We start from the raw sequence: 57,671 nt of genomic DNA on the forward strand, positions 1-57,671 counted from the left end.
GCCGATGCCTCACGGCATCGGCCGCTTCTCTATGCCCTGACACCAAACCAGCAAGTCACCCGGCTCCCGGAGGAACTCAGCCATGACAACCCACTCAATCGCTACGGCGCCAACCAGCCACGCATCAAGGGACCACGCCTCGCAATGGCTTCACGACCGCACCGGCGCTGCCATCGCCTACCCAACGGTCGAGTCTCGGATGCGAGTAACCAGAGTCGAGACGCGGGCAACGCAAGAAGGCCGGCTTGCAGGTCGACCGCCGGACGGAGGCGCATGACGCGGCCATCCAGCGACCCATACGAGCGGCCATCACGCCCGAGGCCATCATCCGCGCCAGGCAGGCAACTTGACCGACCTAACGAAGACAGCCGTTCATGGACGGTCGACAACGTCGACGGCGGCACATCCACAGGGGTTAGCAGTGTGGTGGTCCCAGACCATCCACCCGAGCTAAACCCTCAGGCGGCTGCCGCCTTACTAAAGCTGCTCACCCGCTTCAACGACCGCCACACCGAGCACTCAAAGCAGGAGAACGAATGACCTCCCCCGAACCAAAGCCCTTCGCCTTCTATGGCCGTGTCTCCACCGAGGACAACCAGGATCCGGAATCGTCGCGAGGGTGGCAACTCACCCGGGCGACAGCACTCATCCAGCCTCACGGCGGCCGCATCGTCACTGAATACTTCGACGTGGGCCAGAGCCGCTCGCTGCCCTGGCAACGCCGAATCCAGGCCAACACTCTTCTCTCTGCGCTACGTAACCCACGTCGGGGCTTCTCCGCCGTCGTTGTGGGGGAGCCCCACCGGGCCTTCTACGGCAACCAGTTCGGTCTCACGGTGCCACTCTTCGCGCACTACGGCGTCGAACTCTGGGTACCCGAGATCGGCGGCCCCATCGACCCCGACAACGAGGCACATGAGCTTGTCATGTCCGTCTTCGGCGGCATGAGCAAAGGCGAACGCAACCGCATCAAGCTGCGCGTCCGCACCGCCATGGCCGCCCAGACACTCCTGGAAGGCCGATACCTCGGCGGACGCCCGCCATACGGCTACACCCTGCGCGATCTCGGCCCTCACCCCAACCCCGCGAAGGCCGCCGACGGCAAACACCTCCGCGGGCTCACCCCGGATGCCCAGACCTCCCCCATCGTCCGGCGGATCTTCGACGAATTCCTCGCCGGCTACGGACTATTCGCCATCGCCGAAGGACTCACCGCCAACCATGTGCCCTGCCCCTCGGCACACGACCGGGCCCGCAACAGACACCGCAGCGGCATCGCCTGGTCCAAAAGCGCCATCCGCGTCATCCTCACCAACCCCCGCTACACCGGCAGGCAGGTGTGGAACAAGCAACGCACCGACGAAGTCCTCCTCGACGTCGACGACGTCGCGCTGGGTCACACCGGCGTCATGCGCTGGAACACGCGTGACAAGTGGGTGATCTCGAAGGAGATCACCCACTCACCCCTGATCGACGACGAGACCTTCGAGCAAGCGCAAGCCCTACTCACCCGTCGCGCGCGAGCCGTCGACCGTCAGGAGCGCCAACGCCGCGCCCGCAACCCCTACGTCTTCCGGGGGATGATCTACTGCGCCGTCTGTCAGCGACGCATGCAAGGCCAGTACAACCACGGCGCCGCCTACTACCGCTGCCGCTTCCCCCAGGAATACGCCCTGGCCAACCAGGTCGAACACCCCCGCAACGTCTACCTGCGCGAGGACGCCCTCACCGACCCGCTCGACGAGTGGCTGGCATCCGCGTTCACCCCGGACCACCTCGACCAAACGATCACCGCCATGTGCGACGCCCAACCAACGGACACAACGCCACAGACGGCCGCCGCGCAGGCCACGATCGCGGCCTGTGACGCAAAGCTCGCCCAGTACCGGGCCGCCCTCGACGCCGGGGCAGATCCCGCACTGGTCACCGGTTGGATCACTCAAACCCAGGACGAACGGACACGAGCCGAGGCTGATCTTCAAACGACCCCGCAGACAGAGCCACACCGGATGAGCCGCTCCCAGATCGCTGACCTAGTCCGAGCGCTCGGCGACATCGTCGCCGTGCTGCGCGACGCCGACCCCGACGACAAAGCCGAGGTCTACCGGCAGCTCGGACTCCGACTCACCTACCAGACCGAAACGCAAACGGTGCGCGCTGCAGTGGATCTCAGCGCGCACCGTGGGGTTATGGTTCGTGTCCGAGGGGGGACTTGAACCCCCACACCCTATACGGGTACTAGCACCTCAAGCTAGCGCGTCTGCCATTCCGCCACCCGGACCTGCGCGTTCAGCCTACCTCGCCGACCAGATGATCTTTCCACCCGTTGGCCGGCGCGGCGAGCCGCACGGGGAGTTACTGTACACGCCACTCGTGGATCATGCACATCGCCTTCCGGCACCTCTCCGCCAGCCCTTCCGGCGCTGCTCACGCCGCCTCGAACGGCCGCACCGACACGCCGTCGGGGCGTGTCCGGGTAGCGTCCGGCAGCCCTCTGACGGCAGCATTGCCACGTGTCCCATCCCTCCCCCTTGGCAGCCGCCCAGCACCGAGCCCTCGCCCTGCGCGCCGCGGGTGACCTCAGCGCCGCCCGGCACCTGCTCGCGGAGGCCGTCGAATCCGCTCCCCCGCCGTACGGCGGGGACCATCCCGAGGTGCTGCACACCGCGCACCTGCTGGCCCGGCTGCACCGGGAGGGGGACGACCCGCTCGCCGCCCGCCGGGTGTTGGAGGAGGCGTTCGCGGCGGGCGAGCGGCGTTCGGAGCACTCCGACCCGCTGATGCTCGCGCTCGCCTTCGAGCTCGCCGAGGTAGCGGAGGAGCTTGGCAACCGGCACGAGGCCCGCCGCAACTACACCCGCGTCGCCACCGCCGGGCCCGCCGCGCTCGGGGAGAACCACCCTGCGGTACGCGCCGCCCGCGACTACCTGCGCCCGCCCGCGCCGATGCCGGGCGAGCAGCACCCCGCGCCGATGCCCGGTCCGGCCCCGGCCGCCCCGGTGACCGAGCCGGGTGCCCGGTCGGCACTCACCGGCCCGACCCTGTCGCTGGCGACCCTCGCCGCGATGCGGCCCTCCGCCGGTGGCCCGCCGCCCCCCGCCTCACCGTGGGCGCCGCCGCAACCGCCGGCCACGCCCCCACCGACCCCTCCAGCGGTACGCGCACCAGCCACACCTACACCGCCCGGCAACGCCCCTGCGGCAGCGGTTCCAGCCCTTCGGGCGACGCCCGTTCAGCCGCCGGCTTCCTCGATCGCGCCGGTGCAGCCCGGCCCGCCGACGGCCGCACCCGGACCTGCGACGCCGCCGCGCTCACGAGCCGCCGCGCCCCCGACGGCGAATGCGATGTCGCTCGGCTCAGGCGTCAGCGGTCGACCCTCCACGAATGCGCTACCGCCGCTTCAGCGCGCCGACCCGCAACCAACCGAGCGTGCGACGCCACCCCGTCAGCCCGCCAACGAGCAACCACCCGGATCAACGCGCCCGGGCGTCGACCAGCAACCTCCCGAGCCCGTGACGCCGCCCCGTCAACGCCTCGACGAGCAGTCGGCGGGACCGTCCAGCCCGGCGGTCGGCCCGATGCCGCGGCCGACGGCTGAAGGCCCGCCGACAACGCCGGCAGGGCAACGCTCACCACATCTGCCGCCTCCCGCGCCAGCCGTGGCACCTCGTCAGCGGGCCGGTGGCCAGGCGACCCCGGCAGTGGTCGACGGGCCACCCTCGCCGCCGACCTCACCCGCCCCGGCGTCGACCGCCCCGCCGGCAACACCGGCAGTGCTGGCACCTCGGTGGGACACCCCCACGATCCGGGTACGACAGATCGAGCCGCTGCTCGCCGAGGAGGCCGCCCGAGCTGCCGCGCGGCCAACCGCGCCGAGCGAATCGCACAACGTGTTCGGCACCGAGGTGACATCGTCGGGCAGGCCCTCCCCGACGGGTGATCACCCAGGGCCCTCCCCGACCGGTCACCACCCAGGGCCGGCGTACCCGGTCAGCGGGCCACCGGCTCAGCCCCTCAGCGCACCGACCGTGACCCCGCATCCGGTCTCCGCGCCACCCAGCCAGCCGTACCCGGTCTCGGGACCACCGGCCCAGCCGTACCCGGTCTCCGCACCACCCGGCTACGGCCCACCCGTGTCCGGACCGCCCAGCTACGCCCAACCCGTCTCCGCGCCACCCGGGCACACCTACCCCGTGTCCGCACCGCCCGGCCACGCCCAACCCATCTCCGCGCCACCCGGGCACACCTATCCGGTGTCCGCACCGCCAGGTTTCGGGCCGCCTGTGTCCGGGCTGCCCTACGGACCTCCCGTCTCCGCGCCTCCGGTGAGCGCACCACCCGTGCCGCCCTGGGGAATGACTGCACCGCCGTGGAGCAGCAGCGCCCCACCGCAACCCCTGCCAATTGCCGGTGCCGATCCTTCCGCCCAGACCACGACGCCTACTCAGACCACGAGTGCTGCGCAGGCCGTGACCGCCGGGCGGACCACTACGGCTCCGCAGGCCGGCACCGCTGGGCAGGCCATGACCGCTGAGCAGGCCACGATGGACGCGGGCGGCACCGGTGCGGAGGGCGACTCGGGGCTGGGCATCATCGACGCCCCGGTGGTGCCAACTCAGCGGGCCCGCAGCCCGCTCTCCGACGAGACTGTGGTGTTGCCGTCCGTTCCATCGGATGGCAGCCCGACCGGGGTTGGGGCCAGTCCTGGCTGGCCCGCCGCCGCCCAGCCAGCCCCGACGGCAGCGCGGGCGAACCCCGCCGCCGCGCAGGCGAACCTCACCACCGCCGGGGTAGACCCGGGCATCGCTCAGGCAGGACCCGTCGCGGGGCAGCCGAGCCCCGTCGCGCAGCCGGCCTGGTCACCGGGCGTCAGCGCCGACCCGGCACTGGCACCGCCAGCCGCACCACCGGTTCAGCAGTACCACCACCAGCCACCCCAGACGCCGTACACCCAGGATCAGCATCAGGCGCCGTACCCGGGTCAGCAGTACCACCCGGCGCCCGACGCGTACCGGCTGGCGTACGCCGATGATGGTGGGTCGACGGGCCGCAACCGGGGGGCGTTGATCGGCGCGGTAGTGGCGGCCGGGGTGGCCGTCGTGGCGGTGGCGGGTCTCGGTGCGGTGGTGCTGACCCGCGATGACCCGCCGCCGACCGGGACGGTGCCGACGGCCGCTGCCCCAACGTCGACCGGGCCGGCGCCGGGTGACCTGCAGCTGCGGGACGATTCGACAACGATCACGTTGACCTGGACGGACCCGACCGGCGGTGCGGTGCCGTTCATGGTCGCCGCCGGTCGGGCCGGGCAGGCGTTGGGCGTGATCGCCACCGTGGACCCGGGCCGGACCAGCTACACGGTCAACGGGTTGAACTCCCGAGTGGACCACTGCTTCACCGTGTTGGCGGTCTACTCCACTGACAGCTTTGCGACTTCCGGGCAGGTTTGCACCGCGCGGGAGCGCACAGCCACGTCGACTGGGGAGCCTTCGGGTCGACCGTCGCCGCGCTGAGTCGAGCGGAGACCGAGCCGATTCGAGCGGAAAACGGGCTGAGCTGGACGTCCACAACGCACACGCTCGGTATCCACAGGGGTGACGGTGCGGGTTCCCCCGCCACCACCAGCGCCATATGATGGCACCCGGCTCAGGGGAGGGGTCGCCGCGAGGCGCGCCACCTGCCACGACTCAGGGGAGGCAGCCGGCTGTGGCCAGCATCGACGACGCCGTACAGACCGAGGCCCCCCGCTCCCGGTCCCGGCTGCGCGGCGGGCTGGTGACCGTCGGCACGGTGTCCGCGCTGCTGGCCGCCATGGGGCTGACCGTCCTCGGGTTGGGCGCGGCGGACAACGCGGTGGCCAACTACGACGCGAGTTCCTGGCTGTGGAGCGCGGCGCGCAGCGAGCTGGCCCGGGTCAACGGGGTCACCGCCCGGGTGGACACTCGCACCGAGATCCCCGGCGCCCGTCAGCACCCGATGCAGATCACCCAGACCGACCGGCTGCTGCTCCTCCGCGACCTGCAGACCGGGCAGGTCAGCTCCCTGGATCTGGCCACCCTCCAGCTCAGCGCGACCACCCGGACCACCCCCGGCCTGGGCGTCAGTGTGGCCCTGCACGAGGACGCGGCGTTCGTCGTCGACGCCGTGCAGGGCATCGTCCGGCAGCTCGACCCACGATCGTTGACGCCGGTCGGCGAGCCGGTGCGTTACCCGCCGGGCATCACCGGCGGCACCTTCGACGGTAAGGGTCGACTCTGGATCGCGGTGCCCAGCCAGGGCACCGTCTCGGCGATCACCGCCGCCAAGCTGCCGTCCGCGCCGGCGTCGGCCGCGCCTGCGGGCGCCGGACTCAGCCCTCAGAAGGTCGAGTCGTACGACGTCGCCGACGCCAGCCACGAGCTGGTGGTCTCCACCCTGGACGACGGGGTGGCGGTGCTCGACCGGACGGCCGGGAAGCTGGTGCGGGTGCAGCACGGTGAGGTGCACCCGACGCCGCTGACGCTGTCCGGTCCGGCGGCGCTGCCCGCGCGCACCAGCGGCGCCCGGGTGCCGGTCACTGTGACCGCCGACCGGCGGGTGCTGCTGGTCGGTGACGGTGGGCAGGAGAGCGCGTTCACAGTGCCGGGCGAGGGGGACCGGCTCAGCCCGGCGGTGGCCTGGGCCAACCGGTTCTACTGCGCCGACGAGGCCACCGGCACCATCTACTCCTTCGACGCTGCGGGTCAGCTGGTCGAGACCATCCGCGGGCGGGCCAACGGGCCGCTGGAGCTGGAGGTCCGGGAGAATCACCTGTTCATCAACTCCCCCGACTCGGCGACCGCCCGGGTGGTGGACGACAAGCACCAGGTGCGCGAGGTCAACAAGTACGCCAACGACGTGCTCGGCGGCGACCCGCCGCCGGTCCCCCCGCCGCCGCCCCCGCCGAAGAAGCCGCGGGTGGGCAAGCCGAGCGCGCCGCGCAGCGTCACCGCGTCCGCCGGCAACGCCCAGGCGCGGGTGAGTTGGCGGCCGGCCGCCGCCAACGGCGCCGAGATCATCAAGTACGTGGTGGAGGGCGCCGGCCAGCGTGTGCAGGTGGGCGCCAACCAGCGTGCGGTGGAGGTCAAGGGCCTGACCAACGGCGAGACGTACCGGTTCGCGGTGCACGCCGTCAACGCCAAGGGCGACGGCCCGGCGCGCTCCAGCAACCCGGTGACGCCGACCGCGGCGGTGCCCGACCCGCCGGCGAGCGTCACCGCGCAGGAGCGGCCGGACGGCACGGTGCTGGTGAAGTGGCCGGCGGCGAACGGGCAGGGCAACACCATCGCGAGGTACGCGGTGACGGCCAGTTCGGCCGGGACGAACGCGCCGGCCGGCGAGTCGACGAGGACGGAGCTGGTGGTGCCCGCCGGTGAGCTGGAGTTCGGCACCCAGTACGCGTTCACTGTGGTGGCGGTCAACAGCAAGGGCGCCGGATCGGCGGCGTCCCCGGTCAGCAACACGGTGGTGCCCTTCGCGGCGCCCGATCGACCGCTCGACCTGCGCGCCGGCACTGTCGCCAACCAGCCGGGCGCGGTGACGGTGCAGTGGGCGGCGGCCGTAGCCAACGGTCGGCCGGTGACGAAGTACCTGGTGGACGTCGGCGGGCGGGTCAGCGAGGTGACCGACACCCGCACGACCGTCACCGGGCTGGGCAACGGCCAGAACGTCACGGTGAAGGTGAAGGCGGTCAACGAGGCCGGGCCGGGCCCGGAGGCCACCGCCACCGCCCGCACGGTGGCCGAGCCACGGGTAACGGTGACCGGCTCCTCGTCGACCGCCACCGGGGCGACGGTGACGTTCACAGTGGACGCCGGTGGCGGCAAGGCCACCTGCACGCTGAGCACGGCGGGTGAGCCGGCGAAGGCCGGGGCGTGTTCCAGCATCACGATGGCGGGCCTGACGCCGGGCACCACCTACACGTTCACGGTGACGGCCACCAACGCCGCCGGTAAGGGCACGGCAAAGACGACCGAGGAAACCCAGCCGCTGTACGGGATAGCGACCTGCAACAACGGGCCCGACGGCGACCAGCGGACCTACTGCAACAAGGAGATTCCCGGCGCCCGTAACGGCAACGAGGTCTTCAAGGTCACCCGGCAGGACAACGACCAGCAGGCCGGCTGGGCGAAGCCCGGCAGCCGGCTCAAGGCGTACTGCAAGAAGTCCGGTGAGGACGTCGACGCCTGGATCTACAACAACGACAAGCGCAGCACCTGGTGGGTGCAGGTCGACTTCAAGGGGAAGAACTACATCCCGTGGGCCTGGCTCAACCTGGAGGGCGGCGACAACATCAACACCCTGCCCACCTGCTGAACCACCAGGCGAGGAGCACCACCGACCGTGAACACCCACGAGCCGCTCACCCAGCCGGAGGTGCAGGGTTTCGCCGCCCTGGCCGCCCGGCTGGCCGAGAACGTCAACGCGGTGGTGCTCGGCAAGCCGCAGGTGGTGCGGTTGGCGCTGACCGCGCTGTTCGCCCAGGGTCATGTGCTGCTGGAGGACGTGCCCGGGGTCGGTAAGACGACCCTGGCGCGTGCCATCGCCGCCACCGTGAAGGGTGAGTGGCGGCGCATCCAGTTCACACCCGACCTGCTCCCCTCGGACGTGTCCGGCGTGACGATCTTCAACCAGGCGACCCGGGACTTCGAGTTCCACCCGGGGCCGGTCTTCGCCAACATCGTCATCGCCGACGAGATCAACCGGGCGTCGCCGAAGACCCAGTCGGCGCTGCTGGAGGTGATGGAGGAACGGACTGTCACTGTGGACGGGGTCCGGCACCCGGTGCCGTCGCCGTTCCTGGTGGTGGCCACGCAGAACCCGGTGGAGATGGACGGCACCTACCGGCTGCCCGAGGCGCAGTTGGACCGGTTCCTGGTGAAGCTCTCCGTCGGGTACCCGGACGAGGCGGTCGAGGTCGAGGTGCTACGCGGCGCGACAGTGCGCTCCCCCGAGGCGCTGGCCCCGGTCACCGACACCGCCACCGTCGGTGAGATGGTCCGGATGGCCCGCCGGGTGCACATCGCCGAGCCGCTCTACGCGTACGCGGTCCGGCTGGCCGCGGCCACCCGCACCCACCCGCAGGTGCGCGTGGGGGTCAGCCCCCGGGGCGTGATCGCGTTGACCCGGGCGGCGTGCGCGTACGCGTTGATCGACGGGCGGGGCTGGATCATGCCGGAGGATCTGAAGGCGCTCGCCGAGGCGGTGTTCGCGCACCGGCTGCTGCTCACCCCGGACGCCCAGGTGCGCGGGATGACCCCCGCGGAGGTGCTGCGCCAGGCCGTCGCCTCGGTGCCGGTGCCGCTGCCGTCGGGGCAACCCGCTCCGGTGCAGGGCTGACCGGCAGCAGCGCGATGGGGATCACCGCCCGTGGGGTCGGGCTGCTCGTCGCCGCCGTTCTGCTGCTGGGGGCGGGTTTCCGGTTCGCGTACCCCGAGTTGACGCTGCTCGGCGCGGCGGCCGGCGCGGCCGTCGGCTACGCCGCGCTGGTCGCGGCCTGGCGGCCGCGGCTGACGGTGACCCGGCGCGCAGACCCGGACCGGGTGGCGCGTGGCGAACCGGCGAGCATGACGTTGACGGTGCGCAACACCGGGCGGCTGCGGTCGGCGAACCTGCTGGCCGAGGACAGGTGCGGGGAGCGGACGGTGCCGGTGCCGGTGCTGCGCCTGCGCCCCGGCCGGGACACCGAGGTCCGCTACGACGTGCCGACCGACCGTCGCGGGGTGGTGCCGGTCGGTCCGCTGCGGGTGACCCGACGCGACCCGCTGGGGTTGGTGGCGCTGGCCCGCCCGTACGGTGCGGCGGTGCCGGTCTGGGTGCACCCCCGGATCCACCCGCTGACGGCGGTCCCGCGCGGTGCGGGGCGCAGCCTCGACGGGCGGGTGGACGGTGTCCCGCACGGGTCGATCACGTTCGACTCGCTGCGGGAGTACGTGGTCGGTGACGAGCTGCGCCGGGTGCACTGGCGCACCAGCGCCCGGGTGGGTGAGCTGATGGTGCGGGACAACGTGGACACCAGCCTGCCGCGCCTGGTCGTCCTGCTGGACAACCGGATCGCCGCGCACCCGCAGCGGGTCGGCGGTGTCGCGGAGTCGTTCGAGGCGGCCTGCGAGGCGGCGGCGTCGATCGTCACCGCCGCGCACCGCGCCGACCTGCCGGTGCTGTTGCTGTTGGCCGCCGCGGAGCCGGCGGGGCCGACGGGGCCGGCGGCGGTCCCGACGCCCGACACCGACGGCGCGCTCGGGCCGCTGGACCGGCTCGCCGCCGCCGAACTGTCCGGCGATGGTGACGCGGTCCGCGCGGCCACCACGCGGCTGCGGCAGGACCGGCTCGGCGACACGTTGATCTTCCTGACCGGGCCGGGTGGCCGCGACGAGCTGGGGCACGTCGGGGCGCTGCGCGGGGCGTACCCGTCGGTGGTGGTCGGGGTGTTCGGCGCGGCCGAGCCGACGCCGCCGGGCACCGCCGGGCTGGTGGTCGTCGACGCGGCGGACGGCGCGCAGTTCGCCGCCGAGTGGGACGGGGTACGCCGGTGGTGACGGGCGCCGTGCGAGTGCTGCGGGCGGCGGTTCTGCCGCTGGCGCTGATCGGGCTGACGGCGCTCGCCGGGGTGGTGCTCGGCCGGGTGTACGCCGGTGGCCTCCTGACCTGGCTGGTCATCGGCGCGGCGGCAGGTTCTGTGCTGGTCAGCGTGGCCGCCCGACGGTTGCCGTCGTGGCTGGTGGCGCCGGTGTCGGTGGCCGCGATGGCCGGCTGGACACTGTGGTCGCTGCGGTTGGCGGCCACCCGCGCGGAGCTGCCGGGCGGCCTGCTGGAGGTCACCGCGGACGCCGCCCGCAACGGCATCCCCCGGCTGCTCACCGCGATGATCCCGGTGGAGCCCACCCCGGACACGGTGCTGGTGCCTGTCGTCGCCGCCTGGCTGGCCGGGCTGGCCGGCGCGGAGGTGGCGCTGCGCACGGGCAGGGTGTTGCTGGGTTACCTGCCGGCGGCGGGGCTCTACGCCGCCGCCCTCTACGTGGTCGGCCCGAACGCCGAACCGACGGTGGGGTCGACGCTGGCGTTCGTCGCGGTCGCGGCGATCGGCCTGGCCACCCCCACCCGGGCGGCGTCGGGCGGCGGCGATCCGACCGCCGACCTGACCCCCCGGGTACGCGCGGCGGTGCGGCTGCGGTTGGCCACCAGCGCGGCCCTCGGGGTGGCGGTGGTGGTCGGGCTGGTCGCGCTGCTCGGCCCGGTCGTCGCCGAGCAGGTCGACGGCCGGCCGGTGGACCCACGCCGGTACGTGGAGCCGCCGCAGGTGCAGACGCTGGACGAGAACCCACTGATCCGGATCTCCGGCTGGGCGCTGCACCCGGAGCAGAAGCTCCTCGACGTGAACACCGAACGCCCCGACGTGCCGCTCGGGACCGACCCGGCGGCGGACGACGCGCGCAGTGTGCGGATCCGGTTGGCGGTGCTCAGCGACTACGACGGGGTGACGTGGCGGGTCGGCGCGACGTACCGCAACGCCGGGCGAATACTGCCGGCCGCGACCCCGGCCCGCGACAGCACCGTGCAGACGGTTCGGCAGCAGATCAGCGTGGCCGAGTTGAGCGGTCGGCTGCTGCCCGCGGTGGCGACGCCCCGAGAGGTCAGTGGGGCGCGGGTGGCGTACGACCCGGCGAGCGGAACGCTGATCCGGCCGGAGGGGCTGACGCCGGGTCTGCGGTACGCGGTGACCTCCGCCGAGGAACGACCGGACTCGAACCTGTTGGCCACCGCGAACGTGCCCGCCGGCGACGAGGTGGCCCGGGTGCTGCGGGTTGCCGACGGGGTGCCCGACCCGATGCGCCGGCTGGCCACCCAACTCGCCGAGGAGAACGGCGCGCCGTACGCGCGGGCGTCGGCGATCGAGCAGTTCCTGGCCGAGCACTACCGGGTGGTGGCGGACGCGCCGAGCGGGCACGCGTACCCGAATCTGGGTTTCTTTCTGTTCGGGCCCCGCAACGGCGGCGGGCAGGAGGGCACGTCGGAGCAGTTCGCTGCGGCCTTCGCGGTCCTCGGTCGGCTCTCCGGGCTGCCGACCCGGGTGGTGGTGGGCTTCCGGACCAGTGGGCAGGGGCCGGTGCTGGCCGGCGACGCGTACGCCTGGCCGGAGGTGCTCTTCGACGGGCTGGGTTGGGTGCCGTTCAACCCGCTGCCCCGCCCGAACGACGAACCCCGACCCGTGGAGGAGGATTTTCGCCCCACGCCGGAGGAACCGCCGCCGTCGGACGCGCCGGCACCGACAGCGGAGCCCAGCGCCGCACCGGATCCGGCGACCGCCGACGGCGGACCGCCCGCCTCGGACGGGGTCTCCACGCCGGTGCTGGTGGCAGGCGGCAGCGGCGGTCTGCTGCTGGTGGTGGGGGCACTGCTGCTCACCCTGCTGGCGATGCGCCGCTCCCTCACCCGCAGCCGGCTCGTGCGGGGTGACCCCGGCCAGCGCATCGCTGGCGCCTGGCGGGAGGTCACCGACGCGCTCCGACTGGCCGGGAGACCGGTCGGGGACGACCTGGCCGCCACCGAGGTGGCCGGGCACGCCCGCCGGGCCCTCGCCGACGCCCGGGCGGGCACCAACGGCGACGGCCCGACAGCCGACGGGCCGGCCGTCGACGAGCTGGCGGCCCTGCTCAATCAGGTGGGCTTCGCTCCTGGCGCCGCCACACCCGACCAGGCGGCTCACGCCGCCGAGGTGGCCACCACCTATGTGGCCACCCTCCGCTCCGCCCGCCCCTGGTGGCGCCGCCTGCTCTGGTCCGTGCACCCCACCCCGCTGCGCCGCGCCCGCCGCTTCTTCCGATGAGCAGGCGCGTGACCTGTGGCGCTGGGCAGGCTTCCTCCCCCGTGGAGGGGAGGGTGCTCCCGTCGCCGGGGGATGAGCCCGTTCCCCACCTTGTGAACTACTCAAGTCCTTCTGGCGAGCAGAGTGGAGCGTTGATGAACCCGCACTACGACGGCTTTCTCGCCGACCATTACACCTGGATGTTCGGTGCGCCCTACCCGGACCTCGTCGAGGAGCAGCTCGGCGCGCTCCGTCAAGCAGGTGTCGGGGAGCCGAACGGCACCGGCCTCGCCGTCGACCTCGGCTGCGGCTCGGGTTTCCAGTCGGTCGCGTTGGCCAGGATGGGTTATCAGACCGTCCTGGCGGTCGACAGCAGCGCCAAGCTCCTCGCCGAGCTGGAGCTGCACGCCAGTGACCATCGGGCGATCCGCGTCATCCACGACGACCTGAGCCAGGTCGCGGCGAACCTTCCTGCCGGCACCGTCGAACTGGCGGTCTGCATGGGCGACACGCTCACCCATTTGCCGGACCGCCGGGCCGTCACTCAGCTCTTCGGCGATCTGTCCGCCGCCCTGGCGCCGGGCGGTCGCGTCGTCCTCAGCTTCCGTGACCTCACCACGAGCCTCACCGGGACGAGCCGGTTCATCCCGGTGCGCGCCGACGCCGACTCGATCCTGACCTGCTTCCTGGAGTACGAGCCCGACGTCGTCACCGTCCACGACCTGCTCCACCAACGCAGCGGTCAACAGGAATGGACACTGTCCGCCAGCTCCTACCGCAAGCTGCGCATCGCGCCGGAATGGGTCACCGACCACCTCACCGAAGCCGGCTTCCGCGACGTCCGCCAGGCACCCGCACCCCGGCGGATGACCCTGGTGACCGCCACCCGCCAGCAACCATGACCGGCCAGCCCGGCGGGTGAAATCCGATGGCCCCCGCACCGCGCACCGCGCACCGCGCACCGGTGACCATCAGGGCGTGGACCAGCATTCGAGCGACATCATCGACTACTACACGCAACGCTACCGCGTTCCGGTTGCGGTAGCGGTAGCGGTAGCGGATCAGGCGGTCAGCCGGCGGATGAGTTTGCGCATGCCCGCCTGCCAGCCGTCCGGGTCCTCGGCGCGGCGGCGCGCGTAGTCGGCGACCTCGGGGTGCGGCAGGATCAGGAAACGTTCCTCGGCCAGCCCGGCGACGGCCGCGGCGGCGACCTGGTCCGGGGTGAGCACCGCGCCGGACGCGGCGACCACCCGGGCGCCGAGGTGACCCTCGGCGAGCCCGTCGGCGAGCATCGGGGTGTCCACCCCCTGCGGGCAGAGCGCGCTGACCCGGACGCCGCGGTCCCGGTAGGTGATGGCCAGCCACTCCGCGAACCCCACGGAGGCGTGCTTCGTCGCGGTGTACGCGGCGTCGCCCACCGCGGTCAGCACACCCGCCGCCGAGCAGGTGTGCAGCAGGTGCCCGCCGCCCCGGGCGAGCATGCCGGGCAGTACCGCGCGGGCCGAGTAGACGTGGGCCAGCACGTTGACCCGCCAGGCCCGGTCCCAGCCGGCGTCGTCGACCTCCACTCCCCCGCCGGTGGTCACCCCCGCGTTGGCGCAGAACAGGTCGATCCGGCCGTACCGCTGCTCGGTGTCGGCGACCAGCGCGCGGACCTGCTCCTCGTCGGTGACGTCGAGGGCCCGGGCGTGTGCCACCGGGCCGATGCCTCCGGCGACCGTGCGGGCCGCGTCGGCGTCCAGGTCGGCGACCACCACGGCGGCGGCGCCCTCGGCGGCGAACCGGCGCGACAGCGCCGCGCCGATGCCACCGGCCCCGCCGGTGACCACCACGATCCGGTCGGTGAGGTTCACGCGGACGCCTCCACGAGGTTCGTGCCCAACCGGGCGATGAGGCTGAGCAGCGCGCTCGCGCCGCCGGCGGTGACCTCGGGGATCGGCAGCAGCGCGATGATCGGCACGTCCACCCCGTTGTCGGCGTAGCGGCGCACCTCGGCGCGGCACCGCTCCGGTGAGCCGTGCAGAACCAGCGCGTCGACCACCTCGTCGGGCACCGCCGCGTTGGCGCCGCGCCGGTCACCGGCGGCCCACGCCGCCCACATGGGCGCGAGCATCTCGTCGCGGCCGAGCCAGCGGTGGAACTCGGCGTACGCGCCGACGGTGAGGTAGCTGGTGATGAGCCGGCGGCCCAGCGCCCGGGCGTACGCGGCGTCCTCGGTGGGGCAGACGAAGATCCGGGCGGCGACCTCGAAGCCGGCGCGCCGCTGTCCCAGCTCGGCGAGGGCACGCGGCACGTCGTCGGCGCCGAGCCAGTTGAGGATGACCCCGTCGGCTTCCGCGCCGGCGAGCCGGAGCATCCCCGGGCGCAGCGCGGCGAGCAGGATCGACGGCGGCACCGCCGGCGGCCTTTCCAAGGTGAAGCGGCGGACGGCGAACGTGTCGTAGGCCTCGTCGACGGTCTCGCCGCGCAGCGCGGCGCGCAGGAACCGCAGGACGTCGCGGGTACGGCGGAACGGCTCGTCGAACGGCACCGCGTTCCAGTCGCGTACCAGCACGGGTGAGGACGCGCCGATGCCGAGCGAGAACCGGCGCGGCGCGGCCTCGGCCAGCGCCGCGGCGCTCATCGCCAGCAGCGCGGGCCCCCGGGTGAAGACCGGCGTGATCGCGGTGCCCAGCCGCAGCCCGGGCTGCCAGGCCGCGGCGAGCGCCAGCGGGGTGAACGCGTCGGTCCCGGCGACCTCGGACGACCAGACGTCGGTGAACCCGGCCCGGTCGAGGGCCGCGTAGGCCGCGTCGTGCTGCGCCAGCGCGATCCCGCCCAACGGCACGGTCATGCCCCATCGATTCGTCACCGGTCGATCGTGCCCGTTGACGCGGGCCCGAGCAAGATCCCCGGGTTGGGCAGAATCGCCGGTTTCCGGTGGTACGGGCCGGTGGGAAGTGCTACCACTTCGAGGTGGACCGGACCGAAGGCGCAGGCCGCTGACCATGGGTTCCATGGCGGCGGGACACCAGGAGCCGGTCCCGGCGGCGTCCACGCCCGGCCGGGCGACGTTCCTGGAACTCTTCTTCGACCTGGTGTACGTCTTCGCGCTCACCCGCATCGCCGCTCGCGCGTTCGAGGATCTGACCAGTGGGCCGGCCCGGGAGAACAGCTGGGCGGCGGTCACCGGCGGCGGCAAGACGCTGCTGTTGCTGCTCGCGCTCTGGTCGCTCTGGCAGGGCACCACCTGGACGACCAGCCGGTACGACCCGTACCGGCTTGCGTTGCAGATCGTGGTGTTGACCGCGCTGGTGTCCGGGATGGTGATGGGGGTGGCGATCCCCCGGGCGTTCAGCGAGACCGGGTTGATGTTCGCGGTGGCGTACGTGGTCGCGCAGTTGTCTCGGCCGGTGGTCCTTTCGGTGGCGCTCGGGCTGCGCCCGCACCGCTGGCTGAAGGTGCGCATGGCGGTGGTGTTCGCCCTCACCGGGGTGCTGTGGATCGCCGGGGCGCTGCTGGCCACGAACGCGCAGGTGCTGCTCTGGACGGCGGCGATGGTCATCGAGTATGTGGCTGCCCAATTCGGTTGGCCGGTGCCCGGGCTGGGCCGGTCGACGGTGTCGAAGTGGGAGGTTGCCGGGGAGCACCTGGCCGAGCGGTACCAACAGTTTTTCCTGGTCGCGCTGGGCGAGACACTCCTGGTGGCCGGTCTCAGCTACAGCAAGGGACCGTACGAGTCGGGGCACGCCTGGGCGTTCGCGCTGGCCCTGGCGACGTCGATCATGCTGTGGCGGATCTATGTGCAGCGGGCCGGGCAGCTCCTGGCCGAGGCGGTGATGAAGGCCCGGCATCCCGCCGCCATCGGTCGCTCCGCGGCAGACACCCACCTGGTCATGGTGGTGGGCCTGGCCGCGACCGCGATCGGCTACGAGCTGGTCATCGAACACCCACTGGACCGGATCCCGGGAACGTGGCTGACCATGGTGCTGGGTGGGCCGGCGCTGTTCCTGGCCGGCCGGGCCCGCTTCGAGTACGAGGTGTTCGCACGCGTCTCCCCGTCGCGGTGGATCGCCCTGCTGGTGCTGGTGGCGTCGGCGGTGCCGCTGCTGTTCCTGCCCGGAGTGGTGGCGACCGGAGTCGGGGTGGTGGTGTTGACCGCGGTCGCGGTGGCCGACGCCCGTCGGGCGCACGGCACTCCACCGGAGCCCGCCACGCCACGGCTCTGAACCGGTGGCGCACGACGATGACCGGTCGGCCGGGGAAGGTTAGTCTCGGCCGGTGACCTTCTCGCTCGTCGCCCGTTCCGCCGACGGCCGCCTGCACGGCGTGGCCGTAGCCAGCAAGTTCCTCGCCGCCGGGGCGCTGGTGCCGGCCGCCGCCGCCGAGGTGGGTGCGCTGGCCACCCAGGCGCACGTCAACCTCGCCTACCGTCCGCAGGGCCTCACCCTGCTGCGGACCGGGGTGGCCGCCGCCGATGTGGTGGCCGGGCTGATCGCCGCCGACCCCGAGCGGGAGCACCGCCAGCTCGGCGTCGTCGGGGCCAGCGGTTCGGGTGCCAGCTGGACCGGGCCGGCCTGCCATCCGTGGGCCGGCGGGCGGACCGGCGACGGCTGGGCCGCGCAGGGCAACGTGCTCACCGGGCCGGAGGTCGTCGACGCCCTCGGTGCGACCTGGCAGGCGGGCACGGCGCTGCCGTTCGCCGAGCGGCTGGTCGCCGCGCTGCGGGCCGGCGACGAGGCCGGCGGCGACCGGCGTGGCCGGCAGAGCGCCGGCCTGCTGGTGGTCGAGCGCGGCGGCGGGTACGGCGGCACCAGCGACGTGGTGGTGGACCTTCGCGTGGACGACCACCCGGATCCGGTGGCCGAGCTGGGTCGCCTGCTCACTGTGCACACCATGCTGTTCGGCCGACCCGACCCGGCCACCCTGCTCGACCTGAGCGGCGCGGTCGCCGCCGAGGTGGCGGCGTTGCTCGGCGCCCTCGGCCATCCGGTCCACGAGGACGGCACCGAAGCGGCGTTGGTCTCCTGGGCCGGGTTGGAGAACCTGGAGGAGCGGCTGGTACCGGGGCGGATCGACCCGGTGGTGCTGACGCACCTGCGCGGTGTCGCCCCGCACGTCCCCGCGCCCCGCGCCGCGAGCTGACCCGACAGCGCCCCGCGACCCGAAGCAGCGGCGACCGATGGTGGCAACCCCTGGGCGTGCCGTCGGCAGTCGCCCCGGGAAGGGCAGCCCGGGTCAGCGGCCGAAGGAGAGCCAGCGGAAGCCGGCGGCGTCGATCGTGGCCCGTTCCGGGGCGGTCAACGCCGCCCGGCCGGTGGCCTTGCGGATCAGGGTCAGCCGGTCCCAGCCCAATCCGGCCGGTGTCGGTCGTCCACCGGTGAGCAGCTCGGCGATGACCACGGCCGCCGGTGGGGTGAGCCACGGGGGCCGGCCCAGCGCGGCGGCCAGGTCCAACCCGTGCACACCCACCTCGACGACCCGGGTCCGCAGGAACTCACCGAGGCGCATCGCGTCGCCGTGCCGGGTCCGCACCACCCGGTCGGGCGGCGCGGCGGCGACGGCCGCGTCGGTGGCCCGCCAGGCCCTGTCGAACTCGGCCGCCAGCGCCGCCCGGCCCACCTGTGAGGCGTCGCGCTGGCCGCCGGCGATCCGGTCGGCGTCGACCTCGGCGGTGAACTTCGCCGCGCCGAAGTAGCCGGCGGCGTCCACCTCGGCGCGTGGCGGGGCGGGCGCGGCGAGCATGTCGGCCAGCCGGCCGGCCCCGGTGCGGGTGTGCGCGATCAGGTCGCGGACGTTCCACGGAGGGCAGTCGGTGGGCCGGCCGAGATCAGCGTCGGTCAACTCGGCCAGGATGTCGGTGAGTCGCGCGCACTCGGCGCGGAACGCCGCCCGGACCGGCTCCACCGGGCGGCTCAGCCCTTGACCCGGGGCACCAGCCGGTGCACGACGGTGAGCACCAACGCCATCACCACCGCCATCGTGCCGGCGATGCCGGCGGCGCTGCCCGCGTACCCGACGAACAGGGGACGGCGGGCCAGCTCCTCCGGCCCGGTGCCACGCAGGTCGAGCAGCCAGGACAGGGAGAGCCCGCAGGCGACCAGGGCGAGCACACCGCCGAGCCCGAGCACCAGCGCCGCGACCCGGTGCGCGTCGCCGGGGGCGATCTCGGCCTGCTCCCGCTGGGTGACCAACAGCAGCAGCCCGGCCAGCGCCGCCCACACCCCCACCACGAGGTACGCGGCGACGGCGTCGCTGGGCCGGTGCCAGCCGGCGGAGAGGGTGGCGACTCCGGCAGCGGCGGCGTAGCCGGCACCGATGAAGGCGCCGGCGGCCCGCACCTTGCGCGGCAGCACGAGCATCAGCGCGACCGCCACCGAGGCGGCCACCGTGGCGTGCCCACTGGGCAGGCTGTTGCCCACCGCGGCGCGTTCCGGGTCGAGTCCGTAGTCGGGCCGGTTCAGCCCGTACTTGAGCAGTTGGGTGGTGACGTTCGCTCCGGCGATCAGCAGGGTCGCGGTGATCGCCAGGGCGATCCGCCCCCGGATCAGCGCGATGAACCCGATCATCGCGGTGGCGGCCAACAGCGAGACCACGGACATCGCGTTGAGGAGCCGGTCGACCGGACCGTCGATGGTGTCCTGCCCGATCCGGTTGCCAGTGAGGGCGACCGTGTCCACCCACTGGCCGGCCTCGGAGTGCACGGCCACCCGCCACACGGCGAGGAAGGCAGCCGCCTGGACGAGGGCCAGTACGACCAACCAGACCGCGGTCCAACCCCGTGCCGTCGCGCGCATCCGCACACCGTAGCGGCAGGTGTCAGCGGTCCAAGCGGTGGCCCGCCGTCAATCGCCGGTTAGGTTGTGCCGGAGGCGAGGAGGCGGTGGTGAGCGGAACACCGGCGCGCGACAGCGGCCCGGCCGAACCCGGTCCGGAGCAGCGTGCGGGCGACGACCCGGGCCTGGGGGCGCCGGTGCCGGCCGGCGCCGGTCCGGGCGGGCCGGCGCGGGCCGAGTCGCTGACGGATCTGCTGGGCGGGCGACGCGGCGCCATCGACGCCACGGTGCCGCCGCTGGCGTTCGCGGCGGGCTGGCTGCTGGGCGGCGAGTCGCTCTGGGGCGGGGTCGGTGCGGCGGTGGCCGTGGGCGCGGTGGTGGCCGGCGTACGGCTGCGTGGGGGTGAGCGGCCGCGCTCGGTGCTGATCGGACTGTTGGCCGTCTGCGTCGCGGCGTTGATCGCGGTGCGCACCGGCCGGGCCGAGAATTTCTTCCTGATCCAGGTGCTGTCCAACGCGGCGAGCGCTCTGGCGTGGACGGTCAGCATCGTGGTGCGCTGGCCACTGCTCGGCGTGCTGGTCGGCGCGGTGCTGGGCCAACGCGCCCGGTGGCGGCGTGACCCGGCGCTGCTGCGCGGGTACGGCCGGGCCAGTTGGGTGTGGGCGGCGACCTACCTGCTGCGGCTCGCCGTGTTCGTGCCGCTCTACCTGGGCGGGCAGGTGCTCGCGCTGGTGGTGGCCCGGGTGGCGCTGACCTGGCCGCTGGTCGCTGCGGCGCTGGCGCTGAGCTGGGTGGTGCTGCGGCGCTCGCTGCCCGCCGGGCACCCGGGGCTGCGTCACCCGGTCGCGCCGCCCCACTGACCCGCCGGGGCAGAGAAGCGGGCGGAGCCGGGGCAAAAAAGTGGAGAGGCCGCCACGGGGGGAGCGGCCTCTCCGGTGACGTACGTTACTCCGTCACGGACCTCGGTGTGATCCCGCGACGGCCCGAATTTCTGGGCTTTTTCGCGGCTGGCTTCAGTCCGGGCGGTGGGGCGGGCCGGCCGATCCGCTGCGTCGGCCAGATGGCCGGCCCACCCCGGCCTGACCGTGGGTGTCAGGCCGTCCGCCAGCCCCGGTCCGTCGTTCCCCGGACCCGGGCCGGTCCCCGGGGTGGGTGGTGCACCCCACCCACCCCGGGTCGTCTCAGCCGTTCGGGAACAGGCTGCCGTAGTCGGCGTACGCCATGGCGACGTCAGCCTGCGCCCAGAACCGGTGGTAGTTGAAGCTGGGCTCCGGACCACCGTCCAGGTAGGCCTGCACCTTGGGCCAGTCCGGGTCGTTCTTGTAGAAGGACCGGATGTCGAGGAAGCTCTTGCCGGCGGCGATGGCGTCGCCGTTGGGCATCTTCCCGGTCCAACCCGACGGGACGTAGAGGCCCTGCCCGGTGGACGCGTTGTAGACGTCGTCGAAGCGCCGGTAGTCACCACGCTTCTCGGTGGTGGAGACACCCTTGGCGTCGCTGGCGGCCGACAGCCCGTCGAGCAGCCCCTTGGCGGTGTCCTTCGCCGCCACGTTGCCCGACTTGGCCGCGTACGCGATCAGGGTCCGGGCGTAGGCGGCGGCGACGCCGACGTCCTGGCCCTTCACCGTGACCTCGACGTGCAGGTTGGTGTTGGGCTGCGGGTTGGACGGGTTCCAGGTGGTCGGCTGACCGGTCCACGCCATGTCCGACGGGATCGACCAGTTGGTGCCGACGGTGGTGTTGGCGATCGCCCACGGCACCCACTTGTCCAGCAGCGCCTTGGCCTTCGCGTTGCCGGTCTGCAGGTACAGCTCGGCGATGCGCTGCATCGACCAGGCCTGCATGCCGAACCACTGGTTCGACGGCGGGTCGTTGTAGACCGGGTCGACGTCGTAGAACATGCCGTAGAAGGTGCTGGTGCCGGCCGGCGGCTGGGCGTAGCTACCGTCCCAGCTGTTGGTGGCGCCACCGGCGATGCCGCCCTCGGCGGACTGCAGCCAGGTGTAGAACTCCAGCTGCCGCTCGAAGCTCTTGGTCCAGTCGGCGACCGCGGTCGACGACTGCGGCTTGAGCTCCGGGGTGTTGGTCAGCGCCCAGGCCGCGAACGGGTTCTGGTAGCCGAAGTGGTTGTGGCTGGAGCCGATCCGCCAGGACCAGTTCTGGCTGGCGTCGTACGCGCCGCCCCAGGCGTAGTACCAGGACAGCAGGTAGTGCGCCGAATCCTTGCCGCTGCCGGCGGGGCAGGTGCTCGCCCCGACGCAGTTGCCGATCTTCTTGAAGTACTTGTCGAACATCGCGTACCGCAGGTAGTCGCCCATCTTGGCGGCCTTGCTGATGGTGGCGGCGACGTCGGCCTGCTTGTTCTGCGCCTTGGCCCAGGTCAGCGCCCAGTACGCGGCCTGCACGGCGCGGGCGTCGGCGTCCGGGGCGTTGGTGTACTTCCACTGCTTGGCGGGGGCGCCGGTGTCCTTGACGAACAGGTCGAGGTAGCCGTACTGACCGCCGTGCTTGAAGGTGTCGCAGGACGGCTGCGGAACGGTCTCCCACACCGATTCCTGGGTGCCGCGCTGGAAGGTGTTGATGTAGGCCGGCTTGGTGGTGCCGTCACCGCAGCGGCCGAAGCCGTAGGTGTTGTCGACGTCCATCAGCCAGTGCATGCCGTAGATGTCGCCGGTGCCGTAGGTGGACTGCAGCTCCGAGCGCAGCGGGTCCTGGCCGACCGGGATGTTCGGGTTCAGCGCCGACGGGTACTGGCTGGGCAGGTTGTACTCCGCGGCGTACTGCGGGGTGCCGGCGGAGCCGGCGGTGGGCTGGTCGGCGTGGGTGGGGATGATGTACTTCTCCATGACCGTCCAGGCGTTGTTGAACGGGGCCCAGTTCTGGGTGACCCGCCCGTAGTTCGCCTCCAGCCAGAGCCAGAAGCTGAACGCCTCCGAGGTGGTCTCGTGACCGTGGTCGGGCGCCTCGACGATCAGCGTCTCGACCGAGTGGTACGGCACACCCTCGGGGCTGAAGTAGCCCGAGTTCTTGATCTTGCCGTACTGCTCGAGGAACTTCGCGATGTAGGTGTTGTCGCCGCCGGGGGTGTCGTTGTCGATCTCGGTGGCGGTGACCGCCAGGGAGGCGAGACCGGTGGCGGCGGCGGTGATGGTGGCGGCACCGCCGGCGGTGTCGGCGTCCTCCGCCGCGGCGACCGTGACGGTGACACCGGTGTTCCAGTTGCTCGGGGTCAGCGTGGCGGTGGTCGGCGAGACCGTGACATCGGTGTCACCGCTGCGGGTGAGGGTGACCGGCACGTTGGCCGTCGGCGCGGCGCTGAGCTTCAGGTTGAAGGTGGCGGTGCCACCCTCGGCGACGCTCACCGCGGACGGCGTGGCGACCAGTGTCGGGCCGCTGGCGGCGCCGACGGTGAACGCCTTCTCGTCGACCCCGATGCCGTTGGCGTTGTCGTACGCCTTGGCCTGGACGGTGTAGCTGCCGGCCGGCAGGTCCTCCTGGGTGTAGGAGTACGGAGCGCTGGTGTCAGTGTTGATCAGCAGGCCGTTGCGGTAGAACTCGACCTTGCTGATCGTCCCGTCCGGGTCGCTGGCGGTGGCGGTCAGCGGCACGTCGGCAGGCGCGGTGAACGGCCCGGTCGGCAGGCCGAGCGAGACCGTCGGCGGCTGGTTGGCCGGCGTGCCGTTGCAGGGCGTGCCGTTCAGCGTGAACGAGGTGGGCTTCGGGTTGCTCCCCGTGTGGGCGCCGTTGAAGCCGATGGTGGTGGAGGCCCCGGTGCCGAGGTTGCCGTTGTACGACTCGTTGGTCGCGGTGACCTCGCTGCCGGACTGGCTGAACCGGGCCGACCAGCCCTGGGTGACCCGTTGACCGCTGGTCGGGAAGGTCCACTTGAGCGTCCAGTTGCTCACCGGGTCGCCCAGGTTCTTGATGCTGACGTTCGCGGTGAAGCCGGTGTTCCAGTCGTTGGTCGCGTAGACCACGTCGCAGGCGGGCGCGGCCTGTGCGGCGCCGGCAGGCAGGGTCACCCCGCCGATGGCGAGCAACGCGGCGGCGGCGAGCGCCACGCGGCGGCGTATTGCCAGTTGTCTCATGTGCGCGGTGTCTCCTCGGACCAGGCCGGGATGGTCCCCGGCGAGGCGCCTGCCCGCGAGGGTGGTGGTCCGCGGGGATGTCGAGGCGCCGGGAAGGTGGTCTTCCCCGGGCCCGGCCGGGGTTGGGGCGGTGCGGCCCGCACGGGAGGGGTCCCGCCGGCTGATCGGGTGACCGTTACCGGAGCTGGTGCTGCCGGCTGCCCTCGGTGGACCCGCACTCACGCGATGTGGCTCGTGTCGCGTCGAATCGACAGTGTGCCATGGAAGCGCTCCCACAACAAGCGCACGGAGCGCCGGATCAGCTCCTTGTTTCGATCTCGTTTTGGGGCTTTCACAAAGGCGTGACGGGCGTTACAGTCGCAACATCGGTCGATGGGAGCGCTTCCATCGACAAGGTTCCAACAAGAAGATCGCTGGGGTCGTCTCTGACGAGCCCAGGGAACCAGACCGAGGGCCGACGACGGGCCAGCCCGGACGCCGTCGTCAGCCATCGTCCCGCCACATGGAGGGAGGTGGAACCAGAGCCACTCGCGTGGCCCGGCTCCCGCGCGACACGCACGGCAGGACCCAAATTCCGCCCGTGTGTGTGCAGTTACGGTGGGGACGGGGGTTGCCCTCCCCCGTCCCCACACTAAACCCCCGTACACGATAGGAAAAGAGGCCGACGGGACAGGCGCGCGGCGCCGCCCGGACGGCCTCGTTCGCTGCTCGGGGCCACACCCGCCTCTCACCCGCCAGCGCCGGCCGTTCTGACGGCCGGCTGACCGGCCGGCTGCGCCTGCCCTATCATGGGAGCGCTCCCGAACCTTTCGGCGGTGGCCCCGTATCCATGAGGAGAATCCATGTCGATACCGATTGGGCCCGCCGGCCCGCTGCGCTTTCCGGACGACTTCGGCTGGGGCGCGGCCACCTCCGCGTACCAGATTGAGGGCGCCGCCAAGGAGGACGGGCGCGGCGAGTCGGTCTGGGACACCTTCAGCCGCGTCCCGGGGCGCACCCGCAACGGCGACACCGGCGACGTGGCCATCGACCACTACCACCGCTACGCCGAGGACCTCGACCTCATGCGCGACCTCGGGTTGCGCAGCTACCGCTTCTCCATCTCCTGGCCCCGCATCCAGCCCGACGGCACCGGCACGCCCAACCAGCGCGGTCTCGACTTCTACCGCAGGCTCCTCGACGGCCTGCACGAGCGCGGAATCACCCCGATGGCCACCCTGTTCCACTGGGACCTCCCGCAGGCGCTCCAGGACGCCGGCGGCTGGGAGTCACGCGACACGGCCCACCGCTTCGCCGACTACGCCGACGTGGTCTTCCGTGCCCTCGGCGACCGGGTGCCGTCCTGGCTCACCATCAACGAGCCCAAGACCGTGGTGCAGAACGGCTATCTCACCGGTCACCACGCCCCCGGCCGGCAGGACCCGGACGCCGCCTACCTCGTCGCCCACCACCTGCAACTCGCCCACGGGTTCGCCGTCGGCGCGCTGCGGGCCAGCGGCAGCGACAGCCGGATCGGCCCCGCACTCAACCTGCACCCCTGCTACCCCGCCGACGATTCCCCGCAGGCTGCCGCGGCCGCCCACCTCTACGACGCCTACGAGAACCGCCTGTACCTCGACTCCCTGTTCAAGGGCAGCTACCCCGAGGACCTGCTGGCCGACCTGGGCCCGCAGAGCCGGATGGTCCAGGGCATCCGCGACGGCGACCTGAAGACCATCTCCGCGCCTGTCGACCTGCTGGCCGTGCAGTACTACACCCCGATCTACGTCACCGCCGACGGCGGCACCGCGCACCGCTGGGCGACCTCCGAGGCCGAGTGGCAGCAGATCTACCCCGAGGGGATGTACGACCTGCTGACCCGGATCACCCGCGACTACGGCCCGATCCCGCTCACCATCACCGAGAACGGGCTGCCCACACCGGACACTCTGGACGCGGACGACACCGTCCAGGACACCGGCCGGATCAGCTTCCTGCGCGACCACCTCACCGCCGCGCACCGGGCCATCGCCGACGGGGTGCCGCTGGAGAGCTTCCACGTCTGGTCACTGCTGGACAACTTCGAGTGGGACCAGGGCTACGACCAGCGCTGGGGGCTGGTCTACGTGGACTACCCCACCCAGCGGCGGGTGCTCAAGAGCAGCGCCACCTGGTACCGCTCCGTCATCGCCGACGGCGGCTTCTGACCGCGCCGCCACCCGGACGGCCGGGCCCGGACGGCTCGGCTCGGGTGAGCCGGTGACCGTCCGGGCCTCGGCCGGCCCACTCAGCGGGGCAGCGCCTGCTGCAACTCCGCGCGCAGGGCCGGGGTGAGCATCTCCCCCGCCTGCTTGGCCAACCGGGCCATCTCGTAGCCCACCACACCGATGTCCGCGTCACCGGCGGCCAGCGTGGCCAAAATCGAACCGTCGCGGATCTGCATCACCAGAAAGTAGCCACGGCCCATCTCGACCACCGTCTGCTTGACGACATCGCCGTCGAACATCGAGGCCGCGCCCGCGGTGATACTCATCAGCCCGGAGGTCACCGCGGCGAGCTTGTCCGCGTTGTCACGCGGCAGGTGATCGGAGATCGCCACCAGCAGCCCGTCAGAGGAGACCACCACCGCGTGCGCCACACCCGGCACCCGCTCCGCGAACGCGCTCACCAGCCAGCTCAGGTCACGCGCCTCCTGGCTCAACGTCGTCACTGTCGTCGTCCCCCTTCGTCGTGCCCCCCGGACGGTGGCACGGGTATCTCGGTGGTGTCCTCAGCCTCGGCGCGCCGTACTCCGCTGTAGAGCCGCGAGAGCATGCCGCCGACCGCCTCCGGGTCCGGGTCGGTGCGGGTCGGTGCCGTCATCGGTTGTGCCGAACGGGTGACCGCGCTCAACTGCGCCATGGGCACCCGCACCGGCAGTCCCCGTTCATTGGTGCCGGCGGTCACCGGGATGGTCGGCGGCGCCGCCGGTGCGGGCACCGCCGACGGGGGCGGGCCCTGCCGCGAATACCAGCCCCCGCCGCCACCGCGAGCAGCGGCCGGGGTCAACACGTCCTCGGCGCGCACCGGCATCGGGCGGCCCTGACGCGGCACACCGACGCCCGGCGGGCGGCCGGCCACCGGCAGGTCCCGCGCCGCGACGCCCGGCACCGCGGCGGCGGCGTCCCGGCCGGCCCCGGGCTGCGGAACCAACCCCCGCGCCGCGCTCGCCGCCAGCATCCGCGCCGACGGGGGCGCGTCCAACTCCACGTTGCCCGCCGGGGCCAGCAACACCGCGGGCAGGGCGAGCCGGGCGACCAGGCCGTCCTCGCCGCCGTCCAACCACACCCGGACGCCCAACCGGGCCGCCAGGTGACTGACCACGAAGAGCCCCATCCGCTCCACCGCCGCGACGTCCGCGGCCGGCGGGCTGGCCAACACCTCGTTCGCCTGCACCAGCGCCGCCGGGCTCATGCCCAGACCCCGGTCGACGATCTCGATCAGCGGACCCGCCGCCTCGACCCGGGCGGTCACCACCACGACAGTGTCCGGACGGGAGAAGGCCGTGGCGTTCTCCAGCAGCTCGGCCAGCAGGTGCACCAACTCGCCGACCGCGTGCCCGACCACGTGCACGTCGGCCACCGACTCGATCCGGACCCGCTGGTACTGCTCGATCTCGGCGGCGGCGGCCAGCAGCACCGCACCGAGGCCGACCGGACGGTTCCACCGGCGGGTCGAGTCGGTGCCGGCGAGCACCAGCAGGCTCTCGTCGTTACGGCGCATTCGAGCGGCCAGGTGATCCAGCTTGAACAGGTTCTCCAGCTGGTCCGGGTCACTCTCCTCGCGCTCCAGGTCGTCCAGCAGCTCCAGCTGACGCTCCACCAGCACCTGGCTGCGGCGTGCCAGGTTGACGAACATCGCGTTGACGTTGCGCCGCATCAACGCCTGCTCGACGGCGACAGTGACCGCGCTGCGGTGCACCGCCACGAACGCCTCGGCCAGCTCACCGATCTCGTCGAGTGAGCGGACCACCGCCGGCGCGACCTCGATGCGGGGCACCCCGCCGGTGACGGTCTTCAGGCGGTCCAGGGCGTCCGGCAACTCGACCTGGGCGATCCGCAGCGCCTGGCTGCGCAGCAGCCGCATCGACCGGGCGACCGACCGCCCGATGAGCAAGGAGATCAGCAGGGCGGCCAGCAGGACCGTGACGACCCCGCCGACGACCAACAGTGTCGTCCGCAGCTGGTCGTCGCTGGCTTCCTCGGCCTGTCGCACCGCGTCGTCGAGCACGCCCGCCTCAAGCTGACGCAGTATCTCCTGACGCTGCTGGCTGGCCGACCACCACTGTTCCGACGGCAGCACCTGCGGCGACGCGCCACCGGAGGAGAGGCTGCGCTCCTCCAACCCGGTGGCAGCCAGGAACATCGGCGACACCGAGGTCTCGTCGTAGCGGCGGATCTGCTCACTGGTCGCGGCCACCCGGAACGCGCCGAGCGCGGTGAGCTGCTGACCGCGCAGGTCGGCCAGGACCACCCGGTCCTCGGTGCCGTACCCGCCGGCGCGGGCGGCGGCGTAGAGCTGGGCCCGCACCCGCGAGGAGAGTTCCTTGACCCGGGCCAGCTGGACGTAGCGCAGCACCGCGTCGTTCAACGCCGGTTGGTTCTGACCGGGCGTCGGTTCGGCGAGCAGGTCGAGCAACGCCCCGACGGCCCGGTGGTAGTTGCTCAGGATGGTCTCGCTGCTGAGCACCGCCGGCGGAATCGCCGAGCGGATGTCGACCACCTGGTCGTACGCCTCCAACGCCTCGGAGAACGCGACGCGCCAGGACGCGTCCGCGTCCGCCAGCGGCTCGGCGGCCCGGCTGAGGTCCACGATGGCCTTGTCGGTGGCCGCCTGCAACGGCTTCAGGTCGTTCGCGGCGGTCTGCCGGTCACCACCCTTACGCAGCTCACCCAGCTCCCCCGCCGAGCGGTCGCGCTCCTGCTGCAGCTGGTGCACCGCCGCGGTGATCTGTCGGCCGATGCCGACCTGACTGGAGAAGTCGTTCAACGCGGTCGTCCGCCCCACCAGGGTGCTGGTCTGCACACCGGCGAGCAGGAGGAACGCCATCGACGGCACCAGCAGCACGGTGGCGAGCTTCGTGCTCATCCGCCAGTCGCGCAGCCGGAACGGCGACCGCCGTCGATGCGGAACGACTCGGACGTCGAAGCGGCGCCGGCGATGGTTCGACACCGCGCCGTTCGCCGGGTCGGGACCTGCCGCCACCCTGCCTCCTCCGTCCTACGGCGTCCACCGCGGTCGGGGGAGCGCAGTCCATCCAACCAGGCTCGGGACCGCTGTCAACGGCCCGGGCGAGGCCGAGGTTCAGGAAGGATACTGCGGGTGGGAACGTCCTGCCGTGGTCGGTAAAACCAGCTCGTCCGTCCGGCCGATGTCGGCGAGCTCGATCGCGTCACCGAAGCGCCCCAACGCCACCAACGCGGCACCGGTGGCGCCGATCTCCGGGTTGCGTTGATGCGACACCGGCCGCGGTGCGAGCGCGGTGGCGAAGGCCTGCCGCCACCACACCGACGCGGCCACCGCACCGCCGCCCAGCACCACGCCGACAGGTTTGTCGATGGTGGACTCCAGCACCCCGAGATCCTCGGCGACCAGCTCACAGAGCCCCTGCATCAGCCCGGCCAGGATGTCGACAGAGGTGGTGCTGAAGCTGAGGCCGCGCAGCTCACCGCTGCCCGCCGGCGCCAGGCCGGGCGCCCGGTCGCCACCGAAGCGGGGGTCCGCCGGTCGGCCGCCGCCCGCCGGCACCAACGCCAGCGCCGCGTCCAGCTCGGCGCCCTGGGGCAACCGCAGCTCCCGGTTCGCCCAGGCGAAGAGGTTGCCGCCGTTGGCGTACGCGGCCCCAGTCACCACGTGCTCGTGGTCGACCCGGTAGCGCCACAACCGTTCCGGCAGGCGGGGCATCGGCTCGCCGGCCGGGATCCGCTGCATCAGCCGTACTGCCGCGGAGGTGCCCACGGTGACGGCGACCCGGCTCGGGTCGACGCAGCCCGAGCCGACGTTCGACGCCCCGCCGTCGCCCACCGGCGGTGACCACCGGGCCTGCGCCAACTGCGGCCACCGGCGAGCCAGGTCGACCCGGAGCCGGCCGTGCCAGTCCAGCTCGCCGAGGGGTGGCAGGTCCGCTGGCCGCGCCTCGGCCAGCGTCAACGCCTCCTCGTCCCAGCTGAGGGTGCGCAGGTCCAGCAGACCGGTCCCGGAGGCCTGGGAGATCGACATGGGCGCCGTGTCGAGCAGTTCGCCCAGCACGTACTCGGGCAGACCAACGAACCGGGCGATCGGGGTGCCGGACTGCTCGCGCAGCCAGGGCAACCGCATCGACCAGTACGAACGGTGCCACCAGCAGCCGGTGCGCTGGTGGAAGCCGTCCGGGTCGGCCGGCCCGGAGGTGCGCCCGACCGGGGCGGGCCGGGTGTCCAGCCAGGTGACCACCGGCCCCAAGGGCTCGCCGTCGCGGTCCAACGGAAGCACCGAGTGCCACTGGGCGGAGACCGCCACCAGGCCGACGTCGTGCAGATGCCCCGAGTCGGCCAGCTCGTCCAGGCACTCGACCAGGCTCGCCAGATAGTCCCGACCGGACAGCGTGCCGGTGCCGTCGTCGCCGATGGCGAGGTCGACCTTGCGGCGGGCCAGGGCGCCGGGCAGCGGCTGGGTGTCCGCGTCCAGCACCAGCCCGCGTACCGAGGAGGTGCCCAGGTCGAGCGCGAGAATGTTCATCGCCGGTCAAGTTACCCCGTGCCAGCCGGCCGACGGGCGCGTAGGGTGGATCACATGCTCGCGCAACTGACCAGTTGGTGGCCCGCCGACCCGGCGGCCATCCCCCGCGCGTAGCTCCATCCACGCGGCCGCCATCGAGGCGGTCGCCGGATCTCCCGGCCGGAGGGCCGCCCGACGGCGGCACCCAGCCCGACGGAGACTCCGATGACCCACCTGACCGACCTGCTCGCCGCCGTCGCCCGCGGCGTCGACCCCGGCCCGTTCGCGCTGCTGCGCCGCGACAACGCCGAAGAACTGGACCTGTTCACCGGCCCGGTCGACACCGTCGAAGCGCTCAGCGATCTTCCGCTGCCGCCGGGCCCGCCCGGGGCGCGGACCCTGGCCCTGGTGCCTTACCGGCAGATCACCGAGCGCGGCTTCGCCTGCGTCGACGACGGCGCCCCGCTGGAGTTCCTCCAGGTCCGCGAGCACCAGCGGATCGCGCTGGCCGACGCCCTCGCCGCGCTGCCCGACGAGCCGGTGCAGACCACCGACGCCGGCTTCGACGTCAGCGACGAGGAGTACGCGCGGACCGTGCAGCGGGTGCTGTCCGAGGAGATCGGCCGCGGCGAGGGCGCGAACTTCGTCATCCACCGCGCCCTGCACGCCACCGTGCAGGGCCCACCGGTGGGGGCCGCGCTGGCCGCGTTGCGCCGGCTGCTGATCGCCGAACGCGGCGCGTACTGGACGTTCGTGGTGCACACGGGCACCCGGACGCTTGTCGGCGCCAGCCCGGAGCGGCACGTGAGCGTCGACGACGGACTGGTGATGATGAACCCCATCAGCGGCACCTTCCGCTGCCCGGGTGGGGTCGCCGACCGGGCGGCCCTGCTGCGCTTCCTCGCCGACCCGAAGGAGACCGAAGAGCTGTACATGGTGCTCGACGAGGAGCTGAAGATGATGGCCACCGTCGCCGAGCACGGTGGGCAGGTGATCGGGCCGTACCTCAAGGAGATGTCACACCTGGCGCACACCGAGTACCTGCTCGCCGGGCGGGGCACCCGCGACGTGCGGGACGTGCTGCGCGAGACGATGTTCGCCCCCACCGTGACGGGCAGCCCGATCGAGAACGCCTGCCGGGTGATCGCTCGACACGAGCGCCGGGGTCGGGGCTACTACGGGGGTGTGCTGGCGCTGCTCGGCCACGACGAGGCCGGCCGGCAGACGCTCGATGCCCCGATCCTGATCCGGACCGCCGAGATCTCCCCCACCGGCCGACTGCGGGCGCCGGTCGGCGCGACCCTGGTCCGGCACTCGACGGCGGCCGGCGAGGTGGCCGAGACGCACGCCAAGGCCGCCGGGGTACTGGCCGCGCTCGGCCTCGGGCCGGCGGCGTCCGTCGGCGACCGCGGGCCGGTCGCGCGGCTGGCCGACGACCCGGCGGTACGCGACGCGCTGGCCGCGCGTAACGAACCGCTGGCGCGGTTCTGGCTGGACCAGCGATCACCGGACGCGGCCGGACTGCCCGGGCTCGTCGGCCGCCGGGTGTTGATCGTGGACGCCGAGGACACCTTCACCGGAATGCTGGCCCACCAACTGGGCGCGTTGGGTCTCGCGGTGTCTACCCGACAGTGGCAGGCGAGCGGCCCGGTCGACGACTACGACCTGGTGGTGGCCGGTCCCGGGCCGGGCGATCCTCGCCGCGTGGACGAGCCGAAGATGGTGGCGTTGCGGGCGCTGCTGACCGGGCTGCTGGCGACCGGCCGTCCCACCCTCGCGGTCTGCCTCGGCCACCAGGTGCTGGCCGGGCTGCTGGGGCTGGCGCTGCACCGCCGGGACGCGCCCTATCAGGGGCTGCAACGGGAGGTGTCGATGTTCGGCCGGACCCGCCGGGTCGGGTTCTACTCGACGTTCACCGCCCGCGCCGAGGCCGACCGGCTGGCCACCGCGTACGGGCCGGTGGAGCTGGCCCGCGACCCTGGTGACGGCGCCGTGCACGCCCTGCGGGGGCGCGGCTTCGCCGGGGTGCAGTTCCACGCGGAGTCGGTGCTCAGCCCGGACGGGCTCGCCGTGCTCAGCGAGTTGCTGACCGAACTGCTGCCCGCGACGCGCCCCGACGAGCTGTCCGCGACCCGCCCCGGCGCATAGTCGCCGCGTCCCGGGGGTAGGGCTGGATGGACCGGTGGCGCGGACGGGCCGAGAGCCCCCGCCCGCGTCGCCGGTCGCCCTCGCCCGTCTGCCGGTCAGCCGGCCAGGCCCGCCTTCAGCGCGGCACCCAACTGCACGGCCCGCCGGGCGGTGAGCGCGCAGGCCCCGAGCGCCACGGCGTCCGGGGCGATCTCCCCGTTGTTGCTGGTGTGCGAGGGACCGTACGGGTTGCCGGCGATGAACTGGCTGGTGTCGGTGTAACCGGGGGTGACCACCACACCGCCCCAGTGGTAGAAGACGTTGAAGAGCGAGGTCAGCGTGGTCTCCTGACCCCCGTGCGAGGTCGCCGTCGAGGTGAAGGCGGAGTAGACCTTGTTGGCCAGCGCGCCCTGCGCCCAGAGCGGGCCGGTGGTGTCGATGAACTGCTTCAGCTGCGCCGCGACCAGGCCGTACCGGGTCGGCGCGCCGAGGATCACCACGTCGGCCCAGGCCAGGTCGTCGACCATCGCCTCGGGCACGTCCTGGGTCTCCAGGCGGTGCGCCTGCCAACCGGAGTTGGAGCGGATCGCCTCGTCCGGCGCCAACTCGCGCACCTTGCGCAGGCGCACCTCGGCACCGGCGTCCCCGGCGGCCTCACACACGGCCTGCGCCATCTGGTACGTGATGCCGGTGGCGCTGTAGTAGATCACCGCTACCTTGGTCTGGGCAGCCATCAGAGTGTCCCCTTCTCGTCTCGGATCAGCTCCCGCGACTACCCGCTGCGGACGTGCTCTAACGACAGCCCAGGCGTTCCCGGATACCGGTCCGCCGGCTCAAGTTTTCCGCAACTTCCCGGTCGTTCCGGCCCGACACCGCGCGCGGACCGCGATCCTGATGCCATCGGTGCCGGCGGGTTCGAGCCGCCGCCCCGCACCGGGCAACCTGAACGGGGGATCGCGCTCCGCTGGCAACGGCGCTGGCGTAGCGCGATCAGGGGATGATCACCGCTCCCGCGCCCCGCCTCGGTTCAGCGGACCAGGGTCGCCATCAGCCGGTCCAGCTCGGCCGCCGGGTCGACGGTGAGACCGGTGTGCACCGGCCCCGTCTGGATCATCGTGCTGCGCGGCGCGGCCAGCCAGTGGAACCGCTCGCCAAGCCGCATCCGGGTCGCCGGCCCGTCACCGGAGCAGGTCCGGTCCCAGGAGTCGAGCACCGCGGCCACCGCCGGCAGGTCGACGTCGGGCGCCAGCGCGCGAACCCGGTCGGCGTCCAGGTGCGTCCGCGCGGCCAGGAAGTCGCGCTGCTGGCAGTAGAGCAACACCCCTACGTTGATCTGCTCGCCGCGCTCGATGCGGGGCACGAGCCGGATCAGCGCGTACTCGAAGGGTTGCCTCATGCCCCGCTCCCCGATGGCAGCCAGTCGGCAGTGCGGGCGACGCGGCGGGACAGGTGATCCAGGTACGCGCCGCGCGCCGCGTCGGCCGACTCGAAGTCGGCGGCGGTCAACCACTCCCCCGGCACCAGGGCCAGCACCTCGGTGAGCAGCTCCGGGGTGATCTGGGGGGCCAGCTCGGCGTCGGCCTCGGCCAGCCGCGACGCGTACGGCGCCAGCACGTGATCCTCCGCGCGGTAGGCCCGGTGCACGGCGGCCTCGGCGCGCGGCCAGTTGTGGTGGAAGTACAGCGAGGCGCCGTGGTCGATCAGCCACAGCTCCCGGTGCCAGACGAGCAGGTTCGGGTTGCGCCAACTCCGGTCGACGTTCTCCACGTACGCGTCGAACCAGAGCACCCGGGAGGCCAGCGCCGGGTCGACGGGGTGCGCCACCGGGTCGAAGCCCAGCGCCCCGGGCAGGAAGTCCATCCCGAGGTTGGCGCCACCGCTGCTGCGCAGCAGCTCCTGCACCTCCTGGTCTGGCTCGGCCCGCCCGATCACCGGGTCGACGTCGAGGACCACCAACGGCGGCACCCGCAGCCCCAGCCGGCGGGCCAGCTCACCGCAGATCACCTCGGCGATCAGCGCCTTGGGCCCCTGCCCGGCGCCTCGGAACTTCGCCACGTAGGTGCCCAGGTCGTCGGCCTCCACCACACCCGGCAGCGACCCACCCTCGCGCAGCGGGGTGACGTAACGGATCGCGGTGACCTGGCGGAGCACGCCGCCCACCCTACTGTGATCTCCGCCCGCGCCCGCCGTCGGTCAGTCGAGCTTGTCGCGCAGCTTGTCGACCTGGGTCTGGAGGCGGTCCACCGCGCCTTGGTTGTTGAGGAACGTGGTGATGCCCGCGGCCAGACCGAGGCCGATCAGTACGGCCAGGATGCTGAGCACCAGGCCGCCGATCGACACGCCACGACCGGTGACCCCCGGTCGGCGGGCCATCTTGAGGCCGACGATGCCGAGGATGATCCCGATGATGCCGAGCACCAACCCCAGCCAGGCGAGGATCGCCGTCAACACGCTGAACAGGCCGGCCACCCCGAACACCAGGGCAAAGGTCGCGGCGGCGCTGGTCTTGGCCCCGGTTCCGGATTGATCCGACCGTGACCTCATCCCGGCGTTCCGTGACGGCTCGCTTGCGGCAGTCATGACACTCCCTTCCGCACGCGCGACGCGCGCACTTCCGGCCGCCGCATCCCCGGTGCGCGGCCCGTTATGCCCACCGGTCGGTGCGTTCACCGGCCCGTGTCGCCGGAAGGTCGTCGGATGGTGCTTCTAAGCTGTGCCTTCTCCTCGGGAAGGGCTGCCGATGCCTGTCGACCTCAGCGCGGCCGACGCGCTGGCGCTGCGGATGACCAGCCTGCTGCTGCGCCCCCATCCGAGCATTCGGCCCGGCACCGTCGCCGAGGTGGTCGAGTGGTTCGGCGCGATGCAGGCACAGGACCTGGCCAGCGGGTTGTGGTCGCTGGGCACCCGGCTACCCGGCCGCAGCGTCGCCGACGTGCAGGCGGCGTTGGAGCGGCGGGAGGCGCTGCGCACCTGGCCGATGCGGGGCACCGTGCACCTCGTCCCGTCCGCCGACGCCCGCTGGATGCTGGAGCTGACCGGCGTCCGATCGCTGGCCGGCGTGGCGACCCGGCGGGCGCAGCTCGGGCTCACCGAGGCCGACGCGGGCCGGGCGGTCGACGTCCTCGGCGCCGCGTTGGCCGGCGGCGGTCGGCTCACCCGCGCGCAGTGCCTGGCCACCCTGCGGGCGGCCGGCCTGGGCACCGACGGGCAGCGTGGCTACCACCTGCTGTGGTATGCGAGCGTTCGCGGCGTGACCTGCGTGGCGCCGAACATCGGCACCGAGCAGACCTTCGCCCTGCTCGACGAGTGGGCACCCGCTTCCCATCAGATGGAACACGATGAGGCGTTGGCGCTGCTCGCCCACCGCTACGTGCGCGGGCACGGCCCGGTCACCGACCGCGAGTTCGCCGGCTGGAGCGGCCTCACCCTGACCGACGCCCGGCGCGGCCTGACCGCCGCCGACGACGCGCTGAGCACGGTACGGGTCGACGGCACACCGATGTACGTCGACGCGGCCCTGCCCGACGCGCCGCGCACCGCGCCGGACGACGTGCTGGCGCTGCCCGGCTTCGACGAGTATCTGCTCGGCTTCCGGGACCGCACGCTGATGCTCGACCCCGCCCACCAGGCGGCCGTGGTGCCGGGCAACAACGGCATCTTCCAGGCCACGGTGGTCCGCGCCGGCCGGGTGGTGGGCGTGTGGAAGCGCAAGATCGGCCGCACCGCGGTCACGGTGACCATCCAGCCGCTCACGACGCTCGACGTCGCGGCCCGGGCCCGGGTGGAGCAGGCGCTCGGGCGTTACGCCGACTTCCTCGGGCTGCCGGCCCGCTTCGACTGGCTGACCTGACCGGCCCCGTCACTCCTCGGCGGCCGGCGTCGGGTCGGCCGGCCGTGGGCGGGCGGCGCTCAGCAGGTCGACGATGCGGGCCACCCGGGGGTCCGCGCGGATCTGCGCCACGCTGGCCGGCAGCGGCAGCCGCCAGTTCGGATACTCGTCCACGGTGCCCGGCATGTTGGGTTGGCGCACCTCGCCCAGCACGTCGTAGAGGGAAACGCCGAGCAGCCGGGTCGGGCTGGCCGCGAGCGCGGCGTGCATCGCCACCACCACCTCGCCGTCGTCGGACGTCTTCGCCGGTTCAGCCGGCTCAGACCCCGCAGCCGGCTCGGGCAGCAGGTTCTCGGCGCGCAACATCGTGAGCAGCCGGTCCCGATCGGCGGCGGCGCGGGCCCGCTCCACCGCCACGTCGGTGCCGAGCAGTTTCAACTCGTCGCGCACCCGCACGTGCTCACCGGTCAGGAAGCCCGGCGCGGTGGGCAGGTCGTGGGTGGAGATCGTGGCGAGGGCGTTGCGCGGCCACCGGGCCGGTGCGACGAAGTCACCTGCCTCGTCACGCGCGAACCACAGCACCGTCGAGCCGAGCATGTTGCGTCCCCGCAGCCCTCGGGTCACCGCCGGTTGGACTGTGCCGAGGTCCTCACCGACCACCACCGCGCCGGCCCGGTGCGCCTCCAACGCGAGGATGCCGAGCATCGCCTCCGCGTCGTAGCGCACGTAGGTGCCCTCGGCCGCGCCGCCGCCCGGCGGCACCCACCACAGTCGCCACAGGCCGGCGACGTGGTCGACACGCAGACCACCCGCGTGCCGCAGCGTGCGGCGCAGCAGGTCCCGGTAGGCGGCGTAGCCGGTGGCGGCGAGCCGGTCCGGGCGCCACGCGGCGAGCCCCCAGTCCTGGCCGAGCTGGTTGAAGTCGTCCGGCGGCGCGCCGACCCGCACGCCCTGGGCCAGCACGTCGGCGAGCTGCCACCCGTCCGCGCCGCCCGGGTCGATGCCGACAGCCAGGTCGTGCACGACGCCGACAGGCATCCCCGCCGAGCGGGCCGCCGCGGTGACGGCGTCGAGCTGCTCGTCGCAGAGGTGTTGCAACCAGGCGTGGAAGGTGACCCGGTCGGCGAGCTGCCGACGCTGCTCGGCGACCGCCGGGGCGTCGGGGTGGTGCAGCTCCGCCGGCCAGGCACGCCAGTCGTTGCCGTGCCGCTCAGCGAGCGCGCACCAGGTGGCGAAGCTGGTCAGCGCCGGGTCCGCGGCCAGATCCACCGGCTGGGCGTACGGGTGCAGCAACTCCAGGGCGTGCCGCTTGGCGGCCCACACCTCGTCGTAGTCGATCAGGGGCCCCCGGTCGGGACGCAACGCGTCGACCACCGCACGGGTCGCCGGGTCCGCAGCACGGTACGCGGCGGTGTCGCTGACCCGCAGGTACAGCGGGTTGACGAAGCGGCGGCTGGCGGGAGAGTACGGCGAGGTGGCCACCGGATGCGCCGGCCCGACGGCGTGCAGCGGGTTGAGCAGCACCAGCCCCGCGCCGGTGGCACCGGCCCACCCGGTGAACTCGGCGAGGTCACCGAGGTCACCCATGCCCCAGGAGCGCTCCGAGGTGAGCGCGTAGAGCTGGAGCATCCACCCCCAGGTCCGTGGCGGCACCGGCAGCCGGCGCGGCACCACCACCAGTGTCACCTCCCGGTCGGCGCAGGCCAGCCGGTGCCAGCCCAGCGGCAGGTCCGCTGGCAGCTCACCGTCGACCGCGCGACGGCCACCGTCCTCCAGGGTCACCACCCCTGGGCCGGGCAGCGCCCGGCTGCAACCGTGGGTGAGCACTACCGTCTCGGGCAGGGCGCTCCGGTCGACCGCACGGGCGGCGGCGAGCGCGTCGGCGATCGCCGTCGGGCTGGTGGCGTCCACCCCGAGCAGCCCCAGCACACCCACCACGGTCTCCGGTGCGACCTCGACGCGGCGGTGCCGCCAATCCTCGTACCAGGTGGAAACACCGTGCGCGTTGGCCAGCGCGGCCAATCGTCGGTTCATCCCGTCCCCCGCTTCACGACGCGACCTGCGACCACCTTGCCACGCCGGGCCACACGCCGCAGGGCACGGCGGGGCCCCCGCCCCCGCACCCACCCCCGCCGCGCCGATCTTGCACTTTCTGTCCCGGCACAACGGGCAGTCCGAACCGAAACTGCAAGATCGGCGGGGTCTGGCCGTCAGTCGGCGAGCGCGCCGGCGGCCCGGCCCTCGTGCAGGGTCAGGTTGCGGCCGTTGGCCGGGTCGAACAGGTGGATCTTCTCCAGGTTGAACCAGACCCGCCGCGTCTGCCCCTCGGCGACCGGCGACTCGGCGGACAGCCGGGTCACCAGGTTGCCGCCCGCACCGGCGAAGTCGGCGGCGCCCGCGTCGGCGGCCAACTCCTCCAACTCGGCGGCGCTGGCCTTCTCACCTTCGACGGTGAAGTAGACGTACTTGTCCGAGCCCATCGACTCGACGATGTCCACCGGCGCCTCGAACTCCATGCCCCGCCGACGGGTGTCGTCGTCGACCAGTTCGGCGTCCTCGAAGTGCTCGGGCCGGATGCCGAGGATCAGCTCGCGGGGCGCGTCGGCCGACTCCAGCTCCCGGCGGACCCGGTCACCGAGCGGCACCTTCCCCAGGGCGGTGTGCAACTCGCCGTCATGCACGGCGGCGTGCAGGAAGTTCATCGACGGTGAGCCGATGAAGCCGGCCACGAAGAGGTTGCGCGGGTGGTCGTACAGCTCCTGTGGTGGCCCGACCTGCTGCACCGCGCCCCCGCGCATGATCACCACGCGGTCGCCGAGGGTCATCGCCTCGGTCTGGTCGTGGGTGACGTAGACGGTGGTGGTGCCGAGCTGCTTCTGCAGGCGGGACACCACTGTGCGCATCTGCACCCGCAGCTTGGCGTCGAGGTTGGACAACGGCTCGTCCATCAGGAACGCCTTCGGCTGGCGGACGATCGCCCGACCCATCGCCACCCGCTGACGCTGGCCACCGGAGAGGTTGGCCGGCTTGCGGTCCAGCAGCGAGGTCAGCTCCAGCACCTTCGCCGCCTCGTCGACCTTGCGGTCGATCGTCTCCTTGTCGAGCTTCGCCAGCCGCAACGGGAACGCCATGTTCTCCCGCACGGTCATGTTCGGGTACAGCGCGTACGACTGGAACACCATGGCGATGTCCCGGTCCCGGGGGGCCTTGTCGTTGACCCGCTGCCCGGCGATGCGCAGCTCACCGGAGCTGATGTCCTCCAGCCCGGCGATCATGTTGAGGGTGGTGGACTTTCCGCACCCCGAGGGCCCGACCAGGATCACGAACTCGCCGTCGGCGATCTCCAGGTCGACGTCCTGCACGGCGACGGTCCCGTCCGGGAAGCTCTTGCTCACCTTGTCCAGCACGATGTCAGCCATGACTACTCACCTATCCCTTGACTGCGCCGGAGGTCAGACCGGACACGATGCGACGCTGGAAGAAGAGGACGAACAGAATGATCGGCACGGTGATCACCACGGCCGCCGCGCAGATCGCCCCGGTGGGGTCCTCGAACTGCGACGCGCCGGTGAAGAACGACAACGCGGCCGGCACCGTGCGGGACCGCTCGGTCGAGGTCAGCGAGATGGCGAACAGGAAGTCGTTCCAGCAGAAGATGAAGACCAGGATCGCCGTGGTGAACAGCCCCGGCGCGGCCAGTGGCGCGATCACCCGCCGGAACGCCTGTCCCTGGGTGGCGCCGTCCATCTTCGCGGCCTTCTCCAGGTCCCACGGGATCTGCTTGAAGAACGCCGACAGCGTGTAGATCGCCAGCGGCAGCGCGAAGGTGATGTACGGCAGGATCAGACCCAACCAGGTGTCGAAGATCCTGAGCTGACGCTCGATCTCGAACAACGGCGACACCAGTGACACCTGCGGGAACATCGCGATCAGCAGGGAGACGCCGACCAGCAACTTCTTGCCGGGGAAGTCCAACCGGCTGATCGCGTACGCGGCCATCGCACCGAGCACCACAGCGATCAGCGTGGCGATCAGCGCGACGCCGATCGAGTTGACCAGTGCCCGGACGAACTGGTCGGTGTCGAAGATGGTCCGGTAGTTGTCAAGCGTCCACTCCCGGGGGATGAAGTTCCCGTCGGTGAGGGTGGCCGGCGTCTTGAACGACAGCGATGCGATCCACAGCACCGGGACCAGCGCGAAGACGACCACGAGGACGTCGAGCAGACCCCAGCGCAGCTTTGCCCTGGTGGTGGTTTCGACAGCCATGTCAGCGCCTCTCTCCGTCGTCGCTGCCCGGAGCAGCGGTGCCGAACAGCTTCACGAAGACGAAGGCGATGATCGCCACGGTGATGAAGATCAGCACCGACATCGTCGAACCGATGCCGAGGTTGAGGCCCCGGATCAGGTTGTTGTAGGCGAGCATCGACACCGACGAGGTCTCGTTGCCGCCGGCGGTCAACACGAAGATGTTGTCGAAGACCCGGAACGCGTCCAGGGTGCGGAACAGCAGCGCGACAAGGATCGCCGGCTTCATCACCGGCAGCATCACCTTGGTGAACTTCTGCCAGGCGGTCGCGCCGTCGGTGGAGGCCGCCTTGAGCAGGTCCTCCGGCACCAGCGCCAGCCCGGCCATCAGCAGCAGCGCCATGAACGGGGTGGTCTTCCAGATCTCCGCCAGCATGATGATCGCCAGGGAGCTGGCCCGTTCGGTGAGCGGCGCGCCGTCGCTGAACAGGTCGGCCAGGTAGCCGGTGCCGGGCGTCCAGGCGTACCGCCAGGAGAACGCGGCGACGACAGTGACGATGCCGTACGGGATGAGCGCCGACGTCCGGACCAGGCCACGCCCGACCAGCGTGCGGTGCATGATGATCGCCAGGCCCATGCCGAGCACCAGCTCCACGGCCACGGTGACCACCGTGATCAACGCGGTCACCCCGAACGCGGTCCACCAGAACTCGTTGGTGAGCACCGTGACGTAGTTCTCCAGCCCGATGAACTCGCGCTGGTCGGGAAAGCGCAGGTCGAAGCGCTGCAACGACAGCCACACCGAATAGATGATCGGGTACGCGGTCACCGCGATCATGACCAGCGCGGCCGGCGCGCAGAGCAGCAGACCGAGCTTGCGTTCGGCCTTCTTGTTCTCACTCAGTGGGGGCTTGCGACGGCCGCCGCGTTGTTTCGGTACGGCGGCGGGCCGGCGGGTCTCCTCGGCGGCGACGTCGGCGCCGGTCGGCGTGGCGTTGATGCTCATGGCAGGACCCCCTTGGACTGGAGGGCGTCGGCGATGGCGTCGCGCAACTCGTCGGCGGTCTGCTGCGGACGGATCCCGGACGGCGGCGACAGGATCGCCGACAACACAGTGGAGATGCTCTGGTAGGCGGGGGTCAGCGGACGCGTCGCCGGCTCCTTCAGCTCCTCCAGGATGGTGTCCTTCATCGGGTACGCCTCGGTCATCTCCGGGTCGTCGAAGACCGCCTCGATGGTGGGTGGCACGCCGTCGTTGATGGCGGAGAACTTCTGGTGCTCGGCGCTGCGGATGCACCGGGCCGCCTCGAAGGACTGCTCGGGGTGCTTGGAGTAGGAGCTGACCGCCAGGTTGACCCCGCCGATGGTGACCTTGCTGGGGGTGCCCTCGTCGATGCCCGGGATCCGGGCCCAGCCGACCTGCTTGGCCAGCTCCGGGTTGGCCTCCTGGAGAGCCGGGTAGACGAACGGCCAGTTCACCTGGAACGCGCCAGAGCCGGACTGGAACTCCAGCCGGACCGGGTCCTCGGTGGCGTTGCTGAACGACGGCGAGGTCACGCCCGACGTGGCGAACTTCTTCAGCTGTTCCAACGCCCGGACCGTGCCGTCGTCCATCACGGCCTTCTTGCCGTCGTCGCTGAGGATCTTCCCACCGGCGCTCTCGGCCAGGGTGTTGTAGAGGACCACCAGACCCTCGTACTGGGCGCCCATGGTGAGCACCTGGTACGGCTTGCCCTGGTCCTTGAGCTGCTGGGCCGCGCTGATCATCTGGTCCCAGGTGGTCGGCGGCTGCGGCACCAGGTCCTTGCGGTACCAGAGCAGCTGGACGTTGGTGTTCTTCGGCGCCGCGTACAGCTTGTCCTCGTACCGGGCGGTGTCCAGGGGTCCGGCGAGGGTGCCCTGCTCGACCTCGGCCTTGTCCTGGCCGGTCCACTCACGGATCCAGTCGGCGCTGGCGAACTCCTGGGTCCAGGTGACGTCGAGCCCGAGCAGGTCCATCCCGCTGTCCTCGGCGGCCAACCGGCGCACCATCTGCACCCGCTGGTCGTCGGCCTGCCGGGGCAGCACCCGGTAGGCGATCTCGTACCGCCCCTGGGCCTGCGCGTTGCAGTCGTCGACGACCTTCTGCAGGTTCTGCTCGGGCGGGTAGTACAGGTTGATCGTCGGTGGGCCGCCGGCGTCGTCAGCGCCGCACGCGGCCAGCGGCGCGACGAGTGCCAGCGCGGCAGCCGCCGCGCCCAGCCGAACAACCGGCCGGCGTCGGTGTCGAGCCGTTTCGGGGTCCGTCATCGCCCTCCCCCTCTCCTCGGCGAAAGACCGGGGAGGGCATCCGTGCCCCGGCGCACGGCGAGCCGATTCCGAGCCGGCGAGCTGCGGAAACTCCGGCGCGGATGCTCTGTAGCGGCTACTCTGCCCCCGCCGTGAAGCCGCGAAACCTGACCGTCACACCGAGAGTGCGCACAGCGACCGGCCCTCTTGCCTGCGCCCCGGCGCCGCACGCGTGATCGACTCGGCTTCCTGGAAGTCGCGCTGTCACCGCGCCAGAGAAGCCCCGCCTTTCAGAAAGGCGAGTCGATCACGCGCTGGGACCGCGGGGCCCTGGCCCAGGAGAGAAAGCGCTCGGTCATCCCGGTCGGTGGATGATCCGGGTGGAGTTGGGTGAGCTGGTTCGTCGCCTCGTGCATCAGCGTGCCGAGGTAGATCAGCAGTGCGGTTCGGCTGGTCCGGTACTCCGTCAGCAGGGTGAGCTTGGCCGGCTGGCAGGGCCACTCGCTGCCACAGTTCCGGCACCGCCACAGCGGGCGCATGGCGACGTGCGGCACGGGCGGCCGGACCACCATCACCGCCACCGCACTGCGGGCTGCTGAGCTGTCGGGCTCCACACATCGACCTCCTCGGGCGGGGAGGGGCCGCTCCCGCAAGGGGGAGACGGGAGCGACCCCGGGGGCAGAGCCCGCCGCCGCCACTTCGGCCACCAGCGGACCCGCCATTGGTGACAGTCTGGTGATGAGGCGACTACCGTCGATACGTGCTCACGCCGTTCGTGCAGCTCAGCGGTCCAGGTGAGCACCCATGAGGGACACGCCGAGCCAGACTGAGCGAAGGTTGGGGAATCGATGGGCACCGTGACCGACTACGTGCTGGAGGAATTGCGTCTGTTCCGGACGGGGCTCGGGCTCAGTCAGGACGACTTCGGCAGGGGCATCGGCTATTCGGGTTCACACGTCAGCTCGGTGGAGACCGGCGGGCGACCGCCCACGAAGGAGTACATGCGGGCGGTCGACACCCAGCACCGGACCGGCGGGCGCTTCCTGCGGATGTTGGACGGGTTGGCCCGGCTCGACGCCGAGCCGGCCTGGCTGCGGGAGTGGATCGAGTTCGAGCGGGAGGCGACCACGCTGCGCTGGTTCGAGTTGGCGTACGTGCCGGGTCTGCTCCAGACCGAGCGGTACGCCCGCGCGACGCTGGCCGGTGGCCGGTTCGACGCCGAGGACGTGGACCGGATCGTCGCCTCCCGGCTGGAACGCCAGGCGATCCTGCACCGCCCGCGCCCGCCGCAGCTCATCGCCGTGCTGGACGAGGCGGTGCTGCGCCGGCCGGTGCTCGACCAGCCGGGCCTCATGGTCGAGCAGTGCGAGCACCTGGCCCAGTTGGCAACGGCGGCGGAGCATATCCAGGTGCACATCGTGCCCGTGGATGCTGGGATGTATCTGGGGCTGGCCGGTCAGTTCATCATCGCCGAGATGCCGGACGGTGAGCGGGTGGCTCACGCCGACAACCAGCTCACCGCGCAGTTCGTCGATGCTGCGACCGACGTCGCTAAGCTGGCGAAGACGTGGGAGATCGTGCGGAACGAGGCGCTCCCCCGCCGGCAGTCAACCGAGCTGATCAAGGAAGTGGCGAAGTCATGGGCATGCTGACCCCACAGTGGCGGAAGTCGACCCGGTCCGGCGGCAACGGCGGATCCTGCGTCGAGGTCGCCGACAACCTGCCGAGCGTGGTGCTGGTCCGCGACACCAAGGACCGCGACGGCGGCACCCTGCACGTCGACCCGACGGCCTGGAAGGCGTTCGTCGCGTACGCCAAGCAGCACTGAACGCGAAACCCGGAGACATGCCCCGACCGGCCGCCTGGTCGATCATGGAGTTGTGGTGCCTGGATTGGTGTCCCGCGAGGACTTTGTCACCCACCACGACTCCATGATCGACGGGGCGTCGAGCGGCACTGACACCGCCGAGCGGCGCTTGCCCACCGGTCCGGCTGGAGCGGGCATGATGGGACGATGATCGCGCGCTTCAAAGATCTTTGTCTGGACGCCAACGACCCGCTCGCGCTCGGCGCCTTCTGGGCCCGGATGCTCGACGGTGACGTGGCCGATGCCGGTGACGACGACACCCGGGTGGACCCGCGCTCCGCACCCTCGGACGCCGAGTCGATCTGGGTGAACAAGGTGCCGGAGCCGCGGGTCGGCAAGACCCGCGTACACCTGGATCTGCGGTTGGCCGGTGCGGAGCCGGCGGCGCTGCTCGCGGACGGCGCCCGACTGGTTCGCGAACCGGCCGGCGACGCCACCTGGTGGGTGTTGGACGACCCGGAGGGCAACCAGTTCTGCGCGTTCCCCGCACGGGAGGGCACCCGACCGGGCCCGTTCGAGCTGGTGGTGGATTCGGCCGACCCGGCCGCTCAGGCGACCTGGTGGGCCGGCGTGCTCGGCGGCGCCGTGGAACACGAGTCGACCACCTCGTCGGTGGTCGGCGCGGCCGGGTTCCCCTGGGAGTACTGGGTGTTCGACGGGGTGCCCGAGCCCAAGAGGGTCAAGAACCGCATGCACTGGGACGTCGAGTTGGCCGACCCGGAGCCGATGGCGCTGATCGCGGCGGGCGCGACGTTGCTGCGGGAGCCGCTCGACGAGGCGCACTGGTGGTGGGTGCTGGCCGACCCCGAGGGCAACGAGTTCTGCGCCTTCGCACCACGCCCCACCGGGTGAACGACCGACTACCGAGCGCGGGCATCGTCGGCTAGCGTTTTCCTAGCGCCGCAGCCGGCGCGTTCGCCGCCGCCGTCGACACGCCTCCGGCCGACCCCTGCCTGCCCGATCGGTTGGTAATCGCGGGAACGTCCCACCGCCAGTCCCCCGGTTCGGCAGGATCGTCCCAACGAGGAGGTGCCGTCGTGCAGGACACCCGCGCTCTCGCCCTGACGTTCGAGGTGAGCGGCCTGCCACCGGTCAAGACCGAAGCGTTGTCCATCTTCGCCGCCGGGCATCGGCAGGCGACGAGGGTCCGCACCCTGCTCCAGGCCGCCCTCGCCGCGGCCCAGCGCACCGGCTGGACGCCGCTGCCCGGGCCGATCGAGGTGGACCTGGTGTTGCGCTGCCCGCCCGGGCACCGTACGTCCGACGCGAGCACGCTGCTCGGCGGCGTCTGTGCGGTGTTGCAGGACAAGAAGCGGGTGTCGACCATCGGCCTCGCCCATCTCGGCGTCCTGGTGGACGTCGCCCTGTACGACGACGACCGGCAGATCCGCCGGTTGTCATACCACGAGGAGCCGGCGGAGGACTTCTCGTACCAGGTGCGGGTCGCCGCCGTACCGACCGGGGTTTGACCGACGTCCGCGGTGGGGTATCGCGGACGCCGACGAAGGGAGCACCGATGTCGGAGCCACATGTCACGCTCGACCCCCGCGGGCTCGACCCGGTGCAGCAGAAGCTGCGCGGCCCGCTGGAGGAGCAACTGACCTCGGCGCTTCAGGCCGCCAGCGACCGGGTCCGCGCCGACTACGCCGGCGAACCGGTCGAGCAGGTCTGCCAACGGCTGTTGGAGGAGACCCGCTCCGGGTTGCATCCCGACATCGCTGCCAGGTTCAACCCGGACATGGACGAGTTCTGCCGGGTGGCGGTGGCGATCGTCCGACGCGAGGCCGGCTGAGCGGCAACGCCTCTCAGTATCGGCTGAGCTGAGCGTACGGGCTGAGCACGATGCGTGGCGACAGCGCCGGGTCCAGCCAGTTGAGCACGTCGACCAGGTGATCGTGTGCCAGAGAGACGCAGCCAGCCGTGGCGTTGCCGGCGGTGGTGCTGAACTGGTGCAGGAAGATCCCGCTGCCCGCGTTCGGCACCGGCTTCGGCACGTTCGGCGGCATGTTGTAGGTGATCACCGCGAAGTGCGTGTACGCGGGGACCTCCTGCCACAGCGCCTCGCTGGCCCCGCCCGGGTTGGTCGTACTGTGCTGGAAGGTGTTGTAGAGCGAGGACGACGGGTTCTCGTTCCACCAGTCCCCGCTGACCAGCCGGTGGTAGGGGAATCGCACGCCCGGGTCGGCGGCGATGCCGTACATGGTGGGGCCGATCGAGTAGACGCCGGTCGGCGTGGTCGGCACACCCTCCACGTGGTTGTCGCTGAAGCCCTTCGAGCCGATCCGGGCGGGCAACTTCGCCGCGGCCGGCTGCCAGCCGTTGCGCACCCGCACGTACGCCTCCAACGTGGCGTAGGTGGTGGTGTAGCTGGTGGCGCCGACGATGATCACCTGCTTCGTCTCCGCCGGCAGCGTCCGTAGTTCACTGGCCCGGTTGTGGCGCGGCAGCGCCGACCAGGAACCGGGCACCGGGGCCGTGCCCCAGGCCGGCCGCAGCGGCCCGCTCGCACCGAGTGCGGGCGCGGCCGGAGTGAGCACCGCCGGGGCGGCCAGACCTGCCGCCGCGCCGAGCAGGAGAGATCTGCGCTTCATGCCGCCATCCTGACAGTCGATCTGGCGTGCGGTCTGCCCCGCTCGCCACGGTTGAACGATTCGCCGGCCCGGTCAGGACCGGGTCCGCAACTACCCAGCCCTGACCCTCGGCCGTCCGACAGGGGAGCGGACAGCTCCGGCACCCCGCCGCGCGGACGTGGCACGACGCCACGCGCGAGAACGGGGTGGGCCAGCCACTCCGTCAGCACTCAGCTCCACGGTGCTCACCCGCCGAACGCCGACGCGCCCCGACACACCCCGAAAGGCCGCGAGCGCCGGACCAGGCTAGGCGGGCTCCGACCGGCCGGACAAGCCGCGACGGACGGCCGGCGGCAGAATGATCCCACGCTTGAAAAACAGGCATCTCGGCGTAACGCGACCATGATCGCCGACGCTGTTCGGCTTCGGTACGGTCAGAAGTGCCGCAGCAGGTCCCGGAACGCGGCGAGCCGCAGCACCCCGTCGTCGGTCGGGTCCAGCTCGTCGTCCTCCAGCACCCAGGTGTTCGCGTTCGGAATGAACACCGCGTTCAACCCGGCCGCACGAGCCGGCAGGATGTCGGACTTCGGGGAGTTGCCGATCATCCACGCGCCGGCCGGCACGAAGCCGTGCTCCCGCGTGAGCCACCGGTACGTGTCGACGTTCTTCTCGGCGACGATGTGCGCGGCTCCGAAGTGGTGCAGCAGGCCGCAGGCGTCCAGCTTGCGCTGCTGCTCCTCCTGGTCGCCCTTGGTGAGCAGCAACAACTCGTGCCGACTGGCCAATTCGTCGAGCGCGTCGGCCACCCCCGGCATCAGCTCCACCTGGTGCTCGACCAGGGCCACCGCCAGCCGGTCGATCTCCCGCCGTTCGGCGTCGGTGGCCGGCCGCTCGCGCAGCCGCTCCAGGCACTCGGCCAGGCTGCGCAGGAAGACCTTGCTGCCGTACCCGTGCGCCACCGCGTTGGCCCGCTCGATGTCGTCGAGGACGGCCCGCAGCTCGACCCGGTCCAGGGTGGGATGGTCAAGCCAGCCCAGGAAGTCGTCGATCACCCGCTCGAAGACGACGTTGTTCTCCCACAACGTGTCGTCCGCATCGAAGATCAACACCTGTGCCTGCCGCCGGGCCGCCGCCAAACCGACCGTCATGCCATCCCCTCCCCATGCCACCGCCTGAAAGACCGGGGGACAGGATAGGTGGGACACGGATCTGGGATCTTCCGGATTTTCGTGAACCGTTCCGTCACGGCCGCCGTCTGCGACCACGACCCGATCCCGCGTTTCACCATCATCGCCACGGGCAACGGGACGCACGCGATCGGGCTGCGGCGGCGCGGTCACGGCCACCGCAGCAGCCGTTGGGCGATCAGCGCTTCGCGGTCCTCCTGCCCCTCGGGTCGAAGCCGGCCGCCGCGGGTGAGCATCACGACGCCGTGCAGCAGGCTCCAACCCACCTCGGCGAGCGTGTCCGGGTCCCGACCCTCGGCCAGCGGGGTCAGGGCCGCCCGCAGCTCGGCGAAGACCGCCCGCGGCGCGGCCGGCACGCCGTCCACGCCGAGGGCCAGGTCGGGGGTCAGCGCGAGCATCGCGTCATAGACCTCGGGATTCGTGTACGCGAAGTCGAGGTACGCGGTCGCGACCGCCGGCCAGACCCCCTCGGGGCTGCCGACGGTCTCCGCGTGCGCCTCAGCGAGATCGGCGGCCAGGTCGGCGAAGGCGCACACCGCGACGGCGGCGATCAGCGCCTCCAGATCGGCGAAGTACCGATAGATGTCGCCCATGTCGATCTCGGTGCGTTCGGCGAGCCGTCGGGTGGTCACACCCGCCCAGCCCTCCGACTCGGCCAACTCTCGCGCGACCGTGACGATGAGGTCACGCCGGTCCTGTTCAGTGGCCTTCTCGGCAGGTCCGGGCACGCCCACGAGCGTAGAGGCGTACACCTGCCGTAGCGGCCAGGTGACGGATTGGTGACTGTTGTGGCGGACCGGCCGCCTCCCCCCACGTGCCACAGCCGACCCCTGGCTCGTTAGGCGAGGAGATCACCGCGACGGGAGGGCACGTGGTCGTTCGGCGACACCGGCGCGTGGCGAGCCGATGAGGAACACCCCCGACGGGCTGTTGCGCAGCGAAGCCACCCGCCAGCGGGCCACCTTTCTGGAACTCTTCCTCGACCTGGTCTTCGTCTTCGCCCTCACCCGGATCTCCGCGCGGCTGATCACCGACTTCACCGACGGCCAGCGCGGCGTGTACGCGGGCATCGGCCAGGCTCTGCTGCTGTTCCTGGCGCTGTGGGCGGTCTGGTCGGTGACGGTCTGGTCGACCAGTTGGCTGGACCCGGACGCCCCGATCGTCCAGACCGTCATCATCATGACGTTGGTCGGTGCCATGACCATGGCCGTCGCCGTGCCGCACGGCTTCGGCGCCCGGGCCTCACTCTTCGCCATCACCCTGGTGACCCTCCAGATCGGCCGGGTCGTGTACTTCCACGTCGCCGGGCACGGCCGGCCGGACCCACGACAGTCCATCCGGATCCTGTTCTGGTTCGGCCTGAGCGCACCGCTCTGGCTCGTCGGCGGGTTGGTCAACGACGGCACGGTTCGCGGGCCACTCTGGACCCTCGCCGTGCTGATCGACTACGCCGGGCTGTTCCTCGGCTGGCCGACTCCCCGACTCGGCGCACAACGCCTCGGTGTCCAGACGATCGCGGCCGAGCACCTGGCCGAGCGGTACCAGCAGTTCCTCCTCATCGCTCTCGGCGAGGCGATCTTCGTCATCGGGCTCGCCTTCAGCGGCAGCGAGTTCCACATCGACCAGACGGGTGGGTTCGTCCTGGCGCTGGTGAGCACCGTCCTCCTCTGGCGGATCTACTTCCACGTCGCGGGAGGGGTGCTGGGCACCGCCATCGGCCGTTCCCGTGACCCGGCCCGGCTCGCGACCGGCATGGCGTTCGCCCACATGGTCATGATCGCCGGGATCGTGCTGACCGGCGTCGGCTTCGAACTGTTCATCGCCGAGCCGCTCGGGCACCTCCCGGCGACCTGGCTCATCGCCATCCTCGGCGGCCCGGTGGTCTTCATCGCCGGGCGCGCCCACCTCGAATACCAGGTCTTCGGCCGGGTCTCCCCAAGCCGGATCGCTGGTCTGCTCACCCTCGGCCTGCTGACGCCGGTGACGCTGCACGCCGACCCGCTCAGCGCGGGCGCAGCCGCCGCCCTGGTGCTGCTCGGCGTCGCTGGCGCGGACACCCGACGCGCCCGGCGGCACCCACCGGAGACGCCGTCGCCGCCGTTCTAGATCCGACGGACGGTCAGGGCGTGCCCGATCGGGACGACGTCAACGGCGCAGGGCCGTTTCGCTCCGCAGGTGCGACAACTTCTCGGGGTTACGCACTGCGTAGACCCCGCTGATGAGACCGTCGTCAATCCGCAGCGCGAGGACCGTGTCGAGTGCACCGTTGAGCCGGAGAATCAACGCCGGGTGACCGTTGACCTCGGCGCGGTGCAGCGCCATGGTCGCGACCCTGAGCTGGGTGGCGCACAGCAGGCGGGACACCTTGTCGGCCCCGGCGACAGGCCGCAGCACCGCCTGTCTGATCCCGCCGCCGTCGCCGAGGAGCACGACGTCCGGCGCGAGGACGTCGAGCAGGCCCTGCACGTCGCCGGTTTCGAGGGCCAACTGGAACGCCCTGAGCACACGCCGGCTCTCGTCCGGAGAAACCACCCCACGAGGCCGACGCGCAGCGACGTGCGCTCGCGCCCGGTGGGCGATCTGGCGGACGGCGGCCGGGCTCTTGTCGACCGCTTCGGCGATCTCGTCGTAGGCGAGGTCGAACACCTCGCGGAGGACGAACACCGCCCGCTCGGTCGGCGCGAGTGTCTCCAGCACCAGCAGCATCGCCATCGAGACGCTCTCGGCGAGTTCGATGTCATCGGCGACGTCCGGCGCGGTCAGCAGCGGCTCCGGTAACCAGGAACCGACGTAGGACTCCCGGCGCCGGCCGACCGCCCGCAGCCGGTTGAGCGACAGTCGGGTGGTGATCCGGACCAGGTAGGCACGCTGGTCCCGCACCGCCGGCAGATCCGCGTCCGCCCACCGCAGCCAGGTCTCCTGGAGTACGTCCTCCGCGTCGGCCGCCGAGCCGAGCATCTCGTAGGCGACGGTGAAGAGCAGGTTCCGGTGGGTGACGAAGGCGTCGACAGCCCGGTCCGCGTTGTCCGCACCCATGATTCCGCCCCCAGCATCCATGCGTCCTCCAGTCTCGTCGATCTCGACCGCGTCGCCCACCAGACACCGACCTGCGGCCTTCTGTGACGCCGGGCGCCCGTGCTCCTCGTCACCCGACGAGCCGTCACAGCGCACCAGCCGGCGGTGTCTCCTGTACGACCCGATACGGAGGGAAGATCATGAACCTGGCTCTGTGGATCGCGGCCGGCCTGTTGGCCGCACTCGCTGTGGCCGGCGGCACCACCAAGGTGTTCGTACCCAAGCGGAAGTTGGCCGCGGCCAACGGCGGCGGGTGGACCGACGACGCCAGCGTCGGCTTCGTCAAGACCCTCGGCGTCCTCGAACTCCTGGCCGCGGTCGGCCTCGTCCTGCCCGCGGTGCTGGACATCGCACCGGTGCTGGTGCCGGTCACCGCCGTCTGCTGGATCCTGCTGATGGTCGGCGCGATGATCACCCACCTGCGCTACGGCGAGGCGAGGTTCATCGTGCTGAATCTGGCCTACCTCGCGATGGCCGCGTTCGTGGCCTGGGGACGCCTCGGACCCGAGTCCTTCACCGGCTGACCTCAGCCAACCCCTGCCCCGGCAGGCTGATCGTCCACGTCGGCTGTCAGTGAGCCTGCCGGGCCTGGGCGACGCCGCGAGGTGGCGACGCCGCAGCGCGGCGCGGCTTTTGCGGCGCGGCCTTGCGGCGCGGCGCTCAGGAGGGTGCGGCGGCGGGGAAACCGTCGGTGAGCGCGCCGATCACCCGCTGAATCCGGTGATCCGCTGCCGAGTCGGTGTGGCCGGTCAGCGCGACGTGGTGCAGAACGCTGACCACCGCCAGAGCCAGTGCCTCGGTGTCGGCGCCGGCGGGCACTCGCCCACGGCGCTGCTCGGCGGCCAGGTAGCCGGCGACCGCGCGTTCGACCCCCCGCAGCCCCGACATCCCGCTGCCCAGGACCGCCTCGACGTTCGCCGCCAACTCCGGCCGGAACGCGGTCAGCCTGGTCAACGCCGTCAGTGTGCCCAACGGCGTCGCCAGGAGGGCCTGGCGCAGATTGGCGGCGACCGTGCCGGACCCGGCGCGCTCCAGCAGGCCGGCCACCTCGCCCGAGATGTGGAAGACGCGGTCGACCGCGAACCCGGTCAGGAAGTCGTCGAAGTTCGCGAAGTGCGCGTAGAGCAGGCCGGTCGCGACGCCGGCCTCGCGCGTGACGGCCCGGCCGGTGAGCCGGCTCGGCCCATCTTCCACGATCAACCGCTCGACGGCAGCGAAGAGCTGCTGTCTGAGCGCTGGGATGGCGACTCCGCGCGGCATGCCTGAAGTCTAGGTGGTGCTGACACCGTCGTTTGCGCCGGTATGAACAGTCGCTCATACTGGTTTGAGCGACTGCTCATACTAGATGGCGAGGTGCTCGATGAAACGTGCGGTGATCGTTGGTGCGGGGATAGCCGGGCTGGCCACAGCCCTGCGACTACACCAGGACGGATGGCAGGTCATCGTGGCCGAACGGGCCCCGGCCCGGCGCAGCAGCGGCTACCTGGTGAACCTGATCGGGCCGGGCTACGACGCCGCCGAACGCCTCGGCCTGCTCCCGAGGCTGTCCGCCGCCGACCTCGGGCTGTTCACCACCGTGCTGGTCCATGCCGACGGACGACCCAAGTTCACAGTGCCGTCCGCCATCGCCGAGGCCGCCCTCGGCAAGCGAGCCCTCTCAGTGTTCCGCGGAGACCTGGAATCCAGCCTCTTCGAAGCGGTGCGGGACAGTGTCGACATCCGCTTCGGCACCACCGTCGCGTCCGTCGACCAGGGCACCGATCGCGTACGCGTGGAGTTCAGCGACGGCACCACCGAGCAGGCCGACCTGCTGGTCGGCGCCGACGGGGTGCACTCGGCCACCCGTACCGCCGTGTTCGGCCCCGACTTCCGGGTGGACCTCCCGTACCTCGTGGCCGCCTTCCCCCTGACCCACCCGGTGCTTGGCGTGCCCGAGTCGTCCGCCACCACGTACATCGGCCCGGGGCGCACCGCGGCGATCGTCAACCTGGGTCCGGAGCGGTCGTCGGCGTTCTTCACCTATCGCAGCGCGGAGCCTGCCGCCGACCTGAGCCGAGGGCCGGTCGACGCGCTCCGGACCGCGTTCGGAGACCTGTCGGGCGGCGTACCCGACGCGATCGACCACCTGGCGAAGGACCCGGCAAGCGCCTACTTCGACGCCGTCAGCCAGGTGGTCATGCCGCGCTGGAGCGCCGGGCGCGTCGTGCTGCTCGGAGACGCTGCGTGGTGCGTGACGCTCTTCGCCGGACACGGCGCGGCCCTCGCACTGGCCGGCGCCGACCACCTCGGCGCCGCCCTGCGGAGGCACGACGACGACCTCCCGGCGGCACTCGCCGAGTGGGAGACCGGACTGCGCCCGGAGGTCACCAAACGGCAGGCCCTCGCCCGCCGGGGAATGGCCCAGTACGCGCCGCCCAGCCGATTCCACGTGTGGATGAGCGATCTGACCATCCGGGCGATCACCCTCCCCGGCGTCAGCGGCCTCGTCCGGCGAGGTATCGAACGGGCGAACCGCTGAGTGGCGCAGCAGAGTGGCGCAGCAGAGCTGCCCGCATGATCGTGCTCGATCCAGGATCGAGTGGCCTCCCGACGCCCGCGACACCACTACAACATGAATCGAGCGCGATCATGCCCCCGGGCGGGCGGGCGGTCGGGCGGGGCGGACTGCGGGCGCAGGGGCTGGCAGACGCCGCACATCAGCCGTCGGTGATTCGTGCGCCTCATCTGCACATCCGCGCTCCGCGCGGCGTTCGTCACCACCCGGTCGTCCGTCCGGGTCCCTCAGAGGTGATCGAGAACGCCCTGGAACGCCCGGCGGTCACGGTCACCAGGCGTGACCCGCCACCCATTGATCAGGTGGCGGGGCACGGGTGGCAGCCCGGTCAGTTCCGCGGCGTACTCACGAACCAACGCCGGCAACCGGTAGCCAGCCGGCTCGTCGAGGTACACCAGGTGCGTGTCGATCAACTCCTCGAGCGCCCGCCACACGCGCTCGGCCGTGACGCCGAGCCGCGCGGCGGCGCTGTCCGGCAGCAGCTGACCGTCCGGCGCGCCGCCGAGTAGTTCGATGAGCCGACCGGCCACCTCGTCCTCAGAGCGGACCGCCGCGAAGCCGGTGGCGAGTCGATCCCGCATGGAGAGGTCACCGTGCGCCAACCAGTCCAGCCGGCGACGTCCGTCGCCGATCTGGGCGACCAGCCGATCCATGGACAGCGCCGGTCGACCGGCTAGTCGTGCGCCGGCGACCCGCAGTGCCAGCGGCAGTCCGGTGCAGAGCCGCAGCAGTTCCCGGGTCGCGGCGGGATCGGCGTCAAGTCGCTCCGGGCCCGCCAGCGCCCCCAGTAGGGCTCGTCCGTCAGCGTCACCGAGCACGCCGGTCACGATCCGGCGTACCCCGTCGAGGCTCCGCAGCTGGCGCTGGGCGACCACGACGAGCGCGGGCCCGGGCCCGGCGGGGACCAGTGGGCGTACCTGCGCGGCGTGGGTGACCCCGTCCACCACCAGGAGGAGGCGGCGGCCAGCGAGCCGGGAGCGGAGTCGGCCGGCCCGCTCCTCCGGGTGCTGCGGGACGTCGGCGGCGGCGACGCCGAGGCTGCGCAGCACCCGGGCGACGACCTCCTCGCCCGGCACGTCGGTCTGGTACCCCAGGTCGACGTAGATCTGACCGTCGGGGAAGGCGGCCGCGACGGTGTGGGCGGCGCGGACCGCGAGCGCCGACTTGCCGCCGCCGGCGGGGCCACAGACCACCGCGACGGCGGGCGCCGGGCCGGTCACCGCGGCGACCACGTCGGACAGTTCCCGGGTACGCCCAACGAAGGCGACCAGGTCCGCCGGCAGCTCCCGGGGTGGCACCCAGCTTCCATCGACGTCCGGTACCCGGTGCTGGGCGACAGCGACCGGCTCGACCACCACCGCCGGCACCCAGCTCAGCTCGGGCGATCGGTCGAGCATCGCGCGGTGCAGTGTCGCCAGTTCGCTGCCGGGCTCGATGCCGAGCTGGTCGTAGAGGCTGTCTCGGGCCGCCCGGAACGCGGACAGCGCAGCGGGGGTGTCGCCGCACCGGTAGAGGGCGAGCATCAGTTGGCCCCACGCGCGTTCCCGCAACGGATGGGCCGCAAGGTGCTCGCGCAGGCCCGCGAGCAGGCCGGCGTGCTCACCGACGGCCAACCGCGCATCGGCCAACTCCTCGAATATCTGCAGCCGCTGCTCGTCCAGCGTCGCCCACCGGTTGTCCAGCGAGGTGCTGCGCGGCAGGCCCTCACCGGCCGGCCCGTGCCACTGGGCGAGAGCATCGGCGAGCCGGCCGATCACCGCCACCGGGTCGGCACTGTCCCGTCCCGCCCGGGCGTCCCTCGCCAGCCGCAGGAACTCGGTGACGTCCAACTCACCCCCGGCCAACCGCAGCTCATAACCGCCCGGGTGGGCGACGATCCGGTCACCGACCGCGCGGCGCAGACCGGCCACATGGGAGCGAAGGTTCGCCACCGCCGATGCAGGGGTGGGACCGGCCCAGACCATCTGCGAGAGCCGGTCCAGCGAGACCGGCCGGTTCGCCTCAAGGGCAAGCCCGGCGAGCACCGCCCGACGCTTGGCAGCACCCATCGTCACGAGCTGGCCATCGACCCTTAGCTCCACAGTGCCCAACAGCCGAATATCGATTCTCATCTCACCGCTCCCCCGTCAACCCATGAGCGCGCTCAGGCTAGGCGGCGGTGTAACGGCACGACAAGGCCAGCGCAGGGCGGCACGACGGTGATTAACGTCTATATTTCTCGGCGGCGTGTCGATGTAACGAAATCGACACGGAGGACGCTCCGGCGAGATCCGCACCGCCAACCGACCGGCATTCGCCACGATCCCCACCCATGGCGTCCGTCATGAAACCGAGGAGATCATCCGCTCTGGTGACTACAGAACAGGGCTGCCCGTGCCAGTCAAGCCGCATCCGATACACGCGGCAATCGTCAGCCGCTTGACAGAAGGGCCCGCAATCTACCGAGCCAAGCATGGGGCACCATAGCCGAACACGCACGGCCTTCCAAGCCCGAATACCAATTGTCTACTGCTGCGATACCCACAGTGGTCTTGAACCCGCCTCGCGACGGTGCCGTCCGACGCCGAGTCGTAGGTTCGCCCGGTGACCGTCTACGACACTGCCGCCAAGCTGCCACCAATCGATGTGGTCCGTGACCGCTCCCGAGCCCTGGCGATGCTCGACACGATCGTCGGCGGCGTCTACTACGACTACAGCCGAAGGCGGGGCGAGACCGAAGTGGCCTCGATGCGCACCGGCAGCGGCGAGGAGTACGACATCGTCTTCACCGCCGACGGTGCATTCATCCGCGGCGTCTACCACGATTCACCAATGCACAACTACACCGACGGCCAACTGTGGCCCGGCCTGCTGGAGGAGTTGCCCCAACAGTTCGCCCCGCTGGTGCACGAGCCCACGTTCTGCCACGAGGACGGCACACTCGACGCCACGTTCGTGCTCTGGCGACGCTCCGCGGACGACCGGTGGCACGCCGGCGAGGGCATCGACCTCTCGCCCGCCGACGACGATGAGACCGATCCCGACGGGGCCTGGCTGCTCGACATCCTGTGCGACGGTGCCGCGGAGGAATACCTGGAGTACGCCTGGTCGGTCTACGACCTCGAGCTGGACAGGACCGTCGTCGAGCACATCCTCACGCTGCAGCCCCTGACCGATGAGATCATCCGGGCAGTCAATCCGCAGAAGCGACTGGCGGATCTGCGAAAGCGGGCGGCGGAGCTGGACTACCCGATCGCTAACGTCCGGTCCGGATCTCCGAAGACAAAAGCCGACAATTGCGTACGCTATCCGTAGTTGAACATGCCGGCGTAGGGGTCGGGCTCGCCAGTCCACGGGTCCACCCCGGACCGCAGCCGGCGCATGTACTCCGTCCGGGTCAGGAAGGTGGCCCTCCTACGGCCGAAGAGGTAGACGTCACCCAGAGGACAGGTGGGGAAGTCTCCTTCCAGGTGGCGGACGAGAAACTCGACCATGCCGCAGTCGTAGCGACGCCAGATGCTCTCGCCGCGGTTGTAGAGCAGCACCGGCCATTTCTCCGGGTCCGGGTCGGAGGCGTCCCAGCACAGGTTGTC

Annotated in this window: 47 protein-coding genes and 1 tRNA gene (1 of these 48 running past the window's edge); 22 read left to right on the forward strand and 26 right to left on the reverse strand. The window is 71.8% G+C overall.

Annotated features, from left to right (window positions below; genetic code table 11):
* The first annotated feature begins 536 nt into the window (after positions 1-536).
* Positions 537-2,216, forward strand: coding sequence for a recombinase family protein (locus ABZU74_RS27200; protein ID WP_355429424.1), 1,680 nt, complete (start codon positions 537-539; stop codon positions 2,214-2,216).
* Here the strand turns inward: ABZU74_RS27200 and ABZU74_RS27205 are convergent.
* Positions 2,198-2,281: transfer RNA gene (locus ABZU74_RS27205), tRNA-Leu, on the reverse strand. The two genes, ABZU74_RS27200 and ABZU74_RS27205, sit on opposite strands and share 19 nt — an antisense overlap.
* Before the next feature lie 232 nt (positions 2,282-2,513).
* On the opposite strand from ABZU74_RS27205, the gene ABZU74_RS27210 reads away from it, so the two are divergent.
* The 6 genes from ABZU74_RS27210 to ABZU74_RS27235 all read left to right on the forward strand — a co-directional run bounded on the left by ABZU74_RS27210 (position 2,514) and on the right by ABZU74_RS27235 (position 13,722).
* Positions 2,514-5,510 carry a tetratricopeptide repeat protein gene (locus tag ABZU74_RS27210; RefSeq protein ID WP_355429427.1) on the forward strand — a complete coding sequence of 999 codons (2,997 nt, stop codon included), beginning with the start codon at positions 2,514-2,516 and terminating at the stop codon, positions 5,508-5,510.
* 193 nt (positions 5,511-5,703) lie between these two features.
* Complete coding sequence (locus ABZU74_RS27215; protein ID WP_355429430.1) at positions 5,704-8,331, forward strand: fibronectin type III domain-containing protein; 2,628 nt, start codon at positions 5,704-5,706, stop codon at positions 8,329-8,331.
* Between the two features lie 27 nt (positions 8,332-8,358).
* The gene (locus ABZU74_RS27220) at positions 8,359-9,354 is read left to right on the forward strand and encodes a MoxR family ATPase (protein ID WP_124777372.1); all 996 of its coding nucleotides are present in this window, start codon (positions 8,359-8,361) and stop codon (positions 9,352-9,354) included.
* Between the two features lie 14 nt (positions 9,355-9,368).
* Positions 9,369-10,553 carry a DUF58 domain-containing protein gene (locus ABZU74_RS27225; protein ID WP_355429433.1) on the forward strand — a complete coding sequence of 395 codons (1,185 nt, stop codon included), beginning with the start codon at positions 9,369-9,371 and terminating at the stop codon, positions 10,551-10,553.
* Positions 10,550-12,841, forward strand: a complete 2,292-nt coding sequence (locus ABZU74_RS27230) for a transglutaminaseTgpA domain-containing protein (protein ID WP_355429436.1) — start codon at positions 10,550-10,552, stop codon at positions 12,839-12,841. Before ABZU74_RS27225 ends, ABZU74_RS27230 begins: the two co-directional genes overlap by 4 nt.
* A 134-nt stretch (positions 12,842-12,975) precedes the next feature.
* Positions 12,976-13,722: a class I SAM-dependent methyltransferase gene (locus tag ABZU74_RS27235; protein WP_355429439.1), complete on the forward strand. Its 747-nt coding sequence runs from the start codon at positions 12,976-12,978 to the stop codon at positions 13,720-13,722.
* Between the two features lie 159 nt (positions 13,723-13,881).
* On the opposite strand, the gene ABZU74_RS27240 is transcribed toward ABZU74_RS27235, so the two are convergent.
* Together ABZU74_RS27240 and ABZU74_RS27245 are read right to left on the reverse strand one after the other, a co-directional pair.
* On the reverse strand, positions 13,882-14,673 hold the full coding sequence (locus ABZU74_RS27240) for an SDR family oxidoreductase (RefSeq protein WP_355429442.1): 792 nt from the start codon (positions 14,671-14,673) through the stop codon (positions 13,882-13,884).
* Positions 14,670-15,653 (reverse strand): LLM class F420-dependent oxidoreductase, encoded by a 984-nt coding sequence (locus ABZU74_RS27245; protein ID WP_355429546.1) that lies wholly within the window; start codon positions 15,651-15,653, stop codon positions 14,670-14,672. The genes ABZU74_RS27240 and ABZU74_RS27245 overlap by 4 nt, the downstream gene beginning before the upstream one ends.
* A 163-nt stretch (positions 15,654-15,816) precedes the next feature.
* Between ABZU74_RS27245 and ABZU74_RS27250 the strand changes: the two genes are divergently transcribed.
* On the forward strand, positions 15,817-17,028 hold the full coding sequence (locus tag ABZU74_RS27250) for a low temperature requirement protein A (protein WP_355429445.1): 1,212 nt from the start codon (positions 15,817-15,819) through the stop codon (positions 17,026-17,028).
* Positions 17,029-17,080: 52 nt separating this feature from the next.
* Positions 17,081-17,944: a DUF1028 domain-containing protein gene (locus ABZU74_RS27255; protein WP_355429448.1), complete on the forward strand. Its 864-nt coding sequence runs from the start codon at positions 17,081-17,083 to the stop codon at positions 17,942-17,944.
* 93 nt (positions 17,945-18,037) lie between these two features.
* Here ABZU74_RS27255 and ABZU74_RS27260 read toward each other — a convergent pair whose 3' ends face one another.
* Together ABZU74_RS27260 and ABZU74_RS27265 are read right to left on the reverse strand one after the other, a co-directional pair.
* Entirely contained in the window at positions 18,038-18,706 is a 669-nt protein-coding gene (locus ABZU74_RS27260) for a maleylpyruvate isomerase N-terminal domain-containing protein (protein ID WP_355429451.1), read from the reverse strand.
* Between the two features lie 8 nt (positions 18,707-18,714).
* Positions 18,715-19,602, reverse strand: coding sequence for a phosphatase PAP2 family protein (locus ABZU74_RS27265; RefSeq protein WP_355429454.1), 888 nt, complete (start codon positions 19,600-19,602; stop codon positions 18,715-18,717).
* Between the two features lie 170 nt (positions 19,603-19,772).
* On the opposite strand from ABZU74_RS27265, the gene ABZU74_RS27270 reads away from it, so the two are divergent.
* Positions 19,773-20,435: a DUF3159 domain-containing protein gene (locus tag ABZU74_RS27270; RefSeq protein WP_355429549.1), complete on the forward strand. Its 663-nt coding sequence runs from the start codon at positions 19,773-19,775 to the stop codon at positions 20,433-20,435.
* A 321-nt stretch (positions 20,436-20,756) separates the two neighbouring features.
* Here ABZU74_RS27270 and ABZU74_RS27275 read toward each other — a convergent pair whose 3' ends face one another.
* Positions 20,757-23,663 carry a glycoside hydrolase family 48 protein gene (locus ABZU74_RS27275; RefSeq protein ID WP_355429457.1) on the reverse strand — a complete coding sequence of 969 codons (2,907 nt, stop codon included), beginning with the start codon at positions 23,661-23,663 and terminating at the stop codon, positions 20,757-20,759.
* An 842-nt stretch (positions 23,664-24,505) separates the two neighbouring features.
* Between ABZU74_RS27275 and ABZU74_RS27280 the strand changes: the two genes are divergently transcribed.
* On the forward strand, positions 24,506-25,849 hold the full coding sequence (locus ABZU74_RS27280; RefSeq protein ID WP_355429460.1) for a GH1 family beta-glucosidase: 1,344 nt from the start codon (positions 24,506-24,508) through the stop codon (positions 25,847-25,849).
* Between the two features lie 80 nt (positions 25,850-25,929).
* Here ABZU74_RS27280 and ABZU74_RS27285 read toward each other — a convergent pair whose 3' ends face one another.
* The 3 genes from ABZU74_RS27285 to ABZU74_RS27295 form a co-directional block, all read right to left on the reverse strand.
* Entirely contained in the window at positions 25,930-26,343 is a 414-nt protein-coding gene (locus tag ABZU74_RS27285) for a roadblock/LC7 domain-containing protein (protein WP_196925059.1), read from the reverse strand.
* Positions 26,344-26,348: 5 nt separating this feature from the next.
* A complete protein-coding gene (locus ABZU74_RS27290) occupies positions 26,349-28,886 on the reverse strand; it encodes a nitrate- and nitrite sensing domain-containing protein (RefSeq protein ID WP_355429462.1) in 2,538 nt (845 codons plus the stop codon).
* Positions 28,887-28,985: 99 nt separating this feature from the next.
* Positions 28,986-30,398, reverse strand: coding sequence for an FGGY family carbohydrate kinase (locus ABZU74_RS27295; protein ID WP_355429465.1), 1,413 nt, complete (start codon positions 30,396-30,398; stop codon positions 28,986-28,988).
* 204 nt (positions 30,399-30,602) lie between these two features.
* Here ABZU74_RS27295 and ABZU74_RS27300 point away from each other — a divergent pair, with 204 nt between their 5' ends.
* Positions 30,603-32,525, forward strand: a complete 1,923-nt coding sequence (locus ABZU74_RS27300; RefSeq protein WP_355429468.1) for an anthranilate synthase family protein — start codon at positions 30,603-30,605, stop codon at positions 32,523-32,525.
* Positions 32,526-32,620: 95 nt separating this feature from the next.
* On the opposite strand, the gene wrbA is transcribed toward ABZU74_RS27300, so the two are convergent.
* The 4 genes from wrbA to ABZU74_RS27320 all read right to left on the reverse strand — a co-directional run bounded on the left by wrbA (position 32,621) and on the right by ABZU74_RS27320 (position 35,048).
* Positions 32,621-33,238, reverse strand: coding sequence for an NAD(P)H:quinone oxidoreductase (gene wrbA / locus ABZU74_RS27305; protein WP_355429471.1), 618 nt, complete (start codon positions 33,236-33,238; stop codon positions 32,621-32,623).
* A gap of 293 nt (positions 33,239-33,531) precedes the next feature.
* Complete coding sequence (locus tag ABZU74_RS27310; RefSeq protein ID WP_091404117.1) at positions 33,532-33,900, reverse strand: DUF3037 domain-containing protein; 369 nt, start codon at positions 33,898-33,900, stop codon at positions 33,532-33,534.
* On the reverse strand, positions 33,897-34,655 hold the full coding sequence (locus tag ABZU74_RS27315) for a HipA family kinase (RefSeq protein WP_355429474.1): 759 nt from the start codon (positions 34,653-34,655) through the stop codon (positions 33,897-33,899). The genes ABZU74_RS27310 and ABZU74_RS27315 overlap by 4 nt, the downstream gene beginning before the upstream one ends.
* Positions 34,656-34,697: 42 nt before the next feature.
* Positions 34,698-35,048: a hypothetical protein gene (locus ABZU74_RS27320; RefSeq protein ID WP_355429477.1), complete on the reverse strand. Its 351-nt coding sequence runs from the start codon at positions 35,046-35,048 to the stop codon at positions 34,698-34,700.
* Positions 35,049-35,244: 196 nt separating this feature from the next.
* On the opposite strand from ABZU74_RS27320, the gene ABZU74_RS27325 reads away from it, so the two are divergent.
* A complete protein-coding gene (locus tag ABZU74_RS27325; RefSeq protein WP_355429480.1) occupies positions 35,245-36,354 on the forward strand; it encodes a winged helix DNA-binding domain-containing protein in 1,110 nt (369 codons plus the stop codon).
* A gap of 9 nt (positions 36,355-36,363) precedes the next feature.
* On the opposite strand, the gene malQ is transcribed toward ABZU74_RS27325, so the two are convergent.
* The 6 genes from malQ to ABZU74_RS27355 form a co-directional block, all read right to left on the reverse strand.
* Entirely contained in the window at positions 36,364-38,367 is a 2,004-nt protein-coding gene (gene malQ, locus ABZU74_RS27330) for a 4-alpha-glucanotransferase (protein ID WP_355429483.1), read from the reverse strand.
* Between the two features lie 176 nt (positions 38,368-38,543).
* A complete protein-coding gene (gene ugpC, locus ABZU74_RS27335) occupies positions 38,544-39,752 on the reverse strand; it encodes a sn-glycerol-3-phosphate ABC transporter ATP-binding protein UgpC (RefSeq protein ID WP_355429485.1) in 1,209 nt (402 codons plus the stop codon).
* Between the two features lie 10 nt (positions 39,753-39,762).
* Complete coding sequence (locus ABZU74_RS27340) at positions 39,763-40,599, reverse strand: carbohydrate ABC transporter permease (RefSeq protein ID WP_355429488.1); 837 nt, start codon at positions 40,597-40,599, stop codon at positions 39,763-39,765.
* A gap of 1 nt (position 40,600) precedes the next feature.
* Positions 40,601-41,584 carry a sugar ABC transporter permease gene (locus ABZU74_RS27345; protein WP_355429491.1) on the reverse strand — a complete coding sequence of 328 codons (984 nt, stop codon included), beginning with the start codon at positions 41,582-41,584 and terminating at the stop codon, positions 40,601-40,603.
* Positions 41,581-42,867: an ABC transporter substrate-binding protein gene (locus tag ABZU74_RS27350; protein ID WP_355429494.1), complete on the reverse strand. Its 1,287-nt coding sequence runs from the start codon at positions 42,865-42,867 to the stop codon at positions 41,581-41,583. The genes ABZU74_RS27345 and ABZU74_RS27350 overlap by 4 nt, the downstream gene beginning before the upstream one ends.
* A 269-nt stretch (positions 42,868-43,136) precedes the next feature.
* Positions 43,137-43,460 (reverse strand): flavin reductase, encoded by a 324-nt coding sequence (locus ABZU74_RS27355; RefSeq protein ID WP_355429496.1) that lies wholly within the window; start codon positions 43,458-43,460, stop codon positions 43,137-43,139.
* Positions 43,461-43,694: 234 nt separating this feature from the next.
* Here ABZU74_RS27355 and ABZU74_RS27360 point away from each other — a divergent pair, with 234 nt between their 5' ends.
* The 5 genes from ABZU74_RS27360 to ABZU74_RS27380 all read left to right on the forward strand — a co-directional run bounded on the left by ABZU74_RS27360 (position 43,695) and on the right by ABZU74_RS27380 (position 46,505).
* On the forward strand, positions 43,695-44,498 hold the full coding sequence (locus tag ABZU74_RS27360) for a helix-turn-helix transcriptional regulator (RefSeq protein WP_355429499.1): 804 nt from the start codon (positions 43,695-43,697) through the stop codon (positions 44,496-44,498).
* Positions 44,492-44,674, forward strand: coding sequence for a DUF397 domain-containing protein (locus ABZU74_RS27365; RefSeq protein ID WP_112583309.1), 183 nt, complete (start codon positions 44,492-44,494; stop codon positions 44,672-44,674). Before ABZU74_RS27360 ends, ABZU74_RS27365 begins: the two co-directional genes overlap by 7 nt.
* A gap of 186 nt (positions 44,675-44,860) precedes the next feature.
* Positions 44,861-45,565, forward strand: a complete 705-nt coding sequence (locus tag ABZU74_RS27370; protein ID WP_355429502.1) for a VOC family protein — start codon at positions 44,861-44,863, stop codon at positions 45,563-45,565.
* A gap of 185 nt (positions 45,566-45,750) precedes the next feature.
* The gene (locus ABZU74_RS27375) at positions 45,751-46,182 is read left to right on the forward strand and encodes a hypothetical protein (RefSeq protein WP_238657005.1); all 432 of its coding nucleotides are present in this window, start codon (positions 45,751-45,753) and stop codon (positions 46,180-46,182) included.
* Positions 46,183-46,229: 47 nt separating this feature from the next.
* Positions 46,230-46,505: a hypothetical protein gene (locus tag ABZU74_RS27380; RefSeq protein ID WP_355429505.1), complete on the forward strand. Its 276-nt coding sequence runs from the start codon at positions 46,230-46,232 to the stop codon at positions 46,503-46,505.
* Positions 46,506-46,518: 13 nt separating this feature from the next.
* Here the strand turns inward: ABZU74_RS27380 and ABZU74_RS27385 are convergent, their stop codons facing one another.
* The 3 genes from ABZU74_RS27385 to ABZU74_RS27395 all read right to left on the reverse strand — a co-directional run bounded on the left by ABZU74_RS27385 (position 46,519) and on the right by ABZU74_RS27395 (position 49,198).
* Positions 46,519-47,304 carry a L,D-transpeptidase family protein gene (locus tag ABZU74_RS27385; RefSeq protein WP_355429508.1) on the reverse strand — a complete coding sequence of 262 codons (786 nt, stop codon included), beginning with the start codon at positions 47,302-47,304 and terminating at the stop codon, positions 46,519-46,521.
* Positions 47,305-47,717: 413 nt separating this feature from the next.
* On the reverse strand, positions 47,718-48,419 hold the full coding sequence (locus tag ABZU74_RS27390; protein ID WP_355429553.1) for an HAD family hydrolase: 702 nt from the start codon (positions 48,417-48,419) through the stop codon (positions 47,718-47,720).
* Between the two features lie 200 nt (positions 48,420-48,619).
* Complete coding sequence (locus ABZU74_RS27395; RefSeq protein WP_355429511.1) at positions 48,620-49,198, reverse strand: TetR/AcrR family transcriptional regulator; 579 nt, start codon at positions 49,196-49,198, stop codon at positions 48,620-48,622.
* Positions 49,199-49,376: 178 nt separating this feature from the next.
* Here ABZU74_RS27395 and ABZU74_RS27400 point away from each other — a divergent pair, with 178 nt between their 5' ends.
* Positions 49,377-50,576: a low temperature requirement protein A gene (locus tag ABZU74_RS27400; protein ID WP_355429513.1), complete on the forward strand. Its 1,200-nt coding sequence runs from the start codon at positions 49,377-49,379 to the stop codon at positions 50,574-50,576.
* A gap of 39 nt (positions 50,577-50,615) precedes the next feature.
* Here ABZU74_RS27400 and ABZU74_RS27405 read toward each other — a convergent pair whose 3' ends face one another.
* Positions 50,616-51,527 (reverse strand): RNA polymerase sigma-70 factor, encoded by a 912-nt coding sequence (locus tag ABZU74_RS27405; RefSeq protein ID WP_355429516.1) that lies wholly within the window; start codon positions 51,525-51,527, stop codon positions 50,616-50,618.
* A gap of 158 nt (positions 51,528-51,685) precedes the next feature.
* Here ABZU74_RS27405 and ABZU74_RS27410 point away from each other — a divergent pair, with 158 nt between their 5' ends.
* Positions 51,686-52,069, forward strand: a complete 384-nt coding sequence (locus tag ABZU74_RS27410) for a DoxX family protein (RefSeq protein WP_355429519.1) — start codon at positions 51,686-51,688, stop codon at positions 52,067-52,069.
* A gap of 136 nt (positions 52,070-52,205) precedes the next feature.
* Here ABZU74_RS27410 and ABZU74_RS27415 read toward each other — a convergent pair whose 3' ends face one another.
* Entirely contained in the window at positions 52,206-52,805 is a 600-nt protein-coding gene (locus ABZU74_RS27415) for a TetR/AcrR family transcriptional regulator (protein WP_355429522.1), read from the reverse strand.
* A 100-nt stretch (positions 52,806-52,905) separates the two neighbouring features.
* On the opposite strand from ABZU74_RS27415, the gene ABZU74_RS27420 reads away from it, so the two are divergent.
* The gene (locus tag ABZU74_RS27420) at positions 52,906-54,063 is read left to right on the forward strand and encodes an FAD-dependent oxidoreductase (RefSeq protein ID WP_355429525.1); all 1,158 of its coding nucleotides are present in this window, start codon (positions 52,906-52,908) and stop codon (positions 54,061-54,063) included.
* Positions 54,064-54,326: 263 nt separating this feature from the next.
* Here the strand turns inward: ABZU74_RS27420 and ABZU74_RS27425 are convergent, their stop codons facing one another.
* Complete coding sequence (locus ABZU74_RS27425) at positions 54,327-56,210, reverse strand: BTAD domain-containing putative transcriptional regulator (protein ID WP_355429527.1); 1,884 nt, start codon at positions 56,208-56,210, stop codon at positions 54,327-54,329.
* A 472-nt stretch (positions 56,211-56,682) separates the two neighbouring features.
* Here ABZU74_RS27425 and ABZU74_RS27430 point away from each other — a divergent pair, with 472 nt between their 5' ends.
* Complete coding sequence (locus ABZU74_RS27430; RefSeq protein WP_355429530.1) at positions 56,683-57,393, forward strand: hypothetical protein; 711 nt, start codon at positions 56,683-56,685, stop codon at positions 57,391-57,393.
* Here the strand turns inward: ABZU74_RS27430 and ABZU74_RS27435 are convergent.
* Positions 57,384-57,671, reverse strand: partial view of a hypothetical protein gene (locus ABZU74_RS27435; protein WP_355429533.1) — the 3' portion only. 339 nt of this gene lie beyond the right edge of the window; 288 of the gene's 627 nt are visible here — the last part of the coding sequence; its start codon lies off the right edge, out of view; its stop codon occupies positions 57,384-57,386. The genes ABZU74_RS27430 and ABZU74_RS27435 overlap by 10 nt on opposite strands.

The sequence above is a fragment of the Micromonospora sp. NPDC005171 genome (genome assembly GCF_040608575.1).
Taxonomy (GTDB): domain Bacteria; phylum Actinomycetota; class Actinomycetes; order Mycobacteriales; family Micromonosporaceae; genus Micromonospora.

Coding starts and splice junctions, on each gene's coding strand:
- ABZU74_RS27280 (WP_355429460.1), top strand. CDS start 24,506: ATGTCGATACCGATTGGGCCCGCCGGCCCGCTGCGCTTTCCGGACGAC.
- ABZU74_RS27245 (WP_355429546.1), bottom strand. CDS start 15,653: ATGACCGTGCCGTTGGGCGGGATCGCGCTGGCGCAGCACGACGCGGCC.
- ABZU74_RS27405 (WP_355429516.1), bottom strand. CDS start 51,527: ATGGATGCTGGGGGCGGAATCATGGGTGCGGACAACGCGGACCGGGCT.
- ABZU74_RS27410 (WP_355429519.1), top strand. CDS start 51,686: ATGAACCTGGCTCTGTGGATCGCGGCCGGCCTGTTGGCCGCACTCGCT.
- ABZU74_RS27385 (WP_355429508.1), bottom strand. CDS start 47,304: ATGAAGCGCAGATCTCTCCTGCTCGGCGCGGCGGCAGGTCTGGCCGCC.
- ABZU74_RS27310 (WP_091404117.1), bottom strand. CDS start 33,900: ATGAGGCAACCCTTCGAGTACGCGCTGATCCGGCTCGTGCCCCGCATC.
- ABZU74_RS27415 (WP_355429522.1), bottom strand. CDS start 52,805: ATGCCGCGCGGAGTCGCCATCCCAGCGCTCAGACAGCAGCTCTTCGCT.
- ABZU74_RS27250 (WP_355429445.1), top strand. CDS start 15,817: ATGGCGGCGGGACACCAGGAGCCGGTCCCGGCGGCGTCCACGCCCGGC.
- ugpC (WP_355429485.1), bottom strand. CDS start 39,752: ATGGCTGACATCGTGCTGGACAAGGTGAGCAAGAGCTTCCCGGACGGG.
- wrbA (WP_355429471.1), bottom strand. CDS start 33,238: ATGGCTGCCCAGACCAAGGTAGCGGTGATCTACTACAGCGCCACCGGC.
- ABZU74_RS27345 (WP_355429491.1), bottom strand. CDS start 41,584: ATGAGCATCAACGCCACGCCGACCGGCGCCGACGTCGCCGCCGAGGAG.
- ABZU74_RS27370 (WP_355429502.1), top strand. CDS start 44,861: ATGATCGCGCGCTTCAAAGATCTTTGTCTGGACGCCAACGACCCGCTC.
- ABZU74_RS27295 (WP_355429465.1), bottom strand. CDS start 30,398: ATGAACATTCTCGCGCTCGACCTGGGCACCTCCTCGGTACGCGGGCTG.
- ABZU74_RS27365 (WP_112583309.1), top strand. CDS start 44,492: ATGCTGACCCCACAGTGGCGGAAGTCGACCCGGTCCGGCGGCAACGGC.
- ABZU74_RS27380 (WP_355429505.1), top strand. CDS start 46,230: ATGTCGGAGCCACATGTCACGCTCGACCCCCGCGGGCTCGACCCGGTG.
- ABZU74_RS27360 (WP_355429499.1), top strand. CDS start 43,695: ATGGGCACCGTGACCGACTACGTGCTGGAGGAATTGCGTCTGTTCCGG.
- ABZU74_RS27225 (WP_355429433.1), top strand. CDS start 9,369: ATGGGGATCACCGCCCGTGGGGTCGGGCTGCTCGTCGCCGCCGTTCTG.
- ABZU74_RS27420 (WP_355429525.1), top strand. CDS start 52,906: ATGAAACGTGCGGTGATCGTTGGTGCGGGGATAGCCGGGCTGGCCACA.
- ABZU74_RS27325 (WP_355429480.1), top strand. CDS start 35,245: ATGCCTGTCGACCTCAGCGCGGCCGACGCGCTGGCGCTGCGGATGACC.
- malQ (WP_355429483.1), bottom strand. CDS start 38,367: ATGAACCGACGATTGGCCGCGCTGGCCAACGCGCACGGTGTTTCCACC.
- ABZU74_RS27340 (WP_355429488.1), bottom strand. CDS start 40,599: ATGGCTGTCGAAACCACCACCAGGGCAAAGCTGCGCTGGGGTCTGCTC.
- ABZU74_RS27275 (WP_355429457.1), bottom strand. CDS start 23,663: ATGAGACAACTGGCAATACGCCGCCGCGTGGCGCTCGCCGCCGCCGCG.
- ABZU74_RS27235 (WP_355429439.1), top strand. CDS start 12,976: ATGAACCCGCACTACGACGGCTTTCTCGCCGACCATTACACCTGGATG.
- ABZU74_RS27320 (WP_355429477.1), bottom strand. CDS start 35,048: ATGAGGTCACGGTCGGATCAATCCGGAACCGGGGCCAAGACCAGCGCC.
- ABZU74_RS27300 (WP_355429468.1), top strand. CDS start 30,603: ATGACCCACCTGACCGACCTGCTCGCCGCCGTCGCCCGCGGCGTCGAC.
- ABZU74_RS27200 (WP_355429424.1), top strand. CDS start 537: ATGACCTCCCCCGAACCAAAGCCCTTCGCCTTCTATGGCCGTGTCTCC.
- ABZU74_RS27425 (WP_355429527.1), bottom strand. CDS start 56,210: ATGAGAATCGATATTCGGCTGTTGGGCACTGTGGAGCTAAGGGTCGAT.
- ABZU74_RS27350 (WP_355429494.1), bottom strand. CDS start 42,867: ATGACGGACCCCGAAACGGCTCGACACCGACGCCGGCCGGTTGTTCGG.
- ABZU74_RS27400 (WP_355429513.1), top strand. CDS start 49,377: ATGAGGAACACCCCCGACGGGCTGTTGCGCAGCGAAGCCACCCGCCAG.